Origin of the sequence: Desulfobulbus sp. (genome assembly GCF_030824455.1) — a bacterium.
Classification (GTDB): domain Bacteria; phylum Desulfobacterota; class Desulfobulbia; order Desulfobulbales; family Desulfobulbaceae; genus Desulfobulbus.
On sequence record NZ_JAVBXR010000034.1, the window covers coordinates 1 to 49,475 of the forward strand.

Below are 49,475 nucleotides of genomic sequence, written 5' to 3' on the forward strand. Positions count from 1 at the left end.
CGCGTCTTCGAGCAATTTGTGTTTTTCAGTCAATGGCGACGCCTGCGCGCCTACGCAAGCGATCACGGCGTCCGAATGATCGGCGATCTGCCGATCTATATCGCTCTCGACAGCGCCGACGCCTGGATCAACCAAGCAATTTTTCAATTGGACCCGGCAGGTAGCCAGCCCACCCACGTGGCCGGCGTTCCGCCTGATTATTTCAGCGTTACCGGTCAGCGCTGGGGCAATCCGCTGTATCGCTGGGACGCGACCGATCCGTGCGTGCGCAACCAATTATGGGATTGGTGGGAGCAACGGTTGCGACTCAATTTTTCGCTGGTCGACACCTTGCGGCTCGATCACTTTCGCGGCTTTGCATCTTACTGGGCTGTTCCGGCGAACGAGGCAACCGCAATTAACGGTCAATGGCGGCCCGGCCCAGGACAATCGTTTTTTGCGGAGATGGAACAGCGCCTGGGCGGCATGAGCATTATCGCCGAGGATCTCGGCATCATTACGCCCGAGGTTGACGAACTCCGCCGCAACCTCGGTTATCCGGGCATGAACATATTGCTGTTTGCCTTTGACGGCGATTCAACAAACAGTTATCTCCCGTACAATATAGAGAAAGACAGCGTTGTGTATACCGGAACCCACGACAACGACACCGCAGTGGGCTGGTACCTCAGTCCCGAGGTTGATCCGGCGGCCAAACGACGCGCCAAACGCTTTGCCAATCGTCAGGACGACGAGGCCGGCGTGTTTCACCAGGACATGATCCATCTTGCCTTGTCCTCGGCCGCGAATCTGGCCATTTTACCCATGCAGGACGTCCTCGGCTTTGGCAACGACTGCCGCATGAACACGCCGGGAACTGTCGCCAACAACTGGCAATGGCGGTGCGCCGAGCGTTTTGTCAACGCGGGTGTGGCCGAGTGGTTGGCCGATCTCACGGCCCTGTTTGGCCGCATCCCGCCTAGGGGCGAAAAGCCGAGCGAAAAACTGGCATGTTCCCTGGACAACGAGGGCTGATTGACCGACGTTTCCCTGAGCCTTTTGCTTAGCTGAAAATCAGCACAATCGCCTCGTTGTTCACCGCAATCCGTAGCCGGCCGCCATGGTTGCGCCCGTATATTTCCCATCCCGGCTCCCCTTTGATCTCGCAGTGCAGACATTGAGGCGAATGCACGTTGCGCAGGCTGTCGTTCCACGCCACCAGCGTTGTTTCCTCGTTGCCCCGCCGGGCGATCAACTCGCCGATCTGCCTCGCCAGGAGCAAATCCACTTCATCGCCGGCAATCTGCACGGCAATTTCTTTTAAGCCTGAGGATGTTGTCATGATCGCCTTTTTCGCTTGTCCCTGTCTTTTGAATGAGAATCTTTCTTCCTGTTTGCTCTTGCCTTGTCGCTTCGGTATACTGGCCTTGACGCAAGCGCAGATCATGCGCACACCTGGGAGGCCCAGCCGCCCGTAATTCACCAAGGAGGACTGCCGTGAACAAGAAAAAATTGCCGCTGCTCCCGCTTTGCCTGATGCTTGGCCTGTTGGCCGGCGGCTGTGCAGGACCCAAAGACGCCGAAGTCGCCAAGGAGCCTGTCGTCCAGCAGGAGACGCAGAAGTCTGAACAGCTAGTCTATGAAGGCGAAGTGGCCGGCGTCTCGGAACGGGCCAAAACGCTTTCCATCACCGTTGGCAAGGGTGACCAGGCTAAGGTGATGATGGTCAAGTTTGACGACAAAACCAAAGGCGTCAACCAGGCCGCCAAAGGGCGACCGGTTAAAATTACCTATGAAATGCGCGGCGTGGAAGCCTTCGCAACCGACGTGCAGTTGAAATTGGCCAAATTGCCTCCCGGCGTTACAGAAATTAAAACGGCTGAGCTGCAAAAGTTGATCAATGCAAACACCCCGATGTTTTTGGTCGACTCCCGTCCGCCGGCCCGATACGACCAGGCGCATCTGCCGGGCGCCCATTCCATTCCCCTGCCCATGCTGGAAAAAAAACAGGCCGCTGTGCTGCCTAAAGACAAGAACCTCATGCTGGTCTTTTATTGCGGCGGCATAACCTGCCCCTTGTCGCCGTCCTCGGCCGCCATCGCTCAAAAACTCGGCTACACGAATGTTCACGTCTACAATGAAGGCGAACCGGTTTGGTCCAAAGCTAATCTCCCCACCTATTCCACCGCCGAGTTTATCAAAAACGGCAATGTTGTGCTCATTGACATCCGGCCAAGCGAAAAGGCCATCGCTGGAAGGATAAAAGGCACCTACAGCGTGCCCTACGAGACGCTGAAGGATGAGCTTGACGACGTGCCCCGCAACGCCCCCATTGTCCTGTACGGCGACAAGGAAGTTCTGGACGCCGTGGTGGCGGTGCGCAACGAAGAGTTCAACTTTGTTTCGTTGGTCGAGGGCGGATACGACGGCTGGGTCAAGGCCGGCGGTGCAATCGAAAAGGGACCGATCTTCAACACCGAGATCAAATGGGTGAGGAAACTGGGCAAGGGCGAGGTGTCAGTGGCGGATTTCCGCAAAGCCGCGGCGGGAGAGGATAAAAACGCCGTCATCGTTGACGCCCGCACCAAGGAAGAAGTGGCCGAGTTGGGTATTTTCAAAAACACCATCAACATCCCGTTGGATGAAATCTCCGCGCGGATGAACGAGCTGCCTAAAAACAAAAAAATCTACGTGCATTGCTCCACCGGCGCACGGGCCGATATGGCCTACAACGAGTTGGTCAAACACGGCTTTGATGTTAAATTTCTTTTGCTGAACATCAAAGATGCGGAATGTGATTGCGAGATTATCAAACAGTGAAACACGCTTGCCGTTTGCCTGAGTGAGCAGCGTGTTTGAGAGCAACATTGGGGGCTGGTTCCCAGCCGGGCCGGCCCCCAATGTTTCGCGCCGTAGCCGCAATGTTACATATCTTTCAACTGACCGAGCAGATCAGCCATGATCAACAGTTTTTCCTGGGCAATCGTGATCGAATTCTGACGAGCGTCAGCCTCCATCTCCGCCGCCACTTGACGGACGCCTTCAATGCCCAAACTTGCGGCAGCGCCTTTCAAACTGTGCGCCGCGCGCACGACTCCAGCGGCATCGCCTGCGGCCACAGCTTGGCGCAGCAGCTCCAAGTCCGAGGTTGAAGAATCCTGAAACAACGTCAGCAATTCCTCCAGCAGTTCTTCATCACCCGCAGTTTGTTCCAATGCAAATGCTTTATTCCACTGCAAATCAGCCATACATGCCTCCGGCATCTTGTTTACGAGTTTAAAGAATCAACGCAGGCCTGCACCGCAGAAAAGGCTATCTTTCCTTCGCGCAGACAGGAAAGAGAGGCCCCGTGCAGCCGCACCAGGGTCGAACCACTGCCTCCCGGTGTTTGGCCGCCGTCAAGGATGAGGTCCACCGCGCCGGCAAAGATGCGCGCCACCTCGTCGGCAGTGACCGCCGGCGGATGACCTGAAAGATTGGCGCTTGTGGCGGTAATCGGGCCGCCAAAGGCGGCGAGCAACTGGTTCGCGGTTGGATGCGGCGAATGGCGAACGCCGACGGTTCCTGTGTTGCCGGTCAGCTGTTGCGGAAGGCAAGGACGGGCCGTGCAGACTAGGGTCAGCGGGCCAGGCCAAAAACACTGCATTAACCGCTCATATACCGCTGAAACATCAGCAGTCGTCTGCTGTAGTTGCTCGCGCCCCGAGACCAGCACCAAAATCGGCAGTTCCCGTGATCGTCTCTTGATCTCAAACAGCCGTTCCAGCGCTTGGGCGTTACAAGGGTCGACCGCCAAACCATAGTAGGTTTCCGTCGGAAAGGCCACCACGCGGCCGCCCCTCAAGAGCGCAGCCGCGTGGTGCAGGGTCTCCGTAGTGACGGGAACAGGCGGGTTCACATTGTCAAGGCTTGATTCTTTGCCGCCACCTGGGCCGCCATGTTCTTCGCGTGCTGTTCGAGCGCCTTGTGCAATGCCGCATCCTGGAGCGCCAGGATGCGAACCGCCAGCACTGCCGCGTTTTTCGCGCCAGCCTTGCCGATGCCCATGGTTGCGACCGGAATGCCTGGAGGCATCTGCACCGTAGACAACAAGGCGTCAAGACCATTAAGCGAGGAGGCGTCAAGGGGCACGCCAATCACCGGCAAGGTGGTGTGAGCCGCCAGCACGCCGGCCAAATGGGCCGCCATGCCCGCACCGGCAATGATGATGTGCAGGCCGCGGTCACGAGCAGTCTTGGCGTAGTTTGCCGCTTGTTCCGGCGTGCGATGGGCCGAGGAGATGGTCAACTCAAAACCAACGCCGACCGAGGCAAGAAAATCGGCGGCGGCCCGCATGACCGGCAGGTCTGAGTCGCTGCCCATAACAATGCCCACCAACGGTTTCGTTGGTGTACTCAGACGGGCCAGCGCCCGATGGCCGATGTCGCGACGGCAGTAGCACCCCGGCCATTGAATGACGTCGACCGCTTGGTAGGCGCGGTCAATGGCCTCCTTGATGGTCTCGCCTATGGCGGTCACACCGAGAACGCGCCCGCCGTTGGTCACAATTTGCCGCCCCTTGCGTGTCGTTCCGGCATGAAAAACTTCCACGCCTTCAATCTTGGCGGCCTGGGGCAGCCCGGTTATCGCCTTGCCAACCGTGTATTTGCCGGGATAACCTTCGGAGGCCAGGACGACACAGACCGTGGGCCGAGGATCCACCTCCAGGGTAACCCGATCCAAGGTCCCGTCGATGCAGGCGTTGAGAACTTCGACCAGATCGCTTTTCAGGCGCAGCAGCAACGGTTGGCATTCCGGATCGCCGAAGCGGCAATTGAATTCCAGCACGTTAATGCGGTCGCCGTCGATCATCAATCCGGCATACAGCATGCCTTTGTAGGGCCGCCCTTCCGCCGCCATGCCGCGCACTGTCGGCAGCATCACCTCGTCCATCACCCGTTGAGTCAAGGCGTCGGTCATGACCGGCGCCGGGGAATAGGCGCCCATGCCGCCGGTGTTGGGACCTTGGTCGCCGTCGAAAATCGCTTTGTGATCCTGCGACGAAGGGAGGGGTAAAACGGTCTGTCCATCGGTGAAGGCAATAAAAGACGCCTCTTCGCCTTTGAGAAATTCTTCAACCACCACCTGATTGCCGGCGGCGCCAAAGGCCTTGTCTTTCATTATCAAATCAATGGCCTGCTCGGCTTCGACAATGGTTTGGGCGATAATGACGCCCTTGCCGGCGGCCAGTCCGTCCGCTTTGATCACACAGGGCAATCCGACGGTCTTGATAAATTTCTTAGCGGCTCCCCGTTTGCCGAAAGCGCCGTATCGAGCGCTAGGGATCCGATATTTCTCCAGAAAATCTTTGGTAAAAACCTTGCTGCCTTCAAGCACCGCCCCCTTACTGTCCGGACCGAAAATCCGCAGACCGTTTTGCTGAAACAGATCGACAATGCCATTGGTCAAGGGATCTTCAGGGCCAACAATGGTCAGATCAATTTTTTCCTTGAGCGCGAAGGCGAGCAGACCGGCAATATCGCCGGCGGCAATGTCCACACACTCTGCCATTGCCTGGATTCCCGCGTTGCCTGGAGCACAGAAAAGAGCCGTAACCGCTTTTGATTGCGAGAGTTTCCAGACAAGCGCATGTTCACGGCCGCCGCTTCCAATTACCAAAACTTTCATAGAACCAACCTCCACCCCAGAAAAAATGAATTTCCGCCCAATCGATTTAACCCGCTCTTTCTAATAAATAATCTTCAGTCTCGTCCAGCAAAATCATAAATACATTGTCCCTCTTTCTTTGCAATCTGCCGGGAAACCGGCATTTTTCTTGACATCCCTCCCAAAAAGCTGGTACGATTCGGAATGAGGACTCATTCATTTTTCACGGCAATTGCCTGTTAAACCATATTAAATGAAATCACCAGACAAGCATCGTAAGATAATACGTGCTGCCACCAAAGTTTTTGCCAAAAAGGGCTTCTTCAATGCCCGGATTTCCGACATTGCCAAGGAAGCCAAGGTGGCGGATGGCACCATCTATCTCTATTTTAATAATAAATTCGACATTCTTCTTTCCGTTTTCGAGCAGGAAATCGGTAAACTGATTGATCAGGTCAACCTTCTGTTGGAGAAAGAGGAAAATCCCAAGGTTAAATTGGAGATCTTTATCACCAATCACCTGGAAGAGATGAAGAAAAATCGGTACCTTGCCGAAGTTATCCACATAGAATTACGGCAAACCAGCAAGCTCATTCGCGAGTACCGAAAGAACACCTTCAACGAATACCTTGCAATCATTGCCGCGATTATTGAGCAGGGACAAGAGGCGGGGGTTTTTCAAAAAGAAATTAAAGCGGACATCGCCAAACAAATTATTTTTGGCGCTTTGGATGAAATTTCAAGGTGTTGGCATATTGGCAACGATTGCCCGTACACCACCGAAGAAGTACGTCTGCAAATCATCTCCCTCTTCCAGGCCGGATTGCTTACGCCTTCGGCCTGAACATCCGCCTCCCCGGTTTTTTCCGAACAGGAAATCCCTGTTCGGATTCTGCCGCCTGCAAAAAAAAATTCGCTTGGCGCAATGTTGAATAGGGCGCATACACGGCGGCGGGACCGCGCATTCATTTTGTGGTAGGAGCCGCGATGTCAATGACCTCGAATTCCCGCATCCCGCCAGGCGTCTTGGTGACGACCTCGTCGCCGATTTCTTTGCCAAGCAAAGCCCTGCCCAAAGGCGCGAGAACGGAAATCGAGCCTTTTTTTACGTCAGACTCTTCCGGCCCGAGCAGTTGATACGTAACCTCCACTTCGGTTGTCAGATCCATCAGGGTGACGACAGTGCCAAAGACCGCGCGTCGGGTGGAGACCTTCGAACAGTCGATGATTTCCGCCCGCCCGAGCTTGTCTTTCAATTCCAGAATCCTTCCCTCGACGAGGCTCTGCCGTTCTTTCGCGGCGTGATATTCGGCGTTTTCACTCAAATCGCCGTGCGCCCGCGCCACCTCGATCGCCTTGACAATATCGGGCCGTTCTACCCGCTCAAGCCGTTCCAGCTCTTCACGAAGTTTCCGATTGCCTGCCAAGGACATCGGGATACGTACAACCATGTTCACTCCTCCTGATGTTTTTTGCTTTTTATTAGCACACTGTAATAAGGAGAAAGCGTTGAGCCGGGCTCAACGCTTTCGTTGTTGCATCATGCGTGGTCAAATTTACGACAATGTTTCCATTGCAAGATTCGCAGCTACAGACGGAAACGGCGTTCGTACGTGCTGCACTCAGCCTGCATGATAAAATCGTTTTATCGTCTCAACCACATAGGCCAGCTGCTCATAGGTCAGTTCCGGATAGATGGGCAAGGCCAGCGAATTGGCGGCGGCTTGCTCCGCTACCGGAAACGCCTGCGATTTGTACGCCCCGGATTGCAGACATTCCTGCTGGTGAAGGCAAAGAGGATAATAAATTTCACAACCGATGGATTGCTCCTGCAGGAACTGCCGTAAAGCGTCGCGCTGGGGCACATGGATGACAAACTGGTTGTAGATGTGATGATTGTGCTGCTCGGCCCCTGTGATGTTCACATAAATTGCCGAAGGCAGCGTGACCGGGGAACCTGTCAATCCGGCGTCCTGAAACAGTTGCCGATAATGGGCTGCATTTTGCCGACGTCCAGCATGCCAATTTTCCAAGTGCTCAAGCTTGATGGCCAAGACGACAGCCTGGATGGGATCCAGACGAAAATTGCCGCCTACCCGCGAGTGATAATATTTGGGTTCCGCGCCATGATTGCGGTTGGATTTGAGAATGTCGGCAAACCCTTTGTCCGAGGTGGTGACCATGCCGCCGTCGCCGATACCGCCTAGGTTTTTGCTGGGGAAAAAGGAAAAACAGCCGCAAAGGCCCATGCTGCCGGCGCGCCGCCAAGTAACAGTGCCGTCTTCCTCGTATGGAAATTCGGCGCCAATGGCCTGGGCGGCGTCTTCAATCACCGGCACGCCATACTCTGCCGAAAGGGCCATGATGCGCTGCATGTCGGCGCATTGTCCATAGAGATGCACTGGAATCATGGCTTTAATCCGGCCGCCGGCCTTGCGGTCGGCTTCCAGGACCTCGGCCGCATGCTGCGGATCCATGTTCAGGCTCTCGGGCTCAACGTCAACAAACACCGGCTGGGCGCCAACCCGAAGCACCGTGCCCATGGTGGCGAAAAAGGTGTAAGGCGTGGTCAGCACGAGATCGCCAGCGCCGACATTCAACGACATCAATGACGCCAACAGGGCGTCTGTTCCCGAAGACACGCCAACGCCAAAGGCGGCGCCGCAGTAACGGGCAATTTTTTCTTCGAGGTCAGTGACTTCACGTCCCAGGATGTATCCGGTGGAGTCGATGACGCGGGTAACCGCTTCGATGATCTGTGGGCGTAACGGGGCTAACTGCGGTTTTAAATCAAGCAAGGGTACGTTCATTGGGGCAATTCAGAATAGAAGAGTAGGGAGTGACGTTGAAAAGAGCGAGGCGGTCAGGAGAACTGATCTGTCGGTCCAGCGGCAAGGATTACGCCGTCGCCGCTGAGAAAATCCTGGATGTCAGGCATTTCTTTTTCGAACTGTTTTCGTAATTTTTTTAGTAAATTGGCTTCAATCTGCCGAACTCGTTCCCGGGAAATGTTGAATTCATCGGCAATGGTTTGCAGAGTTTTGGGTTCATCGCTGAGCAGGCGGGTGTTGAGGATGACCTGCTCCTTCTCGTTGAGGCGGGTGCTGAGTTCCGCGAGGATTGTGGCCAACCGCTCGCGCATTTCCTGGCTGGCGACCATTTCTTCGATCCCCGGACCATCATGGGGAAGGAAATTTTTCTGCTCGTCCTCGGAGTCGCTGCGGACCGGAGCCTCGAGAGAGACGTCCCAGTTGTCCATGCGCTGGCTCATCTCAATGACTTCGCTTTCCTTGACGTTAAGACGCTCCGCAAGCAATTTGACTTCCGGTTTGAACCCCTGCGACTCAAGGAGTTTCTTTTCCTTGTTCAAACTAAAAAACAGTTTGCGCTGGGCCTGGGTGGTGCCGATTTTAACCAGCCGCCAGTTGTCCATGATGAATTTGAGGATGTAGGCGCGGATCCAGTATGCTGCGTAGTAGGAGAACTTCACCCCCCGATAGGGGTCAAATTTCTTGGTTGCCTGAACTAGGCCGACATTGCCTTCCTGGATCAAATCCATGAAATTCTGCATCCAGTATTTCTGGAAATCCATCGCCACCTTGACCACCAAACGTAGGTTGGACGAAACCAGGCGATAGGCGGCGTCCGGGTCGCCGGTTTCCTGAAACCGCACTGCCAACTCCTCAGTTTCCTCGCGGCTCAACAATTCGTACTGGCTAATTTCCTGGAGATAGCGATGGAGGGCTGGATTACTCAGCGCCGGCAGATTCTCGTCGCTGCTGGTCAGCATCAAGGCGTGCTGCGGCGGTTCATCCTGATCCACACTGTCGATTTCGCTCTGATCTCTCATTAATCTCTGGTATATCGTTGGAAAACATAACCCTGCAAGGAGATAACTCACATGCAGGGCTCATATAAAAATTCTACCCGAAAAATTGAAAAAAAACACTTTAATATGACAGGAAGGGGTTGAAGAGTTTTTTTTTCGGCCAATCTATGCTAAGAATGCCCCTCTTTGTCGTTGCCGTTTTCCCTTTATTCCTCTTTTTCGTTCCCTATGAATAAAATTAGAAATTTCAGCATAATAGCACATATTGACCATGGCAAGTCAACCTTGGCCGACCGGATGATCCAGCACTGCGACATGGTCACTGATCGCGAATTCAAGGACCAGCTCCTCGACAGCATGGACATCGAGCGGGAACGGGGCATTACCATCAAATCCCAGACCATCTGTCTGCCCTTTCTGGCCGACGACGGCATAACCTACACCCTTAACCTGGTGGACACGCCCGGCCATGTGGATTTCAGCTACGAGGTGTCCCGCGCTCTGTCGTCCTGCGAGGGCGCCCTCCTGCTCATCGATGCGGCCCAGGGCATTGAGGCGCAGACATTGGCCAACCTCTACCTGGCGATGGAAAACAACCTGGAAATCATTCCGGTGATCAACAAAATCGACCTGCCCGCCGCAGAGCCGGAAAAGGTGGCGGCGCAAATCGAGGAAGATTTGGGACTCGACGGGGAGACCGTGCAAATGTGTTCGGCCAAAACCGGCCAAGGGGTCAAGGAACTGCTCAACGCCATTACCCGCCTGTTGCCTCCCCCCACAGGCAATCCAAACGTACCGCTTGAAGCGCTCATCTTTGACGCCAATTATGACCCCTATCGCGGCACGGTCATTTCGGTGCGCATTGTCAACGGCACAGTGAAAACCGGCGACCAAATCATGTTCATGTCCAACGGCGCCGATTACCGGGTGGAGGAACTGGGCATTTTTCGTCTGCGCCGCGAAGCAAGAGGGCAACTCTCCGCCGGCGAGGTCGGCTACATCATCGCCGGCGTCAAAACCGTCTCCGACACCCGGCCCGGCGACACCATCACGCTGAAAGATGCCCCCTGCCCTACCGCCTTGCCTGGCTTCAAGGAGGTGCAGCAGGTGGTGTTTTCCTCGCTCTACCCTATTGCCACCGACGATTACGAGGATTTGGCCAGCGCCCTGGAAAAACTCAAACTCAACGACGCGGCCCTTACCTTTCAAAAGGACTCCTCAGCCGCTCTGGGCTTTGGATTCCGCTGCGGCTTTCTGGGATTGCTGCACCTGGAAGTGGTGCAAGAGCGGCTGGAGCGGGAATTCGACATTTCCCTCATCCTGACCGTGCCCACAGTCAAATACATTTTCTACCTACAGAACAAAACCGTGGTCGAGATCGACAACCCCTCGTACTTTCCGGATCCGGGTTCCATCGTCCGCATTGAGGAACCCTTTATCAAGTCCACCATTCATATCCCCGAGCGGTACATGGGCGTGGTCATGACCCTGTGCATGGAACGGCGCGGCGAAAACACCAAATACCATTATCCCATGCCCGGCCGGATCGAATTCATCTGCGAACTGCCCCTGGCCGAGGTGATCTACGATTTTTACGACCGGTTGAAATCAGTCACCCAAGGATACGGCTCTTTTGATTACGAACTGATGGACTACCGTCCCAGCGATCTGGTCAAACTCGACATCCTGGTCAACGGCGAACAGGTCGACGCCCTGTCTCAGCTTACCCATCGGGTCAAGGCCCGAGAACGCGGGTTAAACGCCTGCGAACGACTCAAGGAAGAGATCCCCCGCCAGATGTTCAAGATTGCCATTCAAGCGGCCATCGGCGGCAACGTCATTGCCCGGGAGACCATTTCCGCCCTGCGCAAGGATGTTACGGCAAAATGTTACGGCGGTGATATATCCAGAAAGCGGAAATTGCTCGAAAAACAGAAGGAAGGGAAAAAGCGGATGAAAACCGTGGGCAACGTTGACATTCCGCAACGCGCCTTTTTGGCGGTGCTTAAATCGGATCAGTAAGCGGCGGTTCAACCGGGGAAATCGTGACGGCCTCGGCGCAGGCGGCAACGCGGCTGCGCAGGCTGTCCAGCCCCAGGCCGGTGCGGGCGGAAAACACGATCCGCTCGTCTGGGGTAAGGGTCAGTCCGGCATCCAGGGCGGCGGCGTGTTTAAACTGGTTGTTGCGGCTGAGCTTATCCGCCTTGGTGTACACCGGGAGAAACGGTTTGTTGAGATAACGGAGCCAGTCGATCAGTTCCCGATCAAGGCTTTTGAGTTCATGGCGCAGGTCAATAATCACAATCACACAGGCAAGGGTTGACCGATTTTCCACATACTCGGTGATTAACCCCTTCCAACTCTTGCGGATCTCTTGGGAAACCTGGGCAAAACCGTATCCTGGCAAATCGACCAGGTAAAGCGCTTCATCAACCAAAAAATAGTTGAGACTCTGGGTTTTGCCCGGTTTGGAACTGGTTTTGACCATATTGGTCCGGTCCACCAGTCGATTGATCAGGCTTGATTTACCGACATTGGAACGACCGGCAAAGGCCACGTCCGGGCATACCGGATCGGGCAATTGCCGGATGGCGTGGGCGGAGAGGAGAAACTGCACTTTCCTGAAATCCATACCTTTCTCCTCTCTCGCCTTGTTGTTTGTCAACAGCTTGCGCCGCCGCTCAGATAACTTTGTTGAGCGAATACTCGATAATGCCTTCAGCCCCGTTTTTCTTCAGCTTGGGAACGAGATCGCGCACCTGGTGCTGGGAGATAACCGTTTCCACCGAAAACCACTCTTGCTTATAGAGTTGGGCCACGGTTGGGGCATGGAGACTGGGCAGCATGCCGATCACCGCATCCAGTCGCTCCTGGGAGACGTTCATTTTCAAGCCAACGATGCGGTCGGCCCGCAATGCGCCCTGCAACAGCATGGCGATGTTTTCAATTTTTTCCCGTTTCCAGGGATCGGCCAGCGCTTCCTTGCTGGCGATCAGCTGGGTGTTGGACTGCATCATCTCGTGGATCACCCGCAGGCCGTGGGCGCGAATGGTGGATTCGGTTTCGGTCACCTCAACGATGGCGTCGGCCAGCCCTGAAACCGCTTTGGCCTCGGTGGCGCCCCAGGAAAACGAGATGTCAACCTTGAGTCCGCGTTGTTCAAAAAACTTGCGGGTGACGTTGACCAGTTCGGTGGCAATGCGTTTGCCGTCCAGCTGCTCAACCCGGGTGATGTTGGAATCGCCGGGAACCGCGATGACCCAGCGGGTCGGCTTCTTGCTCACCTTGGAATACACCAGATCGGCGACAACCTCCACGTCCGACTCGTTCTCCAGGGTCCAGTCCTTGCCGGTAATGCCGGCGTCCAGCATGCCTGTCTCCACATAGCGCGACATTTCCTGCGGCCGGCAAATGGAGCAGGACAGTTCAGGATCGTCAACCTCGGGGAAATAGTTGCGCGAAGCAAGTTTAATCCGCCAGCCCGATTTCTCGAACAGGGCGATGGTGGCGTCTTCCAAACTGCCTTTGGGAATACCCAATTTCAATACATTCATTATGTTACCTTAAAAATAGCTTTTTCTGCTTTATTTTGCGCCATAAACCGCAGTAGGGTCAAAAACCCGTTCCTGCTCGTGCACGGTCAAGGCGTCTCCCGTCACTTTCCGATAAAAGCAGCTGCGATACCCTGTATGGCAGGCTGCTCCGCCCAACTGTTCCACTTTATACAGCACCGTGTCCTGATCGCAATCGACCAAGATTTCCTTGATCAGCTGCACATGCCCCGATGTTTCCCCTTTGAGCCACAGGCTGTTGCGCGAGCGACTCCAATAATGGGCCTTGCCGGTTTCCAGTGTTTTTTCCCAGGCAAGTTGATTGATGTACGCAAGCATCAACACCTCGCCTGTCCGATAATCCTGCACCACAGCAGGCAACAGGCCGTTTGTATCCTTGGCAAAAGCGAGTTCTATCATAGTCGTTGTTCAATGAAATGGTGGCGATCCGTCTGACGGATGGTGATGTGTTCCGGGCGGCCCAGGAGCGGCAAGCTGCGCGGAGGTCGACAAGTTGCGGCCGAAGACGGACTCCACGTTAATGATTTGCTTCGGCTTCTATGGGGATAGCACATTTATGCCTTCATCGCCACTTTGTCAAGTCTTCCGTCTGCAGAAAGCAGGCCCTTGTCAAGTGGCGGCTCTCCGTGTATAATCACCGTCATTTTACCAATTCCCCTTTTACCAGAGGTCGATCTTTATGCATTCTGTTCAGCTTTTCGATACTGTTTCAGTTAGTTACACCGCAGCCCTTCCTTCGGGAGAAGTTATCGAAAACGTTCCAGAAGATAAGCCAATCACCCTGACCATCGGGGCCGGCCGCATCCTCAAGGCAGTCGAAGCGTCCCTAATGGGGGTCGAAGTCGGCCAAACCCGCACAGTTCACATCCAACCGGAAGACGCTTACGGCCCCTACTACAAATCTTTGGTGCATGAAATTGCGCGCGCCACATTTGCCGGCCGCATAGATCCCAAACCCGGCATGATCCTTTCCTTGGCAGTTGAAAAAGACGGCGTCCAGCAGCAGGTTCCTGCCACAGTGTTGGCGGCAGGCAAGGAATCCGTTACCATTGACTACAATCATCCTTTAGCCGGCAGACCCATCACCTATGAGGTCAAGGTTCACGCCATCGGCAAATAATCTTCTCCTTTGTTTTTGATCGCCCTTGTTCGTCAAGCACGCCGCGCATTGGCGTCATATCACCACAACCGAGTCTCGAAAACCTGGAGTTCCGTTTTCTCCCTGGATTAACGCTCTTCTCGGCCTCTTGTTCCTCATCGCATTTTTTCCTCGCGTAGGCCGTCGCCATTGAGCAGAAACTCAATGGTTCCCAATAACAATCGGCCTTGGAAAAAAATCTGTACAATCACCGCTGGACACGTACAATACTTGTAAGATTGCGGCCTCCAAGGGATTTGCCTGTATAAAGCGTGCAGCGTCAACCCCGTAAAGCCGAAATCCTGACCGTCGAACACGCCACCATCTTATTGAGGGAGAACCGTTTATGTCTATCGAAGATGACGAAATATTGCAGGGTTTTATAGAAGAATCGCTTGAGCATCTGGCAGATATCGAAAACGATCTCCTCGCGATTGAAGAAGGGGGGGCCGATATCGACGTTGAACTGGTGAACAAGGTGTTTCGTGCGGCGCATTCCATCAAGGGCGGCGCAGGATTCATGGGATTGACGGTGATCCAGGATCTGGCGCATGCTGCGGAAAACGTTCTTGGTTTGATCCGCAGCTGTAAGCTGGTTCCCAACCCCGACATCGTCAACGTGCTCTTGCTGGCTGCCGACGAACTGCAGCATTTGATCGAGGATGTCGGCAACAGCAACAGTGTCGATATTACCAAACACACAACCGTGCTCAATCTCATCTATGAAGGCGGCGAAGCGCCGGCAAGCGCTCCTAGGCCAGAGCGGGCGGTTGCCGCTGCTTTGCCTGCTGCGCCCGAACCCGTGCCGGAACCCGAGAGGGAACCTGAGGCCGCTCCGGAGATTGAAGACGAGGTCATTGAGGAAATGACGGCGGAATCCGAAGAAGAAACCGGCGACGACCACGATATAGACTTGGCAGGAGCCGTTGCGGCCGAAAACGCGAGCGGCGCGCGGATGCGCAAAACCGCGCCGAGCATGCAAAAAACCGACACCAGCATTCGGGTCACGGTCAGCCTGCTTGATCAATTGATGAATCTTGCCGGCGAGTTGGTGCTGTCGCGCAACCAGTTGCTGCAGACCATCACCTCCGGCGACATTCGCAACGCGGAAGCCGTTGGCCAGCGCATTGATCTGGTGACCTCCGAACTGCAGGAGGCCATCATGCTCACCCGGATGCAGCCCATTGGCAACGTCTTTAACAAGTTCCCCAGGGTTGTGCGCGATCTGTCGAAAAAATTGGGCAAACAGATCGATTTGACCATTGTCGGCAAGGATGTTGAACTCGACAAAACGATCATCGAATCAATCAACGACCCCTTGACCCACCTGGTGCGCAATTCAGTGGACCACGGCGTCGAATCCCCGGAAGACCGGATCAAAAAAGGCAAGGACGCCCGTGGCCTGATCGTTCTCAAGGCCTACCACGCCGCCGGTCAGGTGGTGATCGAGATCAGCGACGACGGCAAGGGGCTTGACGGCGACATGCTTGCTGAGGCGGCGGTGAAAAAGGGATTGATCACCTCGGATCAGGCCAAAGTCATGTCTGAAAAAGAACGGATCAATCTCATCCTCCTGCCCGGATTTTCCACCGCCAAAAAGGTGACCGACGTCTCGGGTCGCGGCGTTGGCATGGATGTGGTTAAAACCAATTTGGACCAGTTGGGCGGTTCGATCGAGATTGAATCCGAGGTCGGCAAAGGCTCGACCATCAGCATTAAACTGCCCCTGACGCTTGCAATTATTCCCTGCCAGATCGTCATGACCGGCGGCGAACGGTACGCCATTCCCCAAGTCAATCTGGAAGAATTGCTGCGCATTCCCGCCTCCAAAGTCAAAGAGCGGGTTGAGCGGGTTGGCGACGCAGAGGTGGTCCGTTTGCGCGGCAACCTGCTGCCCCTGATCCGGATGGCCGAGGTTTTTGAAATCGATCCAACCTATTACGATCCAGTCCAGGACGAAATCAAACCAGATCGCCGCCGCAACATCGCCGACCGCAGATCCAAGGCCACCCCGCTGTTCAAAGAAGAAGACGCGCCGCCTCCGGTTCCGCGAAGCAGCGAGCAGGAACTCAAGAGAAAGGCAAACGAACGACGGCAAAGCGCCTCAAGCGCCCTCAACATCGTCGTCGTCTCCACCGGCGCCATGAAGTATGGCCTTATAGTCGACCGGTTGCACGACTCCGAGGAGATCGTTATCAAACCGCTGGGGAGGCATTTGCAGCAATGCCAGGGTTATGCCGGGGCCACCATTATGGGCGACGGCCGCATCGCCTTGATTCTCGACGTCTCCAACATCGCCCGGATGGCTGGCTTGACCTCCCTGGACGGTTCCGAACGGGCCGCTGAACTGGCTGAAGCCGCCAAAGAAGCCATTACCAAAACCCGCGACAAACAGGCCCTGCTCACCTTCTCCAGTTCGGCGATGGAACAATTTGGCGTGCCGCTCAATCAGGTGGAACGAGTGGAGAAAATCAAACGGCACGACATCGAAGAAATCGGCGGACGGCGGGTCATGCAGTACCGAGGCGGCAGCCTGCCGCTGATCAGCATCGACGAAGTGGCGTCGGTTATGCCGTTGGACGACCGAGAAGATCTGCTGGTGATCGTTTTCCATCTTGCAGGCAAGGATGTTGGCCTGCTGGCCATCGGTCCAATTGACGCCATCGAGATTTCGGCCGACATTGACGACGTCACGCTCAAGCAACCCGGCATCATGGGGTCGGCGATCATTGGCAGCAGAACCACAATGCTGGTCAACATTTTCGAAATTATGCAGATCTCCAACCCGCAATGGTTTGAAGATCACGCCGCCTATGCGGAAATTGCAGTCGACGAGGCCCAGGCCCCGACCATTCTTATTGTCGAGGATTCCAACTTTTTCCGCAACCAGGTGAAAGGGTACATGGAAGAGGCTGGATTTAATGTTCTGGAGGGGGAAGACGGCCGAGTGGCCTGGAGCGTCCTTGAAGAGCAAGGCGACATCGTCACCATGGTGGTGACCGACATCGAGATGCCCAATATGGACGGCTTTGCCTTAACGGAAAAAATCAAAGGCGATAAAAGATTCCGGCATTTGCCGGTCATTGCGCTGACCACCTTGGCGGCAGAGGAAGACATTGCTCGGGGCAAGGCGGTGGGTGTGGATGAATACCATATCAAGCTGGACAAAGAACGGTTGATGGAAAGCGTGCATCGTTACGCCAAAGCAGCCATGGCAGCGTAAGACATATACTTTTCGCGTGGCACAAGGAAACAAACAAAAAGAATGAAACTGTCCAGCATCAGCATTCAATGGAAAATTCTTGCCCTGGCCCTGCTGGGCCCGGCGGTTATTGCCCTGATTCTCACCTGGCAACGCATAAACGACATCCGTTCCGGCACAGAAGAGGCCATTATCTCGAAAAGTGCGGGCATTGTAATGATGGCCGAGGCGACGCGCGACGAGATGGCCAAAAAACTGCAACGCGGCGTGATTAAACCCTTTGATCAATTAACTGGGGACAACATCATGGAGGCGGTGCCGGTCATCACCGCCATTGATGTTGCCGCCTCCAAGGCACAGGAGGCGGGATACACGTTTCGCGTTCCTAAAATGGCGCCGAGAAACCCCAAAAACACCCCGACGGATCTTGAGAAAGAGGTTCTGATTGAGTTTGAACGCAGCAATCTGACCGAAAAAATCGTTGTTGAAGAAAACCAGATTCGCTACTTCAGACCGATTCGGCTCACCAGCGAATGCCTGTATTGTCATGGCGATCCGGTGGGCGGCAAAGACGTTACCGGAGGAGTCAAGGAAGGTTGGCGCGAAGGCGAGGTGCATGGGGCGTTTGAGATTATCAGTTCCCTGGAAGGCGCCCACAAGGCCGTCGCCAAGGCTCGCTGGCACGTTATCTGGTCGTCGGCGGCAATCATTTCCGTCATTGCCGCACTCTGCGTATATATGATCCAATCCGGGATCATGAAACCTTTGCGAGAGGTCAACAGCTTTATAGATCGCATTGCAAGCGGCGATCTGCGGGGCAAACTGGCGGCCAGAACCGATGACGAGATCGGCCAAATGGTCGCCAGGCTCAGCGTCATGGTCGGCAAGCTTAATGTCATGATGAAAGACATTGGCGCTGCCAGCGACACCCTATTGGACTCTTCAAGCATGTTAGGGAACTCGGCAGATGCATTTTCCTGCAGCGCTGAAACCACTTTTTCCAGAACCATTTCCGTTGCCGAATCTGCGGAAGACATGAGTTCCAATATGTCAACCGTGGCCGCTGCCACCGAACAGGCGGCCACCAATATCGCTTTGGTGGCCACAGCCACCGACGAGATGACGTCGACCATTAACGAGATTGTCAAGTCAACGGAAAAGGCCCAGGAAATCACCAAATCTGCGGTTCGGGAAGCAGGTTCGGCTTCCGAAAAAGTCGACGAACTGGGTCGGGCGGCGGTGGAAATTGGCAAAGTGACCGAGGCAATCACCGAAATTTCGGAACAAACCAATCTTCTGGCGCTTAACGCCACAATCGAAGCCGCCCGCGCCGGCGAAGCCGGTAAGGGATTTGCTGTTGTCGCCAACGAAATCAAGGAACTGGCAAAGCAGACAGCCGGGGCAACCGGTGAGATTAAAAATAAAATCGAGTCGATTCAGGGATCTACGCAGGAGACAGTCAAGCAGATCCAGCAAATCACCCAGGTCATTAACGAAGTGAACGCCATTGTGACGTCCATCGTCGCTGCGGTTGAGGAGCAGTCGGCCACCACCGGCGAGATAGCAACCAATATCAGTCAAGCATCCATTGGCATCAAAGAAGTTACCCAAAGCGTCGCGCAAGTTTCGACTGTTTCAAGCAATGTGGCCCAAGATATTGCGGAGGTCAGTCAATCCGCCGATTTGATCTTCCAAGGAAGCGCCAACCTCAAGACCAGCGCTGTCGACCTGACCCGCATGGCCGAGCAACTCAAAGGGCTGGTGCGGCACTTCAAGGTGTGACACGCCGCGCCAATCCGTTAACAGAATTTGAACCTCTTCCATAAAAGCACGATGGAGTTGAACAATGGCTGAGCAAAGCAAGCTGACCAAAAACATCATTGAACTGGCAACCTTCTACGTTGGCCACGCCCTGTGCGGCATGGACATCCTTAAGGTTCAGGAAATCAATAAACTCATGGAGATGACCAAGGTGCCCCAGGCTCCGGACTATATGGTCGGCATTCTCAACCTGCGCGGGCAGATTGTCACCATTATTGATCTTGGCCAGAAGCTTGGCCTAGGTAATGTGGAAATCAGCAACGAATCGCGCAACATCATCATCAACGCCCCCGGCGAGCATGTCGGCCTGCTGGTCAGCCGCATCAGCGACGTGGTTATGGCCGACCCGGACCGGATCGAACCTGCGCCCGCCAACATGAGCGGCATCCAGGGGTCTTTTTTCACCGGCGTTTATAAAACCGAGAACAAACTGATCGGCATCCTCGACATCAAAGAGGTGTTGCGGATTGAATCCGACAACCTGAATCGCGGACTTGAACGGTAATTGCTGATATAAGGCCGTTTGTTGGTCCACCCTCTGACCTTGACTGTTTCATGATTGGAAAAAAAATAAAAGTATTGGTGGTTGACGACACTATTGTCTATCGCAAGGCGGTCAGTGATATTCTTGCTGAAATGCCTGGGGTTGAGGTGGTGGGCGTGGCTCATAACGGCAAGATTGCCATTTCCAAAATACAGACGTTGAAGCCTGATTTGCTCACGCTGGACATTGAGATGCCGGAGATGAACGGCATTGAGGTCTTGCAATATTTGCAGCAGCATGCGCCAAACGTCTCCGCCATCATGGTCTCCACCCTGACCAGCGAAGGCGGCGACATGACCATGCGCGCCTTGGAACTTGGCGCCTATGATTTCATCTTGAAACCCAGCGCAACCAACATTAACGACAGCAAGCAGCAGCTCCGTACACTGCTCGCTCCATTGATCAAGGCTTTCCAAACCGGGCGGACCACGGTGGGCTCGTTGCAGGCGGGCGCGCGAAGCGGAGTTGTGGCTAGAAAGGTTGGAGCAGGCCCGACTGCAATGCGCCCAACAAGCGGAATGCCGCTTGCGGCAGGAGCCAGAAGCGTAGTGCCGGGAGCGGCAGCCAGTCGTCGGCAAGGAAAATCGGAAATTGTCACCATCGGCATTTCCACCGGCGGGCCGAACGCCTTAGCCCGAATGATGCCTATGTTGCCTGGCGATCTCGGCGTGCCGATCGTTATTGTTCAGCACATGCCGCCAGTGTTTACCAAATCATTGGCCAACAGTCTCAACGCGAAATGCGCTTTGACTGTGAAGGAAGCGCAGGACGGCGAACCTTTGCAAGCAAATGTTGCATATATCGCTCCCGGTGGTAAACAGATGAAACTCGTTGCTTCCGCCGACGGCACCAACCGATTGATCAAAATCACCAACGATCCTCCTGAGAATTCGTGCAAACCATCGGCTGATTATCTGTTCCGATCAGTCGCCGATTATTATGTGGGGCGGACCACGGCGGTGATTATGACTGGAATGGGCTCGGACGGCACCAAAGGATTGAAAATTCTGAAGCAAAAAGGAGCTTTGATTATCGGACAGAATGAGGATAGTTGCGTTGTCTACGGTATGCCTAAGGCGCCGGCTGAACTCGGCCTGACCGATGTTGTGACGCCGTTGGATAAAATTGCCGGTGAAATAGTCAAATCGGTCAAATGATGGATTCCTTCAAACGACGGTCCCCATGCTGAAAATTACACCGGAAGAGATCAAGCTCATAACTAAATATATCTACGAAATTTCGGGGATATATCTTGACGAGAGCAAAAAGTATCTCCTAGAGACCCGGTTGAACGCCATTGCCGAGGAACAGGGATGCTCCAGCTACCAGGATTTTCACAGAAAAGCCAAGGCCGACGCGTCGAAACTTATCGAACGAAAAATCATTGACGCCATCTCCACCAATGAAACGCTCTTTTTTCGCGACACTGGCCCATTCCAACTGTTGCAGCACAAAATTCTTCCGGAATTAATCGATGCTCGTGCAGCTAAATCATCTTTTTCAAAAACTAATTTAAAAATATGGAGCGCCGCCAGTTCAACTGGGCAGGAATTATACTCCATTGCCATTGTCCTTCAGGAACTCCTGGGAGACATGTCAAAATACTCCATTAAATTAATTGGAACCGACATCAGCGACGCGGCGGTCGCCCAGGCAAGCAGCGGAAAATACAATAAATTTGAAATAGAACGAGGACTTGCCCGGGACAAACTCACAAAATATTTCAGTTCGGTCGGGCAAACCTGGAAAGTAAACGACCAGATTCGGGCCATGGCCAACTTTCGTAAGTTCAATCTGATGTCGCCTTTCATTGGTTTGGGGAAATTTGACATTGTTCTCTGCAGAAATGTGGCCATCTATTTCACGCTTGAGGACAGAAAAAAATTGTTTAACAAAATTGCCGATGTCCTTGAGCCTGACGGCTATTTGATTATTGGCTCCACCGAGTCGTTGACGGGAATTTGTCCCCGATTTATCCCGAAACGACATCTTCGATCCATTTTTTATCAATTGAAATAAACGAAATAAACAATGTCCGAGCAAGCCGCGACTGAACGCTCAATGGTGCGCCTATGAACAGCATGACGATACTTGTCGCCGACGACGACCCGGTGATTCGGAAATTATTTGAAAAACGACTCAGCCGGGAAGGCTACGAAGTCACGGTGGCTGCCGACGGCGCCGAGGCGGCAAGGTTGCTGGACGCCATGGTGTTTGACGTGGTCATAACCGACTTGGTTATGCCCGGCGACATCGGCGGCATTGAATTGCTGAAAATAGCCAAAGAACGCAGCGTGGAAATCGAGGTGATCGTCATCACCGCCCATTCGTCCGTTGACACGGCGGTTGACGCCATGAAGAAAGGCGCTGTCGATTATTTGGAGAAACCGGTTAACTTTGACGAGTTGTTTCTTCGCCTGGAAAAAATATCGGAGGTCAAGGCCCTGATGAAAAACGCCGGCGATCTGCGCGAGGCAATGAACGTCACCGAAAATTCCGCCGCTCAAACCATCCAGGATCTGGAAATTATCAACAGCGCCCATCAGCAGATGCTCGACAGACTGGAAGATTTGCTTGGCAATCATCATCAAGATGAAGGCAGTCGGATAGAGCAGGCCCTGCAAATTTTGGAAAACCGATAGGCACGCATTGTGGATAAAACCGACACTTTGCTGCGAGGAGAGCATCTCAAAGGGTTTGACCGGTTGCTACATATTGTTGCGGTTTTGCGCGGCGAGAGTGGTTGCCCTTGGGATAAGCGCCAAAGCCCGACGTCGTTGAAAAAATATCTCCTTGAAGAGTGTCAAGAATTAGCGGAAGCCATTGACAAGGGAGAGGAATCCGAGATCCGCGACGAAATCGGCGATGTGTTTTTTATCCTCGCCATGCTGACCACGCTGTTGAGCGAACAGCAAAAATTTACCGCTGACGATGTTTTTGAAAGCATTGTCGCCAAAATGATCAGGCGACACCCGCATGTCTTTGCCGGCGTTCAGTATACAGACGAACAAGAATTGCGCGCTCAGTGGGCGCGTATAAAGCTGCAGGAAAAACAATCGCCCCCCGCCCTTCCTTAACTGCCTTTTCCCTTGACTTTACCTGCTGTTTCTTACTAACATAGTCGGCTTGTCCACTATAACCTTCTCGCTCTCACCGCCAGGATTGAAGCGAGGGCCACCATGACCACGAGGAGGAATCATGCGTCATTACGAAACCACGTACATCCTTCGCCCTAACTTGGGCGAGGAGCAATTCACCGAAATCATTGAGCGTACCAACGCCATCATCACCGATGACGGCGGCTCGATCATCTGCCTCGACCGTTGGGGCGTCAAGCGTTTGGCTTATGAAATCAACAGGGAAGTTCAGGGCTATTATGTGTACCTGAATTATGCCGCTCCGGGGAAAACCGTTGACGAAATTGAGCGCATCTTCAGGATTGACGACAGAGCGCTTCGCTATCTGACCGTTAAGCTCGGCGAAGGCATGAATGCGGAAGCAATCGAAGCCGAAAAACAGCGCATTGCTGATAAGGCTGCCGCCCGCGAAAGAGCTCAAGCTGAAAATGCCGAAGGCGATGAGTTTGACAGCGAATCGCTGGAAGACGACGCCGCTGAAGAGTAAATCGTCTCAACGCCACCAGGAACCATTTAAGGAGTTGCATCATGTCTCAACCCAAAAAAGTTTTCTCACGTCGTCGTGTTTGCCGTTTTTGCACCGATCAAGACGTTACCATTGATTACAAAGATCCTAAAACCCTGAGAAATTTTGTCACCGAACGAGGGAAGATCATTCCGCGGCGGATTTACGGCACATGCGCCAAACATCAGCGCGAGTTGACCGAAGCCGTGAAGCGGGCCAGACAATTGGCCTTGTTGCCCTACATGGGATCAACCCAGTTCTAACCCGTTTGGCAAGGCATGACAAATACCGGGCCCGGGTGGAAAAATCCTTCTTTTCCACCCGGTCAGTTGCTCATCCTCGGCGCGCTCTTTTTCATTCCGGCGTTGAGTCCGTCGCTCTTTGGGTGGTTGAGCGGGTTGTTGGCAGTTCCAGTTTTTCATCTGCTCACAATAAATGGATACAAAATAGGGATTGCGCTGTTGCGCTCCAGCCTCTTGTTGGCTGGATTCGGCGCATTGCTGACCCAAGGCGTTGAGACCTTTTTTTTCTCTCTGACGCTTGTTCCTTTGGGGTACACGCTTTTTACAAGCGCGCTTGCTGGGGAATCCGCAGCAAAAAGCGGGGGCAAAGGCGTTATAGCCCTCGGTTTGGCATGGATGGTTTTCTGGGGAGTGTACGGCCTTTTGGCAGGAACTAATCCCTACAACTATTTGCTCCGCGTGTTTGATGTTGGCTTTCAGCAGACTCTAGAGTTGTACAGCGCCCCTGAGGCGGGCATTACGCCTGAAATGCTGGCAAGTCTGCAGCAAATCACCAACAGTCTGCGAGAAACCATCCCCAAGTTGCTCCCTGGGTTGTTGACGTCTATGGTGATCCTGACGGTATGGATTAACATGGCCGTGGCCAACAGCCTGATGGCGCGATGGGGCGGCGCCGGCAAACCTCCCTGGGGAGAGTATTCGACATGGAGGCTTCCCGAACAATTGGTGTGGGCGCCTATTGTTGGCGTGACGCTCCTGCTGATCAGCAACGGCGTGTTGCAGCGTGCCGGCGGCTGGTTGACGCTTGTCGCCGGTTTGCTCTATTTTTTTCAGGGACTGGCGGTGGTTATTGCCTTGTTGGCACGATGGAAGGTTCCGGTGTTTGTACGCATCATTCTCTACTTTGTTTTGCTGATTCAAAGTTACAGTCTGATACTTCTTGCGATACTCGGATTAAGCGATGTCTGGCTCAACATCCGGCAGACGTCGAAAGAACGATACAATAACGAGTGAGCGCGCCGCATATTGAGGTGGTCTTGCTTTTGGCAGTTAATCGTTGATAACTGACACATACGATACAGGAAGAGGGTTCTATCAATGGAAATCATATTAAAAGAAACAATCGAAACTCTTGGCCAGGAAGGTGAAATCGTTAAGGTGAAACCTGGGTTTGCGCGGAATTTCCTTATCCCCCGACAAAAAGCGGTTCTGGTCAACAAAGCTTCGCTGGCCCGGCTGGACAAAGAAAAACAAGCCATTGCCGCCCGCCTTGCCGAGCAGAAAAAACAGGCTGAAGGATTGGCCGCGCAACTCGAAGGCAAGGTTGTTGCCGTTGCAAAACGTGTTGGCGACGAGAATCGTTTGTTTGGTTCCGTCACCAGCAATGACGTTGTGGTAGCCTTGCAGGCCGCTGGCGTTACTGTGGATAAAAGAGCGCTGGTCATGCCGGACGCCATTAAAACCGTTGGCGAGTATAAAGTGGGCGTGAAAACCGGCTACCAGACCACCGCCTTCGTGCTCGTCCAGGTTGTTCCTGAGACCATCGGCGACGTGCAGTAACAGTCGGCAGATCGCGCCAACCTCTTTCCAAGAGACGCGCAACCCCTGCATACGGCTCGCGACGAGCGGCGGTGAGCGAAATTTTTCAAATCGCCTTGGTGTGTTTAAGTGCCTTTTCTGCCTGCAGAAAAGGCACTTTCATTTTCAACGTGCCATCCACGGATGGTGCAGGTATAGTTGCGGCTGCATTTTAACGTCTCTTTTTCTTCAGCAGAGCATCCACGCATGCAGTACAATGTTCCTCCCATAAGCGCGCAAACAACCCGCATGATTCCCCCTCAAAACATCGAGGCCGAACAGGCGGTGTTGGGCACGATCCTGTTGCAAGACAAAGCCTTGTTGAAAATCGTCGAGTTGCTAGAGCCGGAGGATTTTTATCGCGACGCGCACAAGACCATTTTCGCGGCCATGCGCTCGCTTTTTGAAAAACACGAGCCCCACGATCTGATCACCGTCACTGGATTGCTCAATGATCAGAATAAATTGGAGGCTATCGGCGGCGCCGCCTATCTGGCCTCGTTAACCGACATTATCCCCTTTGCCGGCACCCTGCACCACCATGCCCAGATCATCCGCAAAAAATCGGTTCTCCGGCGTCTGATTCAAACCACCTCCGAGGTGGCGGCCCGCTGTTACGACGCCCAGGACGACATTGAGCAACTGGTTGATCAGGCCGAAAAAACCATTTTTGAAATTGCGCATTCCAACAAAGGACAGGGCTTTCAGGCCATGTCCACGATTGTGCCCCGCGCCTTTGACCGCATCACCAAGCTGTTCGACAAGCAGGAACACATCACCGGCGTGGCCACTGGCTACGATGAACTCGACCGCATGACCGCAGGCATGCAGCCCGCCGAGTTGATCATTCTTGCCGCCCGTCCCTCCATGGGCAAAACTGCGCTGGCGATGAACATCGTTCAGCACGCCGCCCTGATTGGCAAGGTGGCGGTGGCGGTTTTTAGCCTGGAAATGTCCATGGAGTCGCTTGCCCTGCGTATGCTCTGTTCCGTTGGCCGCATTGATTCGCAGCGCATCCGCACCGGCAAACTCCACGACAACGACTGGCCCAAGTTAACCCGCGCCACCGGCATGCTCGCCGACGCCCCGATCTACATCGACGACACCGCCGGCCTGACGGTGCTCGAAATGCGGGCCAAGGCGCGCCGCCTCAAATCCGAACACGATCTGGGCATGGTGGTCGTCGACTACCTGCAGCTGATGCAGGGCAAAAACAATTCCGAAAATCGGGCCCAGGAAATCTCTGAAATTTCCCGTTCGCTCAAGGCCATGGCCAAGGAGCTGAACGTGCCGGTGCTTGCCCTGTCCCAGCTCAACCGCAGCCTGGAAAACAGGACCGACAAACGCCCCCAACTCGCCGACCTGCGCGAATCAGGCGCCATCGAGCAGGACGCGGACGTCATCATGTTCATCTACCGCGACGAGGTCTACAACCGAAGCGAAGACAACCCCAACCGGGGTCTGGCCGAGGTCATCATCGGTAAACAGCGCAACGGCCCGACCGGCATAATCAAAATGACCTTCCTGGGCGAGTACACCACCTTTGAGAATTACACCAGCCGGATGTCTGCCTCCCACTATCCACCGGAGCCCGGCATGCCTGCTGAAGTCGACTTCAACTGAACCGTTTCCATCCATCCCTTTGGCACACACGCGCAATCCGTTATGCAAACCAACGACAAATACGATTTCAAGACCATCGAGCAACGGTGGCAACAACGCTGGGAAGAGGAAAAGACCAACAAAGTCAACCATCAACCCGGCCGCCCCAAGTACTACGTCCTGGAAATGTTTCCCTACCCCTCCGGGCGCATTCACATGGGCCATGTGCGCAACTATTCCATCGGCGACGTTATTGCCCGCTACAAACGGATGCAGGGTTTTAACGTCCTCCATCCCATGGGCTGGGACGCCTTTGGCCTGCCGGCTGAAAATGCGGCGATGAAACGCGGCATTCACCCCGCCTCCTGGACCTACGACAATATCGACTACATGCGCGGCCAGCTCAAGGCCATGGGGTTGAGCTACGACTGGGATCGGGAACTGGCCACCTGCAAACCGGATTATTACCGCTGGGAACAGCAGCTCTTTCTCAAGATGCTGGAGCGGGGACTGATCTACCGCAAGGAAACCACGGTCAACTGGTGCAATGATTGTCAGACGGTGCTGGCTCGCGAGCAGGTGATCGACGGAACCTGTTGGCGCTGCGATCATCCGGTGCTGCCCAAAACCATGTACGGCTGGTTTTTCAAAATCACCGATTACGTCGAGGAGTTGCTGGCCGATCTGGACAAGCTCGGCGGCTGGCCGGAAAAGGTGGTAACCATGCAGCGCAACTGGATCGGCAAGAGCACCGGGCTGGCCTGCGATTTCAAGGTGGAAGGCAGCGATCAGACCATCACCATCTTCACCACCCGGCCGGACACCATCTTTGGCGTCACCTTTATGTCGCTTGCGGTTGAGCACCCGTTGCTCAAAACCCTGACCGAGGGCAAACCGCAGCAACAGCAGGTCAACGCCTTTATTCAGGAAACCGTGATCGCCAAGCAGCGCTCCAGCCTGGATCAGGATCTGGAAAAACAGGGCGTGTTCACCGGCAGTTACTGCATCAACCCCTTTACCGGCGACCGGGTTCCGATCTACGCCGCCAACTTCGTGCTGATGGAGTACGGCACCGGCGCGGTCATGGCTGTGCCGGCCCATGACCAGCGCGATTTTGAGTTTGCCCGCAAGTACGACCTGCCGATTCGAGTGGTGGTGCAACCCGGCGACGAGGTTCTGGAACCGGCCGCGATGACCGCCGCTTCCGAAGAGCCCGGCGTGCTGACGGGTTCCGGTTCGTTCACCGGCATGGATTCGCTCAAGGCCCAGCAGGCGATCATTGACCATGCGACCCAGGAAGGATTTGGCCGGCCGCACGTCACCTATCGTCTGCGCGACTGGGGCATCTCCCGTCAGCGCTATTGGGGCGCGCCCATTCCGGTGGTTCATTGCGACTCCTGCGGCATTGTCCCTGTGCCGGAATCCGAACTGCCGATTTTGCTGCCCGGCGCCGGAGAACCCAAGGGCAGCCACAGCCCGCTTCACCAACAGGACGCATTCATTGCCGCTTCCTGTCCGCGCTGCGGCAAACCGGCCCGGCGGGAAACCGACACCCTCGACACCTTTGTTGAATCGTCCTGGTATTTTGCCCGCTACACCAACCCCAGTCTGGACAGCGCCCCCATCGACAAGGAAGCCGCCGCCTACTGGCTGCCGGTCGACCAATACATCGGCGGCGTGGAGCACGCCATTTTGCATCTGCTCTATTCCCGTTTCTTCACCAAGATGCTGCGCGATCTCGGTTACCTGGAGGTGGACGAACCCTTCACCAACCTGCTCACCCAGGGCATGGTGATCAAAGACGGGGCCAAGATGTCCAAGTCCAAGGGCAACGTGGTGGACCCCAACGACCTGATCGAGCAGTACGGGGCCGACACGGTGCGGTTGTTTTCCCTGTTTGCCGCGCCGCCAGAGCGCGACCTCGAATGGAACGCCCAGGGCGTGGAAGGGGCCTCGCGTTTCCTCAACCGCGTGTATCGCATGGTTGCGCACAACCTCGCCTGCTTTGACCAGCACGCCGGCGTTGACATGGCCGCGCTCAACGACGCCTCCCGCACGCTGCACCGGAAAACCCATCAGACCATCCGGCGGGTCACCGAGTCCATTGAGAGCAATTTTCACTTCAACACCGCCATTTCCGGGGTCATGGAATTGGTCAACCTGGCCGCGACCACGACCCAGGAAACGATTGCCCCTGCTGTGCTGCGCGAATCTCTGGAAACCATCCTCACCCTGCTGTTCCCTATGGCGCCCCATTTTTGCGAGGAACTGTGGTCCATTTCCGGTCATGGTCAGCAACTCCACAGCGCCGTCTGGCCGACCTACAATGTTGAAGCGGCCAAGGAAGACGAGATCACCATTGTGGTGCAGCTGAACGGCAAGGTGCGGGCCAAACTGCAGGCGGTGGCCGACATTGACGACCAGGCCTTGCAGCAGCTGGCGCTGGCGGATGAAAAAATCGTCAAAGCGCTGGACGGCAAACAACCGAGAAAAATCATTGTCGTGCAAAAGAAACTTGTTAATATCGTTTTGTAATCGATCATTTTCGCCTGCCAACGCCTATCGGCCGCTTTGCGGCGTCAGGGAACAAGGAGCGTCATGCTGAAAACAAAAACATTGGGATGGGGCTTGGTGCTGTGTTGCGCGCTGGTGTTCAGCGGTTGCGGCTACTACTTTCCCCATGTGTATGAGGGCGCGCATCGGGTGGTCTACATGCAGACCTGGAAGAACCGGACCAACAAGCTCGGCCTTGACATGAAAATTTATCAGTCGCTGTCGCGTTGGTTTCAAAAAACCGAGGCCGTTGACCTGACCAAGGAAAAAAGCGGCGCCGACCTCATCCTGGCCGGTGAAATTCTTTCCATTGATCTGCCCAGCGTCTCCTGGAACAGCGTCTCCGACGCCACCGGCACCAAGGTGCAGTTGTATGTCCGCTATGCGCTCAAGGATCTCAAGACTGGGAAGATTCTGTGGGAGGTGCCGAACAAGCTCTACACCGCCGACTACACGGTGCAAACAGCCACCAGCGCCGCCGACGACGAGGCCCTGAGCAAAATCATCGACGACATGTCCGAGCACATCTACCTCGGCGTTCTCAACAAACTCAGGAAACAACAAACGCAGGCGCAACCGGCCAACTGATTGCTGCCTCTCTCACATCTTTCTAAGGCGCCGCAGAGCATTCTGGGCGCCTTTTCCTTTTTCCCCTTCAAATAATGGATTCAACTGACTCTCTTGTGTATCCGCCGCTCGCCGTCGGCCCGCTGCGCCTGCAATCCGGCCTGGTGTTGGCCCCATTGGCCGGGTACACCGACCTGCCCTTTCGTCTGCTCTGCCGGGAAAACGGCGCGGCGCTGTGTTTTTCCGAGATGATCAGCTGTCACGGGCTGCTCTATGCCCAAAAAAACACCTTTGAACTGCTGCAGACCGTCGCTGCCGAGCGTCCGTTTGCGGTCCAGCTCTTTGGCGCCGATCCCGAGTTGATGGGTCGGGCGGCCGCCATCGTAGCCTCCTGGCCCGTGGATCTGATCGACATCAATATGGGCTGCCCGGTGCGCAAGGTGGTCAAAAAAGGCTGCGGCTCGGCCTTGATGAAAGATCCCCAACGGGCCGAAGCCATCATCCGGGCGGTGTGCGCCCAGGTTTCCCTGCCGGTGACGGTCAAATTCCGCAGCGGCTGGACCCTGGAGACCATCAATGCGCCCGACTTTGCCGCCATGGCTGAAGCGGCCGGAGCCGCGGCGGTGACCATCCATGCCCGCACCTGGGCGCAGGCTTTTGGCGGCGAGGCGGATCGGCAGGTGATCCGGGCGGTCAAGGCGGCGGTGTCGATCCCGGTGTTCGGCAACGGCGACGTTCTTTCGTATGGCGAAGGACTGGAGATGATGGCTGAAACCGGATGCGACGGCGTGATGGTGGGCCGTGGAGCGTTGGGCAATCCCTGGCTGTTTTCACCCGCAGGCCGGCCAGCAACCCTGGCGGGACGGATGCCGGTGATTGAGCGCTACCTGCAGTTAGCCGAGCAGTTTTTACCGATTGAGAAGGTGCTGTTCAAAGTCAAGAATCACACTTCGAAATTCCTCACCGGCCTCACCGGAGCAGCGGTGCTTCGTCAGGCCATCTATGCCTGCGCCGACGTTGACGAGATTGTGGCATTGCTGCGTGAACAGCGCGAAGAGGAAAGCAAACGGCCGATTCACTCCTGAGGCTCAGGGGTGATCAGCTTGGGTTTGGTCATGTTTTCCACCTGGCGGTACAGCTCGAGGGAGATGGCTTGGGCCCGGTTCAATTCTTCCCAGGACATGTCCATCATCAGGTTGTTGCGGTTGATTGAGGCAATAGTGTTGCCCCGGCTGGCGGCCAACGAATACCAGGCATAGCCGCGCGCCTTGTCGGTGTCGGTTCCGCTGCCGGTCGCATACATCAAACCGACGTTGGCCTGCGCCATGGCGTCGCCCTGCAGGGCCGCCTTCTCGTACAAGGTCAAGGCCTTTTCATAATCGCGTTCGCCCCCGAGTCCATTGTAGTAGAGATAGGCTAGGTCGTTTTGGGCGGCAAGGTTGCCTTGCTCGGCCGCGTCAGCGAGCCATTTTTTGGCCTCCAGATAATTCTGCGGCACCGTGCTGCCGCGCAGATACATGGCGCCGATAATGGCCAGCGACTCCGGCGACACCTTGCCCTGCTCCGCCGCCTGGAGCAGCCATTTGAATCCGCCGCGTTTGTCGGGATCCGTGCCCTGTCCCTGATAGAGCATGCCGCCGGTCACAAATTGGGCCTCGGCGTCGCCGCGCTCCGCCGCCTGCCGATACAAGGCAAGGGCGCGGGCGTAATCGACAGGCTGCCCCTTGCCGTAATAGGCGCGATAGGCCTGCACTTTGAGCTGCTGGGCTATCGCGTCTATCGCGTTGGTTGCATCTGCCTCCCCGCTTTGGCTCCAACAGGTTCCGGTTGCTACAAAAAAAATCGCCAGAAAGCAGCCGAACCATCGCATCGCCGCACCTGCCAATAACAAAAAGTTTTGCATAAGGGCTGCCTTTCAACTGGTCAGGGCGCGGTAAATTTCCGACATCCGCGCCGGCAGTTGTTTCACCTTGTCGATGAAGATGTAGTTGACCTCGCCGTACATGTGGTCCATGTATTCGTGGGCCTGACGGTCGATGGTGATGCAGAAGGGATGCACGCCCTGAGCCTTGGCTTCCAGCAAGGCGTGACGGGTGTCCTCGACCGCGTAGTCGCCCTTGTAGTCGTCGTAGTCCTCGGGTTTGCCGTCGGAGAGCATGATCAGCAGCCGGACCTTGGCCTCCACCTGGGCAAAGAGCGAGGTCATGTGGCGGATGGCCGGCCCCATGCGCGTGTATTCGCGGGGACCAATGGCGCTGATCCGTTGCCGCACCGCCGGGGTATAACGCTCGTCCATGCGTTTGACCGGAAAGAGCTCGCAGCGCAGACGCCGCATCCCGGAAAAGCCGTAGATGCCGTAGCGGTCGTTGAGCACTTCCAGCGACTCGCAGATCAGCACCAAAGCCTCCTTAATGGATTGACCCACCCAACCGGCGGTGGAGTTGGACATGTCCACCAAAAAATACACTGCAATGTCGCGCTGTTCGCGGGACAGGCGGATGAACAGCCGGTCCGAGGGCGGACGACCGGCGATGTTGTCGGCCAGGGATTCCACCAGGGCGTCAAAATCGATGTCGTTGCCTTCCCGTTGCCGCCGGACAAAGCGTTCGCTGGTCTGGAGCAGTTCAAACTGATGGCGCAGCCGGCGGATCTGACCGCGGTACCGCTTGAGGGTCTGTTCGATAAACGAGTTTTGCACCGGCGGAATCTCTTTTTCCGTGACCACGCACCAGTTTTTGCGGTAGCCCTTGCGGCGATAGTCCCATTCGTCGTAGACCACTGGCTCCGCGCTCCCGGGCTCGGTAGCGGAACCGCCGCCGTGCTTGCCCAGGGTGAACAGCTGTCCGGCCTTGCCTTCGGTGGCGCTGGGCGATTGGTCGGTCAGGGTGTTGCGGCCCGGTCGCTGCTGATCCTGCTTGAGCGTCTTGAGGTTCGCCTCGCTGACGTCGAATTGCTGCGCCTGGGATTGCATGAACGGCGTCAGTTGTTCCCAGGCGTTTTCCACCTCCATGATCAGGGCAATGTCCTGCCCCTGTTGGCCGGTGGAACCGTCCGGATTGCTCTCTGTCTGCGCGTCTTTCTTCACTGCGGGGAGTTTGGCGGTAACGGTCTGCATCAACCGCAACTCCTTGTCCGCTTGCTGCTTCATCCCCAGATTGCGCATCTCCTGAAGCCGCAACGTGCCCTGGAAAAGCAGGGGCCGGGTCAGGCCCAGATCTTCCTCGGGCCCCAGCAACGGCATCAGCTCGCGGACCGCTTCCACACTGACCTCGTTGTCCGCATGCGGTTCCTGACCACGGCGCAGCAGGGCAAAGGCCCGATCATCCAGGGGCGACGGCGGGGGCGGGGGCGATATGGCGCGCAGCAACCGCTGCTGTAGACGATCCAGCAGGTTGCAGGATTCGGCCTCGTCGCTGGAGAGCGGCAACCGGGGCAACAGCGGCGCCGCCTGGCGCATCAGGCCCGGCAGTTCGCCCCGCAGGAAGCTGAGCACTCGGTTGGTTTCAAAAAAATGGTAGAGACAGCGGGCCTGGGCAGGGACGCTGAATTCGGAGAAAAAGCAGTCGAGCGGATGGGCTCCCTTCTTGCGATGCGGCACATGCCGGGGGGCGGCAAAGGTTCCGGCCTCGAGGCAGGCCCACTGGAAACTGGCCATCAGTTTGTAGACGAGGAAGTTTTCCGCATGTTCGCTAAACACCCCGATCTCGCTGGGCAGATAGATTGATTCGGCATCGGTTCCGGCCTGGTCGGCGGCAATCAGCGGCAACTCCCTGCCGGCCAGTCCGTTGACGTAGGGCTGCAGCCGCGACCGCACGTCGATCAGCCTCAGGCCGCCCTGCCCTCGCTGGTGGCAGGCAAATTGCTGTTCCACATCTTCCATGAACACTTGGGCCCCGCGCAGCCCGCCGGTTTCATAGCGATCCAGCAGGGTGTGCACCCACAGCGACAACTCGTCCGGGGCCAGACAACAGAGCGCCGGGCCGGCGGCGGAAAGGTAGGCAAAGCAGAGCGAGTGCGACACCGGCCAAATGGCCGGCACCTGAGCAAAAATATCGTCGACGTGCTGGGCCTCGTCGGTTGCCAGCGGACTGAGGGCCTCTTCCACGTCCCATTCGTTGGGCAGGCTGGGGGCGACCAGTTGGTAAAACTTGGTTTTCAGGCTCTCCAGGTCCATGCGCGTCAGAACAGCGAGCTGACCATTTCGTCGAGGGCGGCAAGCATCTCCCGGTCGTCGGTGAGGGCCTCGCAGATGGCGGCGCGGCAGGCGGTTTTGATCGGAATGCCGCGTCCAATCAATTTGCCGGTCTGGATCAGCAGCCGGGTCGAAGCCCCCTCGGCCAGCCCGGAATCCTTGAGCCCGCGGGTCATGCCGGCCAACTTGACCAGCGGTTTGGCGATGTCCATTTTCAGCCGCCCTTCCTGGCAGACGATGGCCATTTCCTGGTCCGGCCCCGGATAATCAAAGGAGAGCGCGATAAACCGCTGCCGGGTCGAGGCCTTCAAATCCTTGAGCACGCTCTGATAGCCGGGGTTGTAGGAAACGGCTAGCATGAATTCGCTGGGTGCGGTCAGCAGTTCGCCCCGTTTTTCGATGGGCAGTTGCCGGCGGTCGTCGGCCAGAGGATGAATAACCACGGTGGTGTCCTTGCGCGCCTCGACAATTTCATCGAGATAGCAGATGGCCCCGGCCCGAACCGCCATGGTCAGGGGGCCGTCGGTCCAGACCGCCTCGCCGGCGCGGATCAGGTAGCGGCCCACCAGATCAGAGGTGGAAAGATCGTCGTGGCAGGAAACAGTCACCAGCGGGCGCTGCAGCCGCCAGGCCAGATACTGCATGAACCGGGTCTTGCCGCAGCCGGTGGGACCTTTTAAAAGCAACGGCGAACCATCGCGATAGGCGGCCTCGGCAATGGCCAACTCGTCGCCGGTGGCCAGATAGTACGGTTCCTCTTCAATCCGAAACTCATCAATTCGCAGTTGTCTTCCTGGCATGGGGCTCTCTCCACAAAAATGTTTTCATTCAATGGTAAGAACGGTTCTCACCCTTGACAAGCATGCTTTTCCAGGCGATTTCATTTGGTTATTGCGCAAAGCCAAGGCCATGAGTACACTGCCTGCACACCCTGTTGCAACCCTTTTCACCCGACGCGGGCCGTTCTTGCCGCGCAAAAAACGCTGACGCCATGTGTATCGATCTCCACACCCATTCCATCTATTCCGACGGCAGTTCGACGCCGGCGGAGTTGATCGAGCTGGCCGCGCACAATGGCCTCAAGGGTTTGGCGCTGACCGATCACGACACGGTCGAGGGGGTGACCGAACTGATGCGCCTGGGCGAGCAAGCAGGTCTGACGGTTCTCTCCGGGGTCGAAATCAGCACTACCCTGCGCCAATACACCCTGCACATCCTTGGTTACGGGATTGATCCCGCCAATCCGCTCCTGCACCAATGGCTCAAGCCGTTGCAGGAGGGCCGGGTGCGGCGCAACGAGATCATCCTGGAAAAATTGCAGGGTTTGGGCGTTGCCATCACTGCCGAGGAAATCCAGCAGATTTCCAGCTGCGGCCAGACCGGAAGGCCGCACATCGCCCGGTTGCTGATGGAGAAACGAGTGGTCGACAGCTTTGACGCCGCCTTTCGCCAGTATCTTGGCCGCAACAAACCCGCCTGGGAAGGACGCTTCAGCTATTCCGCCGCCGAGACCATCGACATGATCCACCGCATGGGCGGGCTGGCGGTTTTGGCCCATCCCGGTCAACTGGATCAGGAAATGCGGGCCCAATCCTTGCTGATCCGGGAGCTGGTGCTGCGGGGCCTGGACGGGCTCGAACTGTTTTACCCCACCCACACCCGCAAAATGACCAAAAAATTCAAAGCCATTGTTGCTGAACACAAACTCCTGGTTACCGGCGGCAGCGATTTTCACGGCATGACCCGCCCCACCCATCGCCTTGCCGGCAGGGCCCATGGCTTCTGTCCGCCCTGTTCCCTGCTCGAACCTCTCCTGGCCCGCCTCAACGGGCGCCAACCGTAATCTTTTCTGTTCCGAGCCGCCATGCACACTATTCTCATCGTTGACGACGAACCCAACTATCAAATCGTCCTGGCCGAACTGCTCAAGGACGAAGGCTACGAAGTCTTCACCGCCGACAGCGGCGTCGCCGGCCTGCCGATTGTCCACAGCACCGATCTGGACCTGGTGCTTTCCGACATGAAGATGCCGGGGATGGACGGCATTGAATTTCTTGCCAAAATCAAGGAATTCAACCGGGAGCTGCCGGTGATCCTGATCACCGCCTACGCCGAGGTGGAAAAGGCGGTCGAGGCCATGCGGCTCGGGGCCTTCACCTACCTGGCCAAGCCCTTTTCCAACCAGCAGTTGTTGGCCAGCGCCACCAAGGCCATCGAGCATTATGGTTTGATTCGGGAAATCAGGCGGTTGCGGGCCGAGGCCACGCCGCGCTCCGGGTTTGGCGGCATGATCGGCAAGAGTCCGTCGATGCGCGCGGTGTATCAGTTGATCGAAAAGGTGGCGCCTACGCCCTCCTCGGTGCTGATCACCGGCGAATCGGGAACCGGCAAGGAGCTGGTCGCCCGCGCGATCCACAACCTGAGCCCGCGCAAGGATGCGCCCTTTATCTCCGTCAACTGCGCCGCCCTGTCCGAGCATCTGCTGGAGAGCGAACTCTTTGGCCATGAAAAGGGGTCCTTCACCGATGCGGTGGTTATGCGCAAAGGGCGATTTGAGTTGGCCGACACCGGCACCCTCTTCCTGGACGAAATCGGCGAGATGCCGCCCCAGTTGCAGGCCAAACTGCTGCGGGTGCTGCAGGACAAAAGCTTTGAGCGGGTCGGCGGCAACGTCACCCAGCATGTCGACGTCCGCATCCTGGCGGCCACCAACAAAGATCTCAAGGACGAGGTCGACAGAGGACAATTCCGCGAAGACCTCTATTACCGGCTCAACGTCATCCACATCCACCTCGCCCCCCTGCGCGAGCGGGTTGACGACATCCCGGCCCTGGTCACCCATTTTATCGAGAAGAACAGCCGCAACCTCGGCAAAAATCTCGACATCTCGCCCGAGGCCCTGCGTCTGCTGGTCAGCCTGCCCTGGGAAGGCAATGTGCGCGAACTGGAAAACACCATCGAGCGCGCCGCCATCCTCTGCAACGGCGACAAGATCGAGGCCGGCGACGTGCAGCCCGATTCCAGTCAGTTGGCCAGCGCCCAGGAATGGAGCACCGGGCTGGAAATCAACCAGTTCATCCCGGAACATCTGAGTCTGGCCGAGGTGTTGAACGGCATTGAGGAAAAACTGGTGCGCAAGGCCCTGGACGACGCCTTCCATGTCCAGGCTCGGGCGGCGGAACAGTTGGGCATCACCAAGAGTTTGCTGCAGTACAAGATGAAGAAATATAATCTGCAGCGGCGCAAGAGGTGAGTTGAGGCTGGTTGGCTGGCACCGTGGCGGCGCCGTATGGCGGCGGAATGACGGTGATGTGGTGGTGAGGCGTTAGGTCAATTCGAGAGCATTTGTTCCATACAGTCGGTGTAAACGGCGCATAGGGTCCAGTCCCTCTGCGCCGTTTCTTTTTTACGGCGATCTCAACCCGTTCCCTGCAACGGCCACATTCCTGATGCACAATGCAAGTTGCTGCGCCCTATTTCTTGTCAAACAGAGGCAGATACTGCCCAAGCTCTTCTTCTGCTAGTTTTTCCTTGGGCACAAAACGCAGGGCTGCGGAGTTGATGCAGAAGCGTTGCCCCGTGGGGGCCGGTCCGTCGTCAAAAACATGACCAAGGTGGGAGTTGCCGCCCTTGCTGCGCACCTCGGTGCGGGTCGTGAACAGGGTTGAATCGTCTTTTTCAACAAGAGCGGTCTTGTTCACGGGCTGGGTGAAGCTTGGCCAGCCGGTGCCGGAGTCAAATTTGTCGGTCGAACTGAACAAGGGTTCGCCGCTGACCACATCCACATAAATCCCCTCTGCCTTGTTGTCCCAATAGGCGTTTTTGAACGGCGGTTCGGTGCCGTTTTTCTGGGTTACCTCATACTGCAGGGGCGTCAGGCGCTGCTTGAGCTCCTGCGGTTTGGCGGCTGTCGGACTCTCGATGTTTTTCCAGGTGTTTTCCAGAAACTGATCACGGCCGGAACCCGCCCGATACATCTTGTAGCGGAAGGGGTTTTTCTTGTCGTATTCCTGGTGATACTCCTCAGCCGGATAGAATTTTGGCGCCGGCAGGATCGGGGTGACTATCGGCTTCTGGAATACGTTGCTTGCCGCAATTGCCATTTTCGACGCCTCGGCCTGGACGCGCTGTTCCTCATTGGCATAGAAAATGGCCGTGGTGTAGGCGCGACCGCGATCAACAAACTGGCCGCCCTCATCGGTGGGGTCAATCTGCCGCCAGAAGACGTCGAGCAGGTGCGGATAGGCGACCCGACCCGGATCGTAGACCACCTCCACCACTTCGATGTGGCCGCCCGCCATATAGTTCTCATAGGTGGGATTTGCCGTTGAACCGCCGGCATAGCCGGACTGCACCGACAGCACGCCGTCAATCCGGGTAAAGGGCGGGGCCACGCACCAAAAGCAGCCGCCGGCAAACAGAGCGCGCTGTTGCTCCCCAGCCTTTTGCCCTTCCTGGGTTGCACCGCCGCTATGCGGATCGACAACGAAAATCATGCCGACCGCCACATAATAAAAAAATCTGGGAAAATGTCGCCAAAACATGGGTGGTCCTCCTTCTTGAGACCTCAGCTATATGAGAATCGTTCCTGACCAAAAGGATAAGACTGCTTGCCGCTCTTGCCACCGTTTATATTAGGGTAAGCAAAAAGAAGCGGCAAAAACGGCAAAAACAGCAAAAGGCGACGGCAACACAGATCGGCGCACAAAAAAAAAGCCCCTGTCGTTTCCAAACGGAATCGATAGGGGCTTTGGAGCCGCATTTAGTCGCTTTATGCGCGAATGGCGCGACAGCCTTCAGTCGCGGTTTTTATATTTCGAACGGACCCCGCCGGAACGGCGTTTCATCAGGAACCCGGCAACCACAAAAAAGCCCAGGAAGACGAGGAAACCCACGCCCAGGCCAATAAAAAACGTGCCCCAACCGCTTTTTTCCGACTTGGCCGCCGGCGCGGCGCCGTCCTGCGGGGCAGAACCTTCAGCGGATGCTGGGGCGGAGGTGTCAAAGGTGGCGTTGGCTGCGCCTGCAGTCGTCGCAGGCGTTGCCGGTTTAGCGGCGGCGCCGGCCAATTCAGGTTTGGGCGGCACGATGGCAAAGCCTTTGGCCAGCAGCTCCATGGCCTTGGCGTCGCGCACCTTGCGATCCTTGCTGCCCATGACCAGGGTGATGATCCGCACCCCGCCCTTCTTGGCGGTGGCGGCGATGGAGAAACCGGCCGCCTCATAGTACCCGGTCTTGAAACCATCGCACCCCGCCACCTGGGTCAGCAGCTTGTTGTGGTTGCGCATGATGAACTTGTCTTCACGAAATCCCTTGCTCTGGGTGCCCGTGTATTTCAGGGCCTCCGGCCGTTTGGCCAGCTCGCGGCAGAGAATCGCCAGATCGCGGGCAGTGGTCACGTCGGGTTCCTGGCCGTCCGAGGGCGGCAGACCGTGCACCGAGTTAAAACGAGAATTTTTCATCCCCAGGGCCTGGGCCTTCTGGTTCATCAGGGCGATAAAGCCCTCCTTGGAGCCGCCGATGTGGGTGGCTAGGGCCACGGCCGCGTCGTTGGCGGACTGCACCATCAGGGCGTAGATCAGATCCTCGACCGGAAACTGCTCCTTGGGATCGAGATAGACCTGGGAGCCGCCGGTTTTCGAGGCCTCGGGCGTCACCTGAACCATGTCGTCCAGCTTGAGCGCGCCCTGCTCGATGCGGTCGAGGATCACATAAAGATCCATCAGTTTGAGCACGCTGGCCGGATACACCTTGGCGTCGGCGTTGGCCTCAAACAGGGTCTTGCCGCTGTCGGCTTCGATCACCAACGCAGACACATAAGGGTCCTGGGAGATGACGTTTAAAGGGGTCCGGGCCGCCCAGGCAAACGGGGACAGCAGAAGTACGGCAAGCATGCAGAGGGTGATGCGCTTCATGGTTCTCAGCTCCTGATCTATCGGCCGTCGCAGTGCAGCGGCGGCGTATGGGATTGCGGCGGATTGATTCGACAAAAAAGAGGAACAACAACAGGGGCGGCAGATCCCAACCTTCGCCCTCCCGTGACGGGACAGTGGTCCGGAACAGTGTTGGCGCTGGGGTGCCGTCGCCTCTCTGCGTCCACGAAGAAAAACCGCAAAAGGCTGAGCTGTAATTACTGTTGAAGCGCTTGCCTGTCAAACACTTCTTCCCCCTCTGCGGAAAACTTCGTCCCCTGCAAGGACGCAACGAAATCCGGGGCGCGGCAGCCGGCCTGATCGGCGAAAGACTTGGCGCCGACTTCTGATTGCGGTATGGTGTCGGCTATTCTCAGGGCAGGGTGAAATTCCCTACCGGCGGTATGTCCACTTGCTGGACGAGCCCGCGAGCGCCTGCCGTTGTTTGGCAGGGTCAAGCAGATCCGGTGAGAGGCCGGAGCCGACGGTGACAGTCCGGATGGGAGAGAATAGGGTTGACGGTGGAATGCCGTGTCGCTCGCGGCGACGGCAGCGGTGCGCCTGCGTCTTGCACGCCGGACGCTGCGGCTGCGCTTGACGTTTGCGGCGCACAGGCAATCTCCGTCCGAAACCCGGGAACCGGCATCGGGCCGGTTCGTTCCCGCACGCCCTGATTCTGGTCACTGATCTTCCAGGAGGCTACCATGAATCAGACCCCAGACCTTTCACTCTTATCCCGCTTCGGCACCCCCCAACAACGCGTGAAAAACGCCCTGGCCGCCCTGGCCGAGGGGCGCGGCGTCCTGCTCGTCGACGACGAAAACCGGGAAAACGAAGGCGACCTCATCTTCGCCGCCGAATCCCTAACCGTCGAACAGATGGCCCTGCTCATCCGCGAATGCAGCGGCATTGTCTGCCTCTGCCTCACCGACGAACAGATCCGACGCCTTGAACTGCCGATGATGGTCGCCAACAACACCAGCAAAAACGGCACCGCCTTCACGGTCACCATTGAGGCACGGCATGGCGTGACCACCGGCGTGTCCGCCCAGGATCGGGTGACCACGGTTCGCGCCGCCATCGCCCCGGCCGCGCGCCCCTCGGATCTGTCCCATCCCGGCCATGTTTTCCCGCTGCGGGCCCAACCGGGCGGAGTGCTGACCCGACGCGGTCACACCGAGGGCACGGTCGACCTGATGCGGCTTGCCGGCCTGCAACCGGCCGGCGTGCTCTGCGAATTGACCAACCCGGACGGCACCATGGCCCGCCTGCCGCAGGTGGCGGCCTTTGCCGACAAACACCAGATGCCGCTGCTTTCGGTTGAGGATCTGGCGGCATACCGGCAAACCCGGCTCGCCGCCGCGTAACCTGCCCATCCCCGCCGGCGGAATCAGGCGCCGCCGGCGGTTTTTTGATCGTGAACGCAGGACGTCCTGCGCCTCAATCAACGCGCAAGCCGATTTTGATTGCCCTTCCCGCCCCAATCTTGCTATTTTCCATCGGTTGCGCCGCTCACCTGTGCGCGGTCGCATTTCCCCGATTGGCTCCGACTGACTGCAAGAGGAAGAGAATATGACGACGCAGGACAAACAACCGCTCTTTTTAGGCGATCTGTGCGCACGGTGGCGCATGGACGCGGATCAAATTCTGGAAATCGCCCTGGCCGGCAAGCTCGAGTTGTGGATCGATTTCACCAAGGTGTTGGTGCGCAAGGCGGGCAAGGTTGACGGGGCCAAAAAAAAGAAGGCACAGGCCCCGCAATTCCACGAACTGATCGAGCTCAAACCGCAAGCGGAGATTTTGAGCCAACTGCAGGGGCGATGCGACCGGCTGCTAATTGGCGCCGAATTTCCCTGTCTCAACGCCAAGGACAAAGAGGTTGCGGTCAGCAACTCAGTGGGCGAGGAATGGGGCGAAACCAGCATGCTCGGCCTCCAGCCGACCAGTCTCTACGCCCGGCTGGACGATGTGATCCGGTTCGAGCGCAAACACAAGATCGGGCCGCCCCCGGCCGATTTCAAAGAGCCTGAACAACGGACGCCCTGCTGCAAATCGGCCGCGCCCGGCAACAGCGTCGAGCATCCCTGCTTTGCCCCGGAATTGCACGCCGCCAACCAGTGTTGGGCGGCTCTTTTCAGCCAGGAGGAGACTGCGGCCGAGATGAAAAAGGCGGACGTCCTGACGTGGCTGCGGCAAGAACATCCCGAGCTTTCCAAGGCCGCCGTCGAACGCATTGCCCAGGTGGTCACCCCGCAAAACAGCAGGCGCCGCTCAGCGGATCATTAACCCAACGCCATGAACGCACAGTCTGTATTTCGAACTAGCCTCGCTTTGGCCGCCGCTCTCTGCCTTGCCGCCGCCATGCCGCCAACCGCGCAATCAGCGACAGCAAAGCCGACAACCACCAAGGCCACCGCAACGCAGTCGCCGCCAACAAAGGCGACGCCGACCAAAGCGACCGACGTCGACGGCTTCAAAGGCATGCGCTGGGGCAGCAATTTGGCGGATCTGCAGCGCACCAAGACGCTTGTCCTCACCCAGGAAAACGAGGCGGACGGCTCCTCGCTTTATGCGTTGCAAAACGAGGCGTTGCGTTACGGCAAGGCCACGCTTTCCGGCATCCACTGCTCGTTTGCCCAGGAACGGCTGCAGGGCGTGATCCTGCTATTTTCCGGAGCTTCAAATTTCGCCGCAATGAAGACCGAGGCTACTGCCAAGTTCGGCGAAAGCGTTAAAATCGATCAAAAAGGCGATGAAATGTACAGCTGGGTAGGGAAAACCACCAGCATCCTGCTGTCGTACAACCGTCGCGCCCAAACCGGTTTTCTGTTCTTGAAACCAAAAAAACCGCTCAAACCAATCAAATCGCCTAAACCGACTCCAACGGCTCAAGCGGCCAAGCCGCTTATACAGCCACAGCCAGTGCAGCCTGAAACCCGACCGACCCCGCCCAGCGATGATCTGGAGACCGCCCTGGACCGGGCCTCGTTGCCGGAAACCCCGCAGCCCGCAGCGCCATCAGCCTTCTCAGCGCCGGCTTTGTCGACCTTGCCGGCTTTGCCCGCAGCGCCATCCTACCCCACAACCTACGAGCAAGGATCGGCGCCTGCGCCGATCACCCCGGACATTCAAAACCTGATCGACCGCGACCAGGCCCTGACCCGGTTGTGCTGGAGCGGCGCAGGGCCGACGGCCGACGACGCCTGCCGGCAGATGCGGGAGAGCGTACAGCGCCTGCAGTCCCTGGGGATGTGCATGAGCCCCGGCGATCCTGCGGCGGCCGAACCCGAGGTCGTGTGGAGCCGTTGCAACCAGACGGCAACCCCGGCTTCGGCGCCTGCGCAGGTGCCGGTGCAGGCCAACCCCAAAGAGGGGCTGTGCGGGCTGGTTGCCGAGATGTTCACGGCAGCGGCTGAGGCGCGCGAAGAGGGAGCCTCGCCGCTGGTCGCCGAAGAGGAACTGACGTCCTATCAGAACGACCGCCGCGCGGCCGTCAGTGTCGAGTTGATCCGTGAAACCGTGGAATTGATCTATTTCGACCCAGACTACACCTCGCTGTGGGGCAGCCCGTTGGCTGAAAAGGTGAAGGCGTCCTGCCTTCAGGGCAACGGTCCCTACGCCCATCCCCTGCCCTGAAGGCATTTGGGGAGAAGATCAGGCGACTGCCGGATCAAGCTGGAACTCCCAGAGATCGCCAACAGAGATAAAAGCATCGGTGGCCAGGAAAAATTCGCAGGTCTCGACCGCGGCTTCCAGGTCATGGAGGCTGCGGTCACATCACTGAAACTGAGGGGCGGCAATGGGTTGTTCGTATGTCGGCATTCATCGGGCAGGCGGGCAGGATTTCCTGCAATGTCAGAGCAACGGGCAACCGCTTCAAGAGCGTTCTTTGACCCAGGAAGACAGGGATCTGTTCGCCGGCTGGATTGGCGCGTATCAACGGCTTCAAGTAACAGACAACAACCCCGCCCGGCTGCTGGAACTTGGGCGGGCAATGCGTCAATGGCTTGATCAGGGCAATTGGTTGAGCGACCTTCAAGATAACGCGTCGTCCCCGCCTTTTGTGCTCGAATTTCGAGTCGATAGGAATCCTGATAAAGAAGCGCTCCGGTTTCTGGAAGTTCCCTGGGAACTGCTTGCCGACGCAGACGGGCATTGGGCCGGCAACGCCACCCTGCTCTACTGCCCGGTCCGCCGCATTGGCCCCGCATCCAATCCTTCCACCTGCTCGCCCCATCGTTTGTCCCTGGCGTTCATGGCCGCCGACCCAATCGCGCCTCACCCCACCCTTGCCCCCTCTCTCCGCTACGAGGAAGAGGAACAGGCGATTTTTCAGGCCGCCGGCAACCTGGGCCTGGACCTGATTGTTGAAGAAAGCGGTTCGTTGAAGCAACTGGCTGAAACGGTGTCCAGCCAGGACGATCTGCAGGTGGTGCACATTTCCTGTCACGGCAACCTGGCGCAACCCGATCCCAACAGCGCCGCGATTCCGATGCTGTTTCTGGAGACCGAGGAAGGTGCACAGGAGCCGGTCTCCCCTGCGCGATTTGCCCAGGAATTTGGTTCCACCCGTCCGCGGTTGTTGTTCGCCTCGGCCTGCAAGACCGGCCAACCGGATGACGCCCTGGCGCACTCTTTTGCCTCGTCCCTGGTCCAGCGCGGCTGGCCGGCTGTGCTCGGTTGGAGCGGTTCAGTAGGGGACAAGGAGGCCACCCGCTTTGCGGCCGCGTTCTACAAACATCTCGCCCGGCCAAACACGCCGCTGGTCAGCGCCCTGGCCTACGCCCGCCATGCGCTCATCACCGACGCGGCGCAGCGCGACCAGCAACCCTCCAAGGATTGGCATTTGGCGCGTCTCTATCTCGGCGCCTCGGACGGCGGGCCCGTCTGCTGCGGAACAAGGGCGCGCAACCCGCATCCGGAACGGGAGAGCAAGGCCTTTCTGGACGCCAAACGGCAGGTTCCGGTCGCCAGCCGCTGGGAGTTTGTCGGCCGCCGCCGTCAGTTGCAAACGATTCTGCGCACATTGCGGGAGAAAAACTCCGCCGGCGTGCTGATCCACGGCCTTGGCCGTCAGGGCAAATCCAGTCTGGCGGCGCGGGCGGCCAACCGTCTGCACCATCTCTTTGGTCACCGGACCGCAGTCGTGTTTGGCCGCTATGATGCGCCAAGCATCCTTGCGGCAATTGCCGAGGCCTTGCCCAACCAACCGGTCAAAGAGATCGTTCGCCGCCATGAACCGCTTGTCCGTGATCAGCCGGACCGGTTGACAGAGGCCCTGACCGAGCTGCTGGAAGGCCCCTGCCGCCAACAGACCAACCAAAACTCCATTGCCCTGCATCCGGTGCTGCTGGTCATCGACGATTTCGAACAGGCCCTGCGAACCGACCAACCGCCGCCCTACACCGTGCATCCTGATTTTGAGCAGGCAATCCTGGCGGTGATCCGGGCCTTCAGTCAGGCAGACAGCCAATCCGCCCTGTTGTTCACCAGTCGGTACGCCTTCGCCTTGCCATCCGGCGACGAGGATCTGGCCCAACGCCTCCTGGATCTGCCGTTGCCGATTATGCAGCGCCCGGAGGGCCGCAAACAGGCGGAGGCCAAGGCTCGGGCGCTTGGCCTGACCTTGAACGAGCCGGAACGGGTTGACCGGATTATCCGGGCGGCTCAAGGCAATCCCGGTCTCCAGGATTTGCTGTTCCAGATGCTGATCAAGGCGGCCCAGGAGCGGAGCGCAGGCGCGCAACCGCTTGCGCGGCTTGACGACTTGCTCGCAGAAATGGAGCAATTCATTCAAACCGGCCAATACCCCCAACAGGCCGAACTGCTCACGTTTCTTGAAAACCTGGTCATCAACAAACTTCTTGGTCAACTCGACCCGGGCGAACGGGACCTGCTGCGCGCATCGACGCTGTTCCAACTGCCGGCGCCTGAATCCGTTCTCCGCCGGATTGCCGAGGTCTACGGCTACGCCGGCAAGCAACCGTTTGGGCATCGTCTCTACGGCCTGGGGCTGTGGGAACGGCAGCGCGATCCGCTGACCGGAGAGGCGGCGCTTGCCTGCAACCCTCTGGTTCGGCCACATTTTGCCGTGCTCACCGATGAAGAGCAGCGGCATTACGCGCAAGCGGTTGTTATGCCGCTCTTCACTGCCTGGGGCGGCGAAGACGGCAGCCAACGACCGCTCCTGGCCGATGGCGAGCTTACCCGGCTGGCGCTGTTGGCAGAACATGGCGAAATCCTGACTCAGGTCGCGAGTGACGGCCTAGGTTTTCTTGAGGAAGATTTTCAGTATCTCCAGGCTGCGGAGTGGGCGAAACAATGCCTTGATATTTTTGAGCGGCAGGAGAAGAAGGTGCCGGTTAGCTTCTATCATCGTGCCGGCGAGATGCTCCACCAAGTGGGCGAGGTGCAGCAGGCAGTGGGCTGTTTGGCCCAGGCGGTTGCGGCTGCGGGTGTTGTTGATGAACAGAGCGCTTCCCAGGAGAATTTTGTATACGCTTCGGTGTTGCTCACCCATGGCCGACTTATCCAACAGCAGGGTGAGGTTGACGCGGCGCTTCAGGTTTTCGAGGAGGCGGAACGACGTTTCAAAACCTGCAATGCAGGACGCGAGCGGAGCATAGCCCTGGGCGACATAGCGCGGATACTTCTCTCCAAGGGTGAGGTTGAGCAGGCCCTGCAGCTGCACAACGAAAGGCTCCAGGTCTTCCAGGAGCTCGGCGACCGGCGAGAACGCGCGGTGACGCTTGGTCACATAGCGCGGATACTTGTCTCCAAGGATGAGGTCGAGCAGGCCCTGCAGCTGTACTACGAAATGCTCCAGGTCTTCCAGAAACTCGGCGACCGGTGTTCCCGCGCGGTGACCCTGAGCGACATAGCGCGGATACTTCTCTCCAAGGGTGAGGTCGAGCAGGCCCTGCAGCTGCACTACGAAATGCTCCAGGTCTTCCAGAAACTCGGCGACCGGCGTTCCCGCGTGGTGACCCTGGGCGACATAGCGCGGATACTTCTCTCCAAGGGTGAGGTCGAGCAGGCGCTGCAGCTGCACTACGAAAGGCTCGCGGTCTTCCAGGATCTCGGCGACCGGCGAGAACGCGCGATAACGCTTGGCGACATAGCGCGGATCCTTGACTCCAAGGGTGAGGTCGAGCAGGCGCTCCAGCTGCACTACGAAATGCTCCAGGTCTTCCAGGATCTCGGCGAACGGCTTTCCCGCGCGGTGACGCTTGGTTACATTGCGCGTATCCTTACCTCCAGGGGTGAGCTCGAGCAGGCGCTGGAGCTGCACAACGAAAGGCTCCAGGTCAATATCGAATTGGGCGATGTTGATGGAATTGCCAATGCACTATGGAGCATTGCGCAGATAGAAGTGCAACGTGAACAGTATCAGGAGGCCTACCAGCATCTTCAAGAAGCTTATGATTTGCTGACGAAACTCGGCCGACTGGATGGGATTTGTTTTGTTGGCCTTGATCTCGGCACGTTGCTCTGCCGGGCTGGGCATGCTGAGGACGGGATACCGATCCTGCAGCGCTCACTGGAAGGGTTCAATCGGCTGGGGCAGCTGGAATTAGCGAAGAGGACGCAAGCAAGACTTGCCCAGTTTTCTGCCCCGCAGCAATGCAATCAATCGCCGTAAGGAGAGGAACAGTCTGTGGATAATACTGTGTTTATCGAAATTGCCGGACCGGAATCCGATGCGGCAGCCAAGGAACTGGTCGCTTTCTTTGCGACGATTTACGGCGAGAAGCCCATGGTTCTCGACGCTCGGCAACCCTATTCACCCCCATTGAGTGACCAGAAGATCGATCCGGGCACTGTGCTGGGGGCCATCGCAGTCGTGCTGGCCATTCCCCCTACCCTCCTTGCGGTTTTGCAGCTGAAAGACCGGTTGCGGAAAAAAGAGCAATTCGAGCAAGTCACCCAAAAAGTCGCCGCACTCAAAACCATCAGCAAGACGACCACATTCCGCCTCCGCATCGGGTCGGTGACCATGGAACTGGAACGGACAACCTACGGCCAACTCATGGACAGCATCTCCACTGAATGGAAATGACCGCATGGAGCTTCGGTCTGATTGCGCCTTAACTGGATTGATTTTGCGCCGGATACACTGGACGCTGGAGCGTCCGGAGAGGGATAATTTCGTTTCTAAATCAAGCGAAGCATGATGCACAAAGCAAAACCTCGTCGACGAAGGTGTGTCATCTCGACCAAAGGGAGAGATCTCGGTCCGTTGCAAGATTTCTCCTCGCTGTGCTTGTCGATGACAAACAGACGCGTTTCACTTTTGAAATAGAAATGGAATACAAGGTCTTGCGGGGACGCTCAGGCGACAGCCGGATCAAGCTGGAACACCCAGAGGTCGCCGGCGATCCAAGTCTCGCGCTCTTTGCGCAATCGGGTTGGTTCCAGCGCGAGCACAATCCAGCCGGTTGCGGCCGCGATGCTGCGAATATAGGCGTGGGAATAGGCGAATCTGCCGGTCTGCATCAGTTGGTAGCCGCCGGCGTCCAGGTGTTCGGTGGAAAAGCAGAACAGCGCCTGCGGCCGGGCCACGGCGTGGGCGGAGTTAAAGACGTCGAGTAATTCGCCGACATAGATAAAAACGTCGGTGGCCAGGAAAAAATCGTAGGTCTCGGCGGTGGCGTCCAGGTAATGAAGGATGCTGTCCGGGTGCAGGACGGCGTAACAGCCCTTTTGCGCGGCCTGGGCCAGCATCTGGCGGGACAGATCAACGCCGTCCAGCACCGTGATCAGCGCCTTGAAGGAAAGGCCGCTGAGACCGGTGCCGCAGCCGAGATCAAGACCGTGGGCGTAGACCGCCGGCTGGGCCTTGCTTTTGCACAAACATTCGCACAGCCGGCGCGGGTTGTCGTAGCCCAACTCTTCCACCAGGCTGTGTTCAAAGCCCTCGGCATAGGCGTCAAAGAAATCACGCACATAGGCGTCCGGGGCGTGCTCCGGGGTGACGCCGAGCAACGAGGCCAACATGTGGCGAACCGACTCGTCTTCGGGCCGCAGTTCCAGCACCTGGCTGTAATAGTGAATCGCCTGGTCAATTTCGCCTGCGCGGTGGTAGAGATAGGCCAGGTTGTTGGCCGCCGGGTGATACCCCGGTTGCACGGCCAGGACCCGGTGGTAGCAGTCCATGGCCCGGCCCTCGTCGTGGACGGCGCTGTAGCAGCCGCCCAGATTGTAGAGGCTGTCGACATGATCCGGGCAAGCTGCCAGGATCTGCAGATAGGTGGCGATGGCCGCCAAATGGTCCCCGGTTTTCTTCTGGCAGAGGGCGAGATTGAACAGGGTGTCGGCATCCTCGGGCCCGTAGGTCGCGGCCTGGGAAAAGGCCAGCAGGGCCTGGTCAAATTCGCGCAGCGCGTAACAGACCAGCCCGACGTTGTAGTGCAGCAGCGCCGATTCGGGCAGATAGCCCAACAGGCTGCGGTACTG

General features: G+C 57.1%; 43 protein-coding genes and 1 riboswitch. Of the genes, 27 read left to right on the forward strand and 16 right to left on the reverse strand.

Features of this window, described 5'->3' with window-relative positions; all coding sequences use genetic code 11:
• Positions 1–1,014 (forward strand): 4-alpha-glucanotransferase (malQ, locus tag RCH93_RS06035; RefSeq protein WP_306547427.1); only part of this gene is annotated, 1,014 nt, incomplete at its 5' end.
• Between the two features lie 28 nt (positions 1,015–1,042).
• On the opposite strand, the gene RCH93_RS06040 is transcribed toward malQ, so the two are convergent.
• Positions 1,043–1,321, reverse strand: a complete 279-nt coding sequence (locus tag RCH93_RS06040; RefSeq protein WP_306547428.1) for an AF1514 family protein — start codon at positions 1,319–1,321, stop codon at positions 1,043–1,045.
• A gap of 155 nt (positions 1,322–1,476) precedes the next feature.
• Here RCH93_RS06040 and RCH93_RS06045 point away from each other — a divergent pair, with 155 nt between their 5' ends.
• Positions 1,477–2,799 carry a rhodanese-like domain-containing protein gene (locus RCH93_RS06045; RefSeq protein ID WP_306547429.1) on the forward strand — a complete coding sequence of 441 codons (1,323 nt, stop codon included), beginning with the start codon at positions 1,477–1,479 and terminating at the stop codon, positions 2,797–2,799.
• A 104-nt stretch (positions 2,800–2,903) separates the two neighbouring features.
• Here RCH93_RS06045 and RCH93_RS06050 read toward each other — a convergent pair whose 3' ends face one another.
• The 3 genes from RCH93_RS06050 to purD are packed head-to-tail and all read right to left on the reverse strand — an operon-like array spanning position 2,904 to position 5,646.
• Positions 2,904–3,227, reverse strand: coding sequence for an Hpt domain-containing protein (locus tag RCH93_RS06050; RefSeq protein ID WP_306547430.1), 324 nt, complete (start codon positions 3,225–3,227; stop codon positions 2,904–2,906).
• Between the two features lie 20 nt (positions 3,228–3,247).
• Positions 3,248–3,877 (reverse strand): L-threonylcarbamoyladenylate synthase, encoded by a 630-nt coding sequence (locus RCH93_RS06055; protein ID WP_306547431.1) that lies wholly within the window; start codon positions 3,875–3,877, stop codon positions 3,248–3,250.
• Positions 3,874–5,646: a phosphoribosylamine--glycine ligase gene (gene purD, locus RCH93_RS06060; protein WP_306547432.1), complete on the reverse strand. Its 1,773-nt coding sequence runs from the start codon at positions 5,644–5,646 to the stop codon at positions 3,874–3,876. Before purD ends, RCH93_RS06055 begins: the two co-directional genes overlap by 4 nt.
• A 232-nt stretch (positions 5,647–5,878) precedes the next feature.
• Between purD and RCH93_RS06065 the strand changes: the two genes are divergently transcribed.
• Positions 5,879–6,469: a TetR/AcrR family transcriptional regulator gene (locus RCH93_RS06065; protein ID WP_306547433.1), complete on the forward strand. Its 591-nt coding sequence runs from the start codon at positions 5,879–5,881 to the stop codon at positions 6,467–6,469.
• A gap of 121 nt (positions 6,470–6,590) precedes the next feature.
• Here RCH93_RS06065 and greA read toward each other — a convergent pair whose 3' ends face one another.
• From greA to RCH93_RS06080, 3 genes are all read right to left on the reverse strand, one after another.
• Positions 6,591–7,076: a transcription elongation factor GreA gene (gene greA, locus RCH93_RS06070; protein WP_306547469.1), complete on the reverse strand. Its 486-nt coding sequence runs from the start codon at positions 7,074–7,076 to the stop codon at positions 6,591–6,593.
• A 171-nt stretch (positions 7,077–7,247) separates the two neighbouring features.
• Positions 7,248–8,435 carry a DegT/DnrJ/EryC1/StrS family aminotransferase gene (locus RCH93_RS06075; protein ID WP_373693264.1) on the reverse strand — a complete coding sequence of 396 codons (1,188 nt, stop codon included), beginning with the start codon at positions 8,433–8,435 and terminating at the stop codon, positions 7,248–7,250.
• A 53-nt stretch (positions 8,436–8,488) separates the two neighbouring features.
• A complete protein-coding gene (locus RCH93_RS06080) occupies positions 8,489–9,475 on the reverse strand; it encodes an RNA polymerase sigma factor RpoD/SigA (RefSeq protein ID WP_306547435.1) in 987 nt (328 codons plus the stop codon).
• Positions 9,476–9,682: 207 nt separating this feature from the next.
• Between RCH93_RS06080 and lepA the strand changes: the two genes are divergently transcribed.
• Complete coding sequence (gene lepA, locus RCH93_RS06085) at positions 9,683–11,476, forward strand: translation elongation factor 4 (protein ID WP_306547436.1); 1,794 nt, start codon at positions 9,683–9,685, stop codon at positions 11,474–11,476.
• On the opposite strand, the gene yihA is transcribed toward lepA, so the two are convergent.
• Genes yihA through hisI form a run of 3 tightly spaced genes read right to left on the reverse strand, consistent with a single transcriptional unit; the run spans position 11,460 to position 13,425 of the window.
• Positions 11,460–12,086 carry a ribosome biogenesis GTP-binding protein YihA/YsxC gene (gene yihA, locus RCH93_RS06090; RefSeq protein ID WP_306547437.1) on the reverse strand — a complete coding sequence of 209 codons (627 nt, stop codon included), beginning with the start codon at positions 12,084–12,086 and terminating at the stop codon, positions 11,460–11,462. The two genes, lepA and yihA, sit on opposite strands and share 17 nt — an antisense overlap.
• 49 nt (positions 12,087–12,135) lie before the next feature.
• The gene (gene hisG, locus RCH93_RS06095) at positions 12,136–13,008 is read right to left on the reverse strand and encodes an ATP phosphoribosyltransferase (protein ID WP_306547438.1); all 873 of its coding nucleotides are present in this window, start codon (positions 13,006–13,008) and stop codon (positions 12,136–12,138) included.
• Between the two features lie 30 nt (positions 13,009–13,038).
• On the reverse strand, positions 13,039–13,425 hold the full coding sequence (gene hisI, locus RCH93_RS06100) for a phosphoribosyl-AMP cyclohydrolase (protein WP_306547439.1): 387 nt from the start codon (positions 13,423–13,425) through the stop codon (positions 13,039–13,041).
• Positions 13,426–13,705: 280 nt separating this feature from the next.
• Here hisI and RCH93_RS06105 point away from each other — a divergent pair, with 280 nt between their 5' ends.
• The 16 genes from RCH93_RS06105 (at position 13,706) to dusB (ending at position 31,000) form a co-directional block, all read left to right on the forward strand.
• On the forward strand, positions 13,706–14,146 hold the full coding sequence (locus RCH93_RS06105; RefSeq protein ID WP_306547440.1) for a peptidylprolyl isomerase: 441 nt from the start codon (positions 13,706–13,708) through the stop codon (positions 14,144–14,146).
• Between the two features lie 364 nt (positions 14,147–14,510).
• Positions 14,511–17,387, forward strand: a complete 2,877-nt coding sequence (locus RCH93_RS06110) for a hybrid sensor histidine kinase/response regulator (protein WP_306547441.1) — start codon at positions 14,511–14,513, stop codon at positions 17,385–17,387.
• A gap of 42 nt (positions 17,388–17,429) precedes the next feature.
• Positions 17,430–19,148 carry a methyl-accepting chemotaxis protein gene (locus RCH93_RS06115; RefSeq protein ID WP_306547442.1) on the forward strand — a complete coding sequence of 573 codons (1,719 nt, stop codon included), beginning with the start codon at positions 17,430–17,432 and terminating at the stop codon, positions 19,146–19,148.
• Positions 19,149–19,212: 64 nt separating this feature from the next.
• Positions 19,213–19,692, forward strand: a complete 480-nt coding sequence (locus RCH93_RS06120) for a chemotaxis protein CheW (RefSeq protein ID WP_306547443.1) — start codon at positions 19,213–19,215, stop codon at positions 19,690–19,692.
• Positions 19,693–19,742: 50 nt separating this feature from the next.
• Positions 19,743–20,888, forward strand: a complete 1,146-nt coding sequence (locus tag RCH93_RS06125) for a chemotaxis response regulator protein-glutamate methylesterase (protein WP_306547444.1) — start codon at positions 19,743–19,745, stop codon at positions 20,886–20,888.
• Between the two features lie 25 nt (positions 20,889–20,913).
• A complete protein-coding gene (locus RCH93_RS06130; RefSeq protein ID WP_306547445.1) occupies positions 20,914–21,750 on the forward strand; it encodes a protein-glutamate O-methyltransferase CheR in 837 nt (278 codons plus the stop codon).
• A 53-nt stretch (positions 21,751–21,803) separates the two neighbouring features.
• On the forward strand, positions 21,804–22,373 hold the full coding sequence (locus tag RCH93_RS06135; RefSeq protein ID WP_306547446.1) for a response regulator: 570 nt from the start codon (positions 21,804–21,806) through the stop codon (positions 22,371–22,373).
• Between the two features lie 9 nt (positions 22,374–22,382).
• Positions 22,383–22,808 carry a MazG nucleotide pyrophosphohydrolase domain-containing protein gene (locus tag RCH93_RS06140; RefSeq protein ID WP_306547447.1) on the forward strand — a complete coding sequence of 142 codons (426 nt, stop codon included), beginning with the start codon at positions 22,383–22,385 and terminating at the stop codon, positions 22,806–22,808.
• A gap of 121 nt (positions 22,809–22,929) precedes the next feature.
• Positions 22,930–23,355 carry a 30S ribosomal protein S6 gene (gene rpsF / locus RCH93_RS06145; protein ID WP_306547448.1) on the forward strand — a complete coding sequence of 142 codons (426 nt, stop codon included), beginning with the start codon at positions 22,930–22,932 and terminating at the stop codon, positions 23,353–23,355.
• 41 nt (positions 23,356–23,396) lie between these two features.
• Positions 23,397–23,636 carry a 30S ribosomal protein S18 gene (gene rpsR / locus RCH93_RS06150; protein WP_306547449.1) on the forward strand — a complete coding sequence of 80 codons (240 nt, stop codon included), beginning with the start codon at positions 23,397–23,399 and terminating at the stop codon, positions 23,634–23,636.
• Positions 23,637–23,702: 66 nt separating this feature from the next.
• Positions 23,703–24,629, forward strand: coding sequence for a DUF2232 domain-containing protein (locus tag RCH93_RS06155; protein ID WP_306547450.1), 927 nt, complete (start codon positions 23,703–23,705; stop codon positions 24,627–24,629).
• A gap of 84 nt (positions 24,630–24,713) precedes the next feature.
• Positions 24,714–25,175, forward strand: a complete 462-nt coding sequence (gene rplI / locus RCH93_RS06160; RefSeq protein ID WP_306547451.1) for a 50S ribosomal protein L9 — start codon at positions 24,714–24,716, stop codon at positions 25,173–25,175.
• Positions 25,176–25,442: 267 nt separating this feature from the next.
• The gene (dnaB, locus tag RCH93_RS06165) at positions 25,443–26,816 is read left to right on the forward strand and encodes a replicative DNA helicase (RefSeq protein WP_306547452.1); all 1,374 of its coding nucleotides are present in this window, start codon (positions 25,443–25,445) and stop codon (positions 26,814–26,816) included.
• A gap of 42 nt (positions 26,817–26,858) precedes the next feature.
• Complete coding sequence (gene leuS / locus RCH93_RS06170; protein WP_306547453.1) at positions 26,859–29,330, forward strand: leucine--tRNA ligase; 2,472 nt, start codon at positions 26,859–26,861, stop codon at positions 29,328–29,330.
• Positions 29,331–29,393: 63 nt separating this feature from the next.
• A complete protein-coding gene (gene lptE, locus RCH93_RS06175) occupies positions 29,394–29,936 on the forward strand; it encodes an LPS assembly lipoprotein LptE (RefSeq protein WP_306547454.1) in 543 nt (180 codons plus the stop codon).
• 95 nt (positions 29,937–30,031) lie between these two features.
• Positions 30,032–31,000: a tRNA dihydrouridine synthase DusB gene (gene dusB, locus RCH93_RS06180; protein ID WP_306547455.1), complete on the forward strand. Its 969-nt coding sequence runs from the start codon at positions 30,032–30,034 to the stop codon at positions 30,998–31,000.
• Here the strand turns inward: dusB and RCH93_RS06185 are convergent.
• From RCH93_RS06185 to RCH93_RS06195, 3 genes are all read right to left on the reverse strand, one after another.
• The gene (locus RCH93_RS06185; protein WP_306547456.1) at positions 30,991–31,668 is read right to left on the reverse strand and encodes a tetratricopeptide repeat protein; all 678 of its coding nucleotides are present in this window, start codon (positions 31,666–31,668) and stop codon (positions 30,991–30,993) included. The two genes, dusB and RCH93_RS06185, sit on opposite strands and share 10 nt — an antisense overlap.
• A gap of 162 nt (positions 31,669–31,830) precedes the next feature.
• Positions 31,831–34,089 (reverse strand): nitric oxide reductase activation protein NorD, encoded by a 2,259-nt coding sequence (locus tag RCH93_RS06190; protein ID WP_306547457.1) that lies wholly within the window; start codon positions 34,087–34,089, stop codon positions 31,831–31,833.
• Positions 34,090–34,094: 5 nt separating this feature from the next.
• Complete coding sequence (locus RCH93_RS06195) at positions 34,095–34,907, reverse strand: CbbQ/NirQ/NorQ/GpvN family protein (protein WP_306547458.1); 813 nt, start codon at positions 34,905–34,907, stop codon at positions 34,095–34,097.
• A 191-nt stretch (positions 34,908–35,098) separates the two neighbouring features.
• Between RCH93_RS06195 and RCH93_RS06200 the strand changes: the two genes are divergently transcribed.
• Positions 35,099–35,950: a PHP domain-containing protein gene (locus RCH93_RS06200; RefSeq protein ID WP_306547459.1), complete on the forward strand. Its 852-nt coding sequence runs from the start codon at positions 35,099–35,101 to the stop codon at positions 35,948–35,950.
• Between the two features lie 21 nt (positions 35,951–35,971).
• On the forward strand, positions 35,972–37,360 hold the full coding sequence (locus RCH93_RS06205; RefSeq protein WP_306547460.1) for a sigma-54 dependent transcriptional regulator: 1,389 nt from the start codon (positions 35,972–35,974) through the stop codon (positions 37,358–37,360).
• 220 nt (positions 37,361–37,580) lie between these two features.
• Here RCH93_RS06205 and msrB read toward each other — a convergent pair whose 3' ends face one another.
• Together msrB and RCH93_RS06215 are read right to left on the reverse strand one after the other, a co-directional pair.
• Positions 37,581–38,651: a peptide-methionine (R)-S-oxide reductase MsrB gene (msrB, locus tag RCH93_RS06210; RefSeq protein ID WP_306547461.1), complete on the reverse strand. Its 1,071-nt coding sequence runs from the start codon at positions 38,649–38,651 to the stop codon at positions 37,581–37,583.
• 252 nt (positions 38,652–38,903) lie between these two features.
• A complete protein-coding gene (locus RCH93_RS06215) occupies positions 38,904–40,022 on the reverse strand; it encodes a D-alanyl-D-alanine carboxypeptidase family protein (RefSeq protein ID WP_306547462.1) in 1,119 nt (372 codons plus the stop codon).
• A 362-nt stretch (positions 40,023–40,384) separates the two neighbouring features.
• A riboswitch (FMN riboswitch) is annotated at positions 40,385–40,534 on the forward strand.
• A gap of 189 nt (positions 40,535–40,723) precedes the next feature.
• Between RCH93_RS06215 and ribB the strand changes: the two genes are divergently transcribed.
• The 5 genes from ribB (at position 40,724) to RCH93_RS06240 (ending at position 48,078) form a co-directional block, all read left to right on the forward strand.
• A complete protein-coding gene (ribB, locus tag RCH93_RS06220) occupies positions 40,724–41,386 on the forward strand; it encodes a 3,4-dihydroxy-2-butanone-4-phosphate synthase (RefSeq protein WP_306547463.1) in 663 nt (220 codons plus the stop codon).
• A 205-nt stretch (positions 41,387–41,591) separates the two neighbouring features.
• Positions 41,592–42,305 carry a hypothetical protein gene (locus RCH93_RS06225; protein ID WP_306547464.1) on the forward strand — a complete coding sequence of 238 codons (714 nt, stop codon included), beginning with the start codon at positions 41,592–41,594 and terminating at the stop codon, positions 42,303–42,305.
• 9 nt (positions 42,306–42,314) lie between these two features.
• A complete protein-coding gene (locus tag RCH93_RS06230; protein ID WP_306547465.1) occupies positions 42,315–43,655 on the forward strand; it encodes a hypothetical protein in 1,341 nt (446 codons plus the stop codon).
• Between the two features lie 163 nt (positions 43,656–43,818).
• Positions 43,819–47,661: a tetratricopeptide repeat protein gene (locus RCH93_RS06235; protein ID WP_306547466.1), complete on the forward strand. Its 3,843-nt coding sequence runs from the start codon at positions 43,819–43,821 to the stop codon at positions 47,659–47,661.
• A gap of 15 nt (positions 47,662–47,676) precedes the next feature.
• Positions 47,677–48,078 (forward strand): hypothetical protein, encoded by a 402-nt coding sequence (locus tag RCH93_RS06240; protein WP_306547467.1) that lies wholly within the window; start codon positions 47,677–47,679, stop codon positions 48,076–48,078.
• Positions 48,079–48,350: 272 nt separating this feature from the next.
• On the opposite strand, the gene RCH93_RS06245 is transcribed toward RCH93_RS06240, so the two are convergent.
• A partial coding sequence (locus RCH93_RS06245; protein WP_306547468.1) for a tetratricopeptide repeat protein occupies positions 48,351–49,475 on the reverse strand: 1,125 nt, incomplete at its 5' end.

Bases quoted from the DNA above. Each gene is read 5' to 3' on its own strand.
- yihA (WP_306547437.1), bottom strand. From the start codon at position 12,086: ATGGATTTCAGGAAAGTGCAGTTTCTCCTCTCCGCCCACGCCATCCGG.
- RCH93_RS06115 (WP_306547442.1), top strand. From the start codon at position 17,430: ATGAAACTGTCCAGCATCAGCATTCAATGGAAAATTCTTGCCCTGGCC.
- greA (WP_306547469.1), bottom strand. From the start codon at position 7,076: ATGGTTGTACGTATCCCGATGTCCTTGGCAGGCAATCGGAAACTTCGT.
- hisI (WP_306547439.1), bottom strand. From the start codon at position 13,425: ATGATAGAACTCGCTTTTGCCAAGGATACAAACGGCCTGTTGCCTGCT.
- RCH93_RS06080 (WP_306547435.1), bottom strand. From the start codon at position 9,475: ATGAGAGATCAGAGCGAAATCGACAGTGTGGATCAGGATGAACCGCCG.
- RCH93_RS06050 (WP_306547430.1), bottom strand. From the start codon at position 3,227: ATGGCTGATTTGCAGTGGAATAAAGCATTTGCATTGGAACAAACTGCG.
- RCH93_RS06075 (WP_373693264.1), bottom strand. From the start codon at position 8,435: ATGAACGTACCCTTGCTTGATTTAAAACCGCAGTTAGCCCCGTTACGC.
- RCH93_RS06105 (WP_306547440.1), top strand. From the start codon at position 13,706: ATGCATTCTGTTCAGCTTTTCGATACTGTTTCAGTTAGTTACACCGCA.
- RCH93_RS06205 (WP_306547460.1), top strand. From the start codon at position 35,972: ATGCACACTATTCTCATCGTTGACGACGAACCCAACTATCAAATCGTC.
- RCH93_RS06135 (WP_306547446.1), top strand. From the start codon at position 21,804: ATGAACAGCATGACGATACTTGTCGCCGACGACGACCCGGTGATTCGG.
- RCH93_RS06235 (WP_306547466.1), top strand. From the start codon at position 43,819: ATGGGTTGTTCGTATGTCGGCATTCATCGGGCAGGCGGGCAGGATTTC.
- RCH93_RS06190 (WP_306547457.1), bottom strand. From the start codon at position 34,089: ATGGACCTGGAGAGCCTGAAAACCAAGTTTTACCAACTGGTCGCCCCC.
- RCH93_RS06065 (WP_306547433.1), top strand. From the start codon at position 5,879: ATGAAATCACCAGACAAGCATCGTAAGATAATACGTGCTGCCACCAAA.
- RCH93_RS06225 (WP_306547464.1), top strand. From the start codon at position 41,592: ATGACGACGCAGGACAAACAACCGCTCTTTTTAGGCGATCTGTGCGCA.
- msrB (WP_306547461.1), bottom strand. From the start codon at position 38,651: ATGTTTTGGCGACATTTTCCCAGATTTTTTTATTATGTGGCGGTCGGC.
- hisG (WP_306547438.1), bottom strand. From the start codon at position 13,008: ATGAATGTATTGAAATTGGGTATTCCCAAAGGCAGTTTGGAAGACGCC.
- RCH93_RS06130 (WP_306547445.1), top strand. From the start codon at position 20,914: ATGCTGAAAATTACACCGGAAGAGATCAAGCTCATAACTAAATATATC.
- RCH93_RS06110 (WP_306547441.1), top strand. From the start codon at position 14,511: ATGTCTATCGAAGATGACGAAATATTGCAGGGTTTTATAGAAGAATCG.
- RCH93_RS06120 (WP_306547443.1), top strand. From the start codon at position 19,213: ATGGCTGAGCAAAGCAAGCTGACCAAAAACATCATTGAACTGGCAACC.
- rpsF (WP_306547448.1), top strand. From the start codon at position 22,930: ATGCGTCATTACGAAACCACGTACATCCTTCGCCCTAACTTGGGCGAG.
- leuS (WP_306547453.1), top strand. From the start codon at position 26,859: ATGCAAACCAACGACAAATACGATTTCAAGACCATCGAGCAACGGTGG.
- RCH93_RS06125 (WP_306547444.1), top strand. From the start codon at position 19,743: ATGATTGGAAAAAAAATAAAAGTATTGGTGGTTGACGACACTATTGTC.
- purD (WP_306547432.1), bottom strand. From the start codon at position 5,646: ATGAAAGTTTTGGTAATTGGAAGCGGCGGCCGTGAACATGCGCTTGTC.
- RCH93_RS06215 (WP_306547462.1), bottom strand. From the start codon at position 40,022: ATGAAGCGCATCACCCTCTGCATGCTTGCCGTACTTCTGCTGTCCCCG.
- lptE (WP_306547454.1), top strand. From the start codon at position 29,394: ATGCTGAAAACAAAAACATTGGGATGGGGCTTGGTGCTGTGTTGCGCG.
- RCH93_RS06230 (WP_306547465.1), top strand. From the start codon at position 42,315: ATGAACGCACAGTCTGTATTTCGAACTAGCCTCGCTTTGGCCGCCGCT.
- RCH93_RS06040 (WP_306547428.1), bottom strand. From the start codon at position 1,321: ATGACAACATCCTCAGGCTTAAAAGAAATTGCCGTGCAGATTGCCGGC.
- dnaB (WP_306547452.1), top strand. From the start codon at position 25,443: ATGATTCCCCCTCAAAACATCGAGGCCGAACAGGCGGTGTTGGGCACG.
- rpsR (WP_306547449.1), top strand. From the start codon at position 23,397: ATGTCTCAACCCAAAAAAGTTTTCTCACGTCGTCGTGTTTGCCGTTTT.
- ribB (WP_306547463.1), top strand. From the start codon at position 40,724: ATGAATCAGACCCCAGACCTTTCACTCTTATCCCGCTTCGGCACCCCC.
- rplI (WP_306547451.1), top strand. From the start codon at position 24,714: ATGGAAATCATATTAAAAGAAACAATCGAAACTCTTGGCCAGGAAGGT.
- RCH93_RS06200 (WP_306547459.1), top strand. From the start codon at position 35,099: ATGTGTATCGATCTCCACACCCATTCCATCTATTCCGACGGCAGTTCG.
- RCH93_RS06195 (WP_306547458.1), bottom strand. From the start codon at position 34,907: ATGCCAGGAAGACAACTGCGAATTGATGAGTTTCGGATTGAAGAGGAA.
- lepA (WP_306547436.1), top strand. From the start codon at position 9,683: ATGAATAAAATTAGAAATTTCAGCATAATAGCACATATTGACCATGGC.